The following is a 43,074-nucleotide window of genomic DNA, read 5'->3' on the forward strand; positions in this document are numbered from 1 at the left end:
TAAAGAGCGACGCAACAGTGTGTTGCTGCGGGAGTGGAATTCTACTCAACCGCCTTCTCGAGTCAAGCCTTATTTTCAAAGGCTTTTCGAGGTTACCGACTTGGCTTTCTGCGTTGCCGCTTGCCCTGTCGATGGAGGCGCATTATAGGGAACAGATTCTTTCTGGCAACCCCTTATCTGCAATAAAATTGCAAAAAACAGCACTTTTTTAGTTATTCATATCCAACCACAGCTTTTATACAAACTTATCCACAGAAACACCCTTCTGGTTGCTAGAATGGCCGAAAACAAGGAGGCCAAGATGGACTTGCGACTGAGACCCTACAAAGGAAAACGCCCGCAACTGGGCAAACGGGTGTATGTAGACCCCTGCGCAACACTGGTGGGCGATATCGAACTGGCCGATGATGCCAGCATCTGGCCCATGGTGGCGGCGCGGGGGGATGTTAACCATATCCGCATCGGCGCCCGCAGCAATATTCAGGACGGCACTGTGCTGCACCTGACTCGCAAGAGCGCCAGCAACCCGACCGGCTATCCGCTGCTGATCGGTGAAGATGTCACTGTGGGTCACAAGGCGATGCTTCACGGCTGCACCATCGGCAACCGGGTGCTGGTCGGCATGGGTGCCATTCTGCTTGATGGCGTCGTGGTTGAAGATGATGTGATGATCGGCGCAGGTTCGCTGGTGCCACCGGGCAAGCGACTCGAGTCGGGCTTTCTATATATAGGGAATCCCGTCAAACAGGCTCGCCCGCTCAAGCCCGCCGAGATCGCCTTCCTCAAGACCTCGGCCGACAACTATGTCCTGCTCAAGGATGAGTATCTGCAAGAGACCTGATAGGTCTGGCAGAAACAGGAAGCCCGGCATTATGCCGGGCTTCGCTTCTTATATAGCTATATAACCGTGCAAAACGGCTGACCGGAAATCAGTGAGCCTGATCCCAGTTGTCGCCGGTGCCCGCCTCCACCACCAGCGGCACATCCAGCTCGGCAGCGGCCGACATCTTCTCCTTGATGATGGCGGTGTACTCCTCCAGCTTCTCTTCGCGGATCTCGAACACCAGTTCATCGTGTACCTGCATCAGCATGCGGATCGACTCATCCTCGATACCGCGGATCCAGCTATCCACGTTGATCATGGCGCGCTTGATGATATCGGCGGCCGTGCCCTGCATAGGCGCGTTGATGGCGGCCCGCTCGGCTGCCTTGCGCAGACCGGCGTTGCGGGACTTGATATCCGGCAGATAAAGGCGACGACCAAACAGGGTCTCGACATATCCCTGGGCTTCCGCCTGCTGACGGGTACGCTCCATATACTCCAGCACGCCCGGGTAGCGCTCGAAGTAGAGATCCATGTACTTCTGCGCTTCGGCACGACCGATCCCCAACTGCTTGGCCAGACCGAAGGCGCTCATGCCGTAGATAAGGCCGAAGTTGATCGCCTTGGCGCTGCGGCGCATGTCGGTGGTGACCGCATCGAGCGCCACGCCGAACACCTCGGCGGCAGTCGCCTTGTGGATGTCCTTGCCCTCGGCAAAGGCGGTCAGCAGCCCCTTGTCACCGGAAAGGTGCGCCATGATGCGCAGCTCGATCTGGGAGTAGTCCGCCGCCACCAGCTTGTAACCGGCACTCGGGATGAAGGCCTGCCGAATGCGGCGCCCCTGCTCGTTGCGCACCGGGATGTTCTGCAGGTTGGGATCAGATGATGACAAACGGCCCGTAGCCGCCACCGCCTGATGATAGGAGGTGTGTACCCGCCCGGTCCGGGGCTTGATCATCAGCGGCAACTTGTCGGTGTAGGTGGACTTGAGCTTGGCCAGGCCGCGATGCTCCATCAGCAGTTGCGGCAGCTCGTAGGTCTCCGCCAGCTCGGCCAGCACCTCTTCCGCAGTGGACGGTGCCCCCTTCGGCGTCTTTTTGATGATCGGCAGGCCCAGCTTGGTGAAGAGGATCTCCCCCAGCTGCTTGGGCGAGGAGAGGTTGAACTCCTGTCCGGCCAGCTCATGGGCCTGCTTCTCCAGCTCCGCCAACCGCAGCTCGATCTCCTGGCTCTGCTGGTGCAGCAGCTTGGGATCGATGGTGGTGCCGAGCAACTCCATCCGCGCCAGTACCGGCAGCAGGGGCAGTTCGATCTCGCTGAATACCTTGGCGAGACCCGGCACGGCCTCCAGCTGACCCCACAGGGTCTGGTGCAGACGCAGGGTGATATCGGCATCTTCCGCCGCATAGGGGGCCGCCTGCTCCAGCTCGATCTGGTTGAAGGTGAGCTGTTTCACCCCTTTGCCCGCAATATCTTCAAAGGAGGTGGTCTCGACCCCGAGGTAACGCTTGGCCAGCGAATCCATATCGTGACGACTGGAGGTGGAGTTGAGCACGTAGGACTCGAGCATGGTGTCGTAGGCAATACCCTGCAGGTCGATGTCGTGGTTGAGCAGCACGTTGCGATCGTACTTGAGATTCTGCCCCACCTTGAGGCGGGTCGGATCTTCCAGCAGCGGTTTGAGCTTGCCGAGCACCACAGCCTCGCTCAGCTGTACCGGTGCCCCGAGATAGTCGTGGCCAAACGGCACATAAGCAGCCTTGCCCGGCTCAACCGCGAAGGAGACGCCGACGATCCGCGCCTCCATATAGTCGAGACTGGTGGTTTCGGTATCGAAGGCAAACAACGGTGCCGCTTTCAGCTGTTCCAGCCAACCGTCAAACTCGGCTTCGTCCAGAATGCAGCGGTAGTCGGTTTCGATGGCGGCAACCGGAGCGGCGCTCTCATCGCCAGCCTCGTCTTGTCCGGCGCTCTCGCTCCCCTCTTCACCACCGGATTCCAGCTCCTTGATCAGGTTGCGCAGCTCGTATTCGCGATAGACCGCCAGCAGGGACTCCTTGTCGACCGGCTTGAGCAACAGCTCTTCCAGACTCTGTTCCAGCTCGACATCGGTCTTGATGGTCGCCAGTCGATAGGAGAGGCGAACCTGCTCCTCCTGCTCGCGGAACTTGTCGGCGAACGCCTTGGAGCCACGGAAGCCGAGGGCGGCGACCTTGTCAAGGTTGGCGGCAATCTCGTCGATGCTGCCAATCCCCTGCAGCAGAGCCAGTGCGGTCTTCTCGCCGACACCGGTCATGCCGGGAATGTTGTCGACCTTGTCACCCATCAGGGCCAGGTAGTCGATGATGAGCTCGGGCGGCACGCCGAACTTCTCGATCACCCCTTCCCGATCGGTCTTCACATCTTTCATGGTGTCGATCAGGGTGACATGGTCGGAGACCAGCTGTGCCATATCCTTGTCACCGGTGCTGATCAGGACCGGCAGCTGCTTCTCGGTCGCCTGGCGGGCCAGGGTGCCGATCACGTCGTCGGCCTCCACCCCCTCCACCATCAGGAAGGGGAAACCCATCGCCTTGATCATCTGGTGGATCGGGGCAACCTGGCTGCGCAGATCGTCCGGCATGCTGGCGCGGGTCGCCTTGTACTCGGGATAGATGTCGTCGCGGAAGGTCTTGCCCTTGGCATCAAACACCACGGCCACATGACAGTCAGGATATTGCTTGCGCAGGCTGCGCATCATGTTGGCCATGACACGGACGGCGCCGCTCGGCAAACCGGTCGATGTGCGCAGATCAGCCTGCTGGGAGGCGAAGAAGGCGCGGTAAAGATACGAGGAGCCGTCGACCAGAATAAGGGGGTTGCTAGGGGCCATGAAATCGTCCTGCCAGAGATAAACAGCCGCTAGGATGCCACAGGGCCCCCCTCACACCAAGGGGCGCAGCAACGGCACACAGCGCCTGATTAAGGGACTCAATCTGTGGATAACTCTGTGTTCAAAAATAGGACGCATCAGAGTGCACAGTGATAAAACTGTGCATAAGAATATAAAAACTCATTAAAAACAATGTATTGAGATCGTAAAAACCGATCGCGAGACAGTTAGAATGATCTCGATCAATGTGGAAAAAGATTTAAGGGAGTAGGTACGGCAGGATCCAAAACGAAACAATCCTAGCACAGCAAGATGACTTGACCAGCGGAGGGCGAGCGATAACCATACAAAAGTACAACAATCCATCCTGGCTCACATTTTCAACAACGAGGAGTTTGCCATGAAAAAAGTGGCCGTGATTTTGAGTGGCTGCGGTGTCTTTGACGGAGCCGAAATCCATGAGGCCGTCATCAGCCTGCTGGCGTTGGCCCGTCAGGGAGCCGCCGTCCAGTGCTTCGCCCCGAACGTGGCGCAGCTCCATGTCATCAACCACCTGACCGGTGAAGTGAGCGAGGGGGAGAGCCGTAATGTGCTGGTCGAAGCGGCCCGCATCTGTCGTGGCCAGATAAAGGATGTGGCCGAGCTGGATGCGGCCGATTACGACGCGCTGCTGGTGCCCGGCGGCTTTGGCGCGGCCAAAAACCTGTGCGACTTCGCTATCAAAGGAGCCGAATGCCAGATCCAGCCCGATGTGCTGAAAGCGTGCCAGAGCTTTGCCAAAGCCAACAAACCGGCCGCCTATATCTGCATCGCGCCCGCCATGATCCCGCTGATCTATGGCGCCGGGACGCTGGCGACCATCGGCCATGACGAAGGCACCGCCAACGCCATCGAGGCGATGGGTGGCAGCCATCTCAACTGCCCGGTCAACGAATTCGTGGTGGATCAGGAGCGCAAGGTGATCTCCACCCCCGCCTACATGCTGGCCAACAACATAGTCGAAGCGGCAGACGGCATCGAGAAGACGGTCAAGCAACTGCTGGCGCTATAATCCTCACCCAGCCAAAAACAGACGGGCCGCTCATAGAGCGGCCCGTTTTCAATTCTGCCTGAAGGCGATGAATTAGATGGTTTCGCCCATCTGATCCATCTTGCCCAACAGGGCACGCAGACGTTCCTGCCATGCAGTGTGCTCGTTGCGCAGCTGATGGTTCTCGTCTTGCAGCTTGCTGTTCTGCTCTTTCAGCTCGTCCAGCTCCATCTTCAGCAGGGAGATGTTGTCGACGGCGGATTGTACTTTGGATTCGAGTTGCTCAAGGACTTCTAGTGACATATGCATACCTGTTTGTTCAATTGCGATGCCCCACAGAGGGCGATTCAAGCGCGTGAAGCCAGCATACCCCGAGCGCATCGGCACAAACAAGCCAGTGCGCTGTAAAATGCGCCTTCCATAGATGTATTGTCTAAATATGCGTCTATTTTTCTCGCATCCTGCGCCCGAGCCGCGACAACACACTGAACCGTGCGTAAAAGGCCTCGCCACCCGCGCATCATTTGCCCCCTCCTGACGGCGCCGCCGTTATCCATGCAAGGCGATATAAGCCCCCAGCAACAGACAGGCGACGACATACATCAGCAGGCCGTAGAGCAGGTTCCAGCGCAGGATCAGCCCGGCACTGAGGTTGTAGCGGGAGGCCAGCGCCAGATTGGAGCCGGAGAGCGGGCTGGTGCCGGTGGCAAGCCCCCACCCCAACAGGAAACACATGCCGAGCAGGCTGGGATCCGGCGCCAGCGGCCAGAGCAGCGGCGCCAGCCCGGAGATACTGATGAGCGGATGCACCCCGACGATGGCTACCAGCAGGATCAGCAGCAGAGTGAGGGATGCTTCGAGCCAGCAAAAGTGATTGAACAGCGGCAGGCCGTGACCGGCACCGAGATCGATGACCGACAACGCACTGTTGATGCCTGCCGCCAGCAAACCGGCCCCCAGAAACAACACCAGCTGACCGCCGATGGCGGGAAAGCGCTCCACCACCTGCCGCTTGAGGGCCGCCTTGCGCCCGGCCCTCGGCATAAAAAGCAGCGCCAGCAGCGGGGCCACCAGTGCGATCACCGCCAGAATGCCGAGCTGGGGCCAGATCTGCTTGATGAGCAGTACCAGCAGCGCCAGCGTGACCGGCAACCCCAGGGTCTGCAACCGCAGCGGATAACCGGCAAAGTCGGCTACCCCGATCCGCTCCACCTGCCAGGCGGTCAGCCCCATCGCCAACAAGGCGGCAAGGATCCCGAACGGCAAAATATGGGAGAGCTGCAAACCCGGCGCATAGGTGAGCGCCACCGCCATGGCGACAAAGAAGGGTGACCAGAAGGCGGCGGCACAGAAGATCCGGCTCAGTACCATCACCTGACGCCGCTCCAGGGTGCCATTGCGCTCCAGCCGATCGCCGATGATAAACAGCACCGAGAGGTTGATGACAGCCCCCAGCAGATTGAGGCTGGCCATGGTGCTCCACAGCCCCTTTCGCCCGGTCCATGAGCTTGTGCCGGTCAAGAGACCCGAGGTGGCGAGATTGAGGGTGCTCACCGCGGCAAACATGGTGAGCATATTGATGTTGGGCAGCAGCCAGTCACCGGCGGTGAGGGTCGCTCCCTGCCACCAGGAGAAGAAGAGCAGCAACAGCGCCGCGCCATACAGGGCCAGCGCCTGCCGCTTGGCGGCCCCCACCAGCCAGGGCCAGGTGAGCAGTGATGCCCCCCAGGCCGCAATGGCCGCTGGCCAGGGGGAGAGCCCCAGATAGAGATGCAGCAGGTTGAGCAACCACATCCCCAAAATCAGATAACCCGACCAGCGTTTGGCCATCGACTACTCCGGCCGGGAGATCAGAGACACTGATCCATATCCAGTGAAGGCTTGTCGCACTCCGGACGGCCGACGATCTTGGCAGGTACGCCAGCGACCGTGGTATGAGGCGGCACCGGGTTGATCACCACGCTGCCCGCGCCAATTTTGGCGCCCACGCCCACTTCGATATTGCCGAGCACCTTGGCGCCCGCCCCTATCATCACCCCTTCGCGGATCTTGGGATGGCGATCGCCACTCTCCTTGCCGGTACCGCCGAGGGTCACGCTCTGCAGGATGGAGACATCATCCTCAATCACCGCCGTCTCGCCCACCACTATGCCGGTGGCGTGGTCGAACATGATCCCTTTGCCGATGCGGGCGGCCGGGTGCACATCCACCCCGAACACCACCGAGATCTGGTTTTGCAGATAGAGGGCCAGCGAGCGGCGCCCCTGACGCCACAGCCAGTTGGCGACCCGATACCCCTGCAGGGCATGGAACCCCTTGAGATAGAGCAGCGGGGTGGAAAAGAGATCGACCGCCGGATCCCGCTCCTGCACGGCGCAGATGTCGGCCGCCACTACCGTCAGCAGCTCGGGCTCGCTGCGCAGGGCCAGCTCGATCACCTCGCGCAGGGCGATGGCGGGCATGGTGGCGCTGTCGAGTTTGTTGGCCAGCTGGAAGCTGAGGGCCGAACGCAGGTTCTTGTGATTGAGAATGGTGGAGTGGAAGAAGCTGGCCAGCATCGGCTCCTGGGCCGCCATGCACTCCGCTTCTTGCTGAATTTTGTGCCAGGTTTTGGCAACCAGTTCATCCATGTTGCAGCCTACTGTTGTTCTGGGTGAGGGCTCTGTTGTTCTTTTGTCAGCACCGAGATGGGGTCCATGTGGATGATGACATCCATCCGCTCGAATGCCTGGCGGACCGCCAGTTCGGCTTCATCGGCGATCTGATGGGCCTTGACCAGGGGGATCTGATCATCCAGTTCAAGATGCAACTGTACGAATCGGGTCGGCCCGGATTGACGGGTGCGCAGGTCATGTACGCCGTGTACACCTTCTACGGCACAGCAGAGCGCCATTATTCTCGCTTGTTCTTCCGCTGGCAACTGACGATCGAGCAGCGCCTGCACCGCCTCGTAGCCGATGTGTCCCGCCCCCCACAGCAGGAACAGCCCGATCAGGATGGCAAACAGGCCGTCGGCCCAGTACCACCCCTGCCCCGCCAGCACCAGCGCCAGCAAGACACCGGCATTGAGCAGCAGATCGGAACGGTAGTGCAGCATGTCGGCCTTGATGGCCACACTGTTGGTCTTGCGAATAACGAAACTCTGGAAGCTGACCAGCAGCAGGGTCAGCACGATGGATCCGCCGCTGACCCAGAGACCCGCTTCCAGCCGCAGGATAGGCGCCTGATTGAGCAGGGATGAAATTCCGTGCATCACCAGCAGCAGGGCGGAGCCGGAGATAAAGGCTGACTGGATGAGGCCCGCCAGCGACTCCGCCTTGCCGTGACCGAAGCGGTGTTCGTCATCGGCGGGGGCCAGCGCATAGCGAATGGCCAGCAGGTTGATGATGGAGGCACTCACATCCATGAAGGAGTCGGTGAGCGATGCCAGCAGGGTCGACGAGTCGGTCATCAGCCAGGCGATCAGTTTGCCGATGATCAGCAGGGTAGCGGTGGTGACCGCCGCTATGCTGGCAAAGGTCACCCAACGGGAATATTGTTGATGGCTCAAAACCGGCTTTCCTCTGGCGATGAAAAACTTATTATACCCTGACCCCGGCGTCAGTTTGGCGCGAAAATCTGCGGAATAACACCAGATGAACAGAATACTCCTGGTCGACGACGATCTTGAATTGACCCAACTGCTCACCGAAATTCTGACCCTGGAGGGATTTCAGGTCACGGTCGCCGAGGATGGTGAAGAGGGGCTGCAACGGCTGGCGGAGCAGAGCTTCGATCTGGTGTTGCTGGATGTGATGATGCCCAAGCTCAACGGCTTTGCCATGCTGACCAAGCTGCGCAAGACCCACGATACCCCGGTGCTGATGCTGACCGCCCGCGGTGACAGCCAGGATCGGGTCAACGGTCTGGAAGCGGGCGCCGACGACTATCTGGCCAAGCCGTTCGATGACAGGGAGCTGCTGGCCCGGGTACGCGCCATCCTGCGCCGTACCCAGAGCGCCCCGCCCCAGCGCGGCAGTTCCTCCGACGAAGTACACTTCATGGATATCGTGCTGCAACCCGGCCTGCAGCAGGCCCGCTGCGGCGAACAACTGCTGGAGCTGACCGCCACCGAGTTTGGCCTGCTGGAGTGCCTGCTGCGCAATCCCGGCCAGATCGTCAGCAAGAGCCACCTCTCCGAGCAGGTGCTGGGCAAGAAGCTGGAACCCTTCGATCGGGCCATCGACATGCACCTGAGCAACCTGCGCAAGAAGCTGCCGGACCGCACCGATGGCCAGCCCCGCTTCAAAACCGTACGGGGGCGCGGTTACCTGTGGCTAGAGCAAGAATAGAGCGCATCAACTCCCTCAACGGGATCTCGACCCACATCTTCCTCTGGTTCTGGTTCATGCTGCTGGTGATGCTGGCCGCCGTGATCAGCCTGCCGACCCTGGATCCCCGCAACCAGATCCCGCTGCCGACCCATGAAGTGGCGCGGATGCAGAACAACGTTCAGGCCCTGCTCAACGCCGCCGAGCCGGATCAGGATTTCGATCTGGCCAAGGCGATGGACAAGATCGCCATGCTGCCGGTGGACAACGTCTACCTGCGCGACGAGAAGGGGCAGATCCAGTCCACCACCCATCCGCGCAAGTTCGTGGTGCGCTTTATGGTGGATGCCGATGACCCGGCCAATCCCATGCTGGGCAACGAGGATCGCAAGGCGATCGCCGGCCCCTTCCTGATGGAGCACCACGGCCATCGCTATCACGTCTATTTCGGCCTCAATGCCGAGAATCCCTACCTGTTCCTGTTCATTCAGGTGCTGGATCACCCGATCCGCATTCTGGGCATCTCGATGCTGGTCAGCACCCCGCTCTGCCTGCTGCTCGCCTGGCGGCTGACCCGGCCCATCCTGCAGTTGCAGAAATCGGTCTCCCAACTGGCGGCCGGCAATCTGGAGGTACAGATACCCAACCTGGGACGGGGCGACGAGATCGGCCAGCTGGCGGACAACGTCAGCCGCATGGTAGAGACGCTCAAGAGCATGATCCAGAAGCAGAAACAGCTGCTTTCCGATATCTCCCACGAGCTGCGCAGCCCCCTCACCCGGATGCAACTGGCGCAGGCGCTGATCCGCCGCAAGCAGGGTGACAGCGCCGAACTGGCGCGGATCGAATCGGAGATCGGACGGCTGGACAAGCTGATCGGCGATCTGCTGGATCTGTCGCGGGTGCAGCAACATGTTGAGGCCCCCATCGTGCAGCCGCTGGCCGACCTGCTGGAGCCCATCCTAGAAGATGCCATGTTCGAGGCAAACCAGAGCGGCAAACAGCTCAGACTGCCGCCGCTTCCTGCCGAGTCGATCCAGATGTGGCCCGAGCTGCTGGCCCGGGCGGTGGAGAACCCCCTGCGCAACGCCCTCAAATATGCCCGCGAGTTCATCAAGGTGGACTGGTATCGGGAGGGACTGGAGTGGGTGATGACCATTCGGGATGACGGCCCCGGCGTCCCCGACGAGCAGCAGGCGCTGCTGTTCCAGCCCTTCTTCCGGGTCGATGATGCCCGCAACGCCAAGACTGGCGGCACCGGGCTGGGGCTGGCCATCGCCTCGGAAGCGATCCAGCGCCACGGCGGCACCATTGCGGCCAGCAACAATCATCCCACCGGGCTGACCATCACCATCCGCTTGCCCATCGCCTGATCCTTTTCATCCGGACGGGCGCTGGGTATGCTGGCGCCCCTTCTTGGCTTTACATCTCTTTGCAGGAGCTCGTCATGCTCGATATCGTCCTCTACCAGCCGGAAATTCCGCCCAACACCGGCAATATCATCCGGCTCTGCGCCAATACCGGTTACCGGCTCCACCTGATCGAGCCGCTGGGATTTGAGTGGGATGACAAGCGGGTAAAGCGGGCGGGACTCGACTATCACGAGTTTGCCGAGGTGAAGCGCTGGCCGAGCTATGAGGCCTTTCTGGCCGCCGTGGCGCCCAAGCGGGTGTTTGCCTGCACCACCAAGGGGCGCACCGCGCACTCGGCAGCACAATATGCCCTTGGCGACGCCCTGCTGTTTGGCCCGGAGAGTCGCGGCCTGCCCATCGAGATCATCGAGAGTCTGCCGTTCGAGCAGCGGCTGCGCATTCCGATGGTGCCCCAGAGCCGCAGCATGAACCTCTCCAACGCGGTGTCTGTCTTTGTCTACGAGAGCTGGCGCCAGCTCGGCTACGACGGCGCCATGTAAGCGCCACCGATGATCAGTGGCGGGCATCGAGCAGATGCCCGCTGCGCTCCAGCCGCCAGCAAGTGACCCCCAGCGACAGGCCGCGCCCCACCATCAGCGCCGCCATCGCCGCCCATAACGCGGCCACGCCCCACGACTGACAGAGCCACCAGATCGGGAAGAAGCCGCCAAACGCGGCCAACAACATGCAGTTGCGCATCTCCCGCGCCCGGGTCGCCCCGATAAATACGCCATCCAGCAGGAAACACCAGACCGCCAGCAAGGGCATGGCAATCAGCCAGGGAAGCTGACGATGTGCCTCCGCCACCACGGCCGGAATGTCGGTGATATAGCCGATAAGGTGGGCACCAAAGAGGGCAAACACCAGGGTAAAACCACTGGCGATGAGGGCGGCCCAGCCCAGATTGAGCACGATGGCCTCCCGCAGTTTATGCCGATCCCGCTGACCGATGGCTCGTCCTACCATGGCCTCCACCGCATAGGCAAAACCATCGAGTCCGTAGGAGATGAGCATCAGGAAGTTGAGCAGCACCGCATTGGCGGCCACCGCCACATCCCCCAGCCGTGCCCCTTGCAGAGTCATGAAGGCGAAGCAGAGCTGCAAACAGAGGGAGCGCAGGAAGATATCGCGGTTGAGGCCGAGCAACCGCACCATGGGCGCAAGTTGCCGCCAGCGCTGCCAGCCATCCTGCCACACCGTCGGTGCCAGTTGCCGCAGTTGACGGCGTACTAGCCAGATGCCGAGTGCCAGCGCGCAGTAGTCCGCCATGACCGAGGCCGCCGCCACACCCCGCACCTGCCAGCCTAGCCCCAGCACAAACAGGGCATCGAGCGCCATATTGACCAGATTGGTGAGGATCAGCATCACCATGGGGCTGCGGGCATCCTGCATCCCCAACAGCCAGCCCATGATCACCAGATTGCAGAGCGCCGCCGGGGCGCTCCAGATCCGCACCGCCACATATTGGCCCGCATAGAGCTGCACCTCGGGCGAGCCGCCACTCAGGGCGATCAGTCGTGGCAACAGGGGGAAGAGCAACAACAGCAGCGCCAGACCGAGAGCAATGGCCAGCCCCAGCGCCCGCAGCAGGGTATCGAGCTGGGTACGACCATCGGCGGCGCCGTGCGCCTGCGCCGTCAGCCCGGTGGTCGACATCCGCAAAAAGCCGAGCAGCCAGAAGATGAGGTTGATCAGGGTCGCACCGACCGAGACGCCCCCCAGAAACCAGGCCTGACCGAGATGACCGATCACCCAGGTGTCCACCAGCCCCAGCAAGGGGGTGGTGATATTGGAAAAAACCATGGGCAGAGCGAGCGCAAAGACGGCGCGGTGGCGAGAGGGATCTCGCCACCAGGGGGCAACAGCTGGGGTCACGCTCAGTGGCCTGTCAGCTTCAGGATGCGGGCGAAGTCAGAGAGCATGGTGGCCATCTGCACCCGTGGTACCTGACCCGGTGCCACCTGCGGGCGGAATACCGCCTGCAGCTTGCCCTTGGGATTGATGAGCACGATGGAGGCGGAGTGATCGATCAGGTAATCCTTCTCCCCCTGATTGGCGATGGAGTAGATCAGCCCCAGATTGCGCACGAACGGGAACAGCTTGTCGTGGGGGGCGGTGGCCGCCTTGAATTCGGGATTAAAGAAGGCGGTATAGGTCTTGAGACGGGGAATGTCGTCACGCTGGGGATCCGCCGAGATAAACACCACCTGACTGTCGGGCGCCATCTTCTTCAGCTGGTCATAGACGGAGCGCATATCTGCCAGGGTGGTGGGGCAGATATCGGGGCAGAAGGTGTAACCGACAAACAGGAAAGTCCAGTGCCCTTTCAGGCTGGCAGGGGTGAACGGCTGGTTGTCCGCATCGGTAAAGGCGAAATCATTGATGTCCCGCCCCGCCGGATAATAATCGGCCTGTTCCGGCTGCTCTGGCTGCGTGGCGTAGAACACCAGGATCAGGCAGGCTGTCAGCAGCAGAAAGAGCAGGGGATAGCGGAGCTTCATCATAACAAGAGACCCTTTCAGTTCGAGGCAGATGGCCAGCAGTGACCGGACAAGAGGGGGGCATTGTACCCCAGCGAGCCGCCAAGGTGGTTCAACCTTGTGCAACGCCCTGTCAGGAGTCGACCATTTGGCATAATTAATCGCCAATTGCGGCCATAAAAAAACCGGCCCCCTCGGGTGCCGGTTATGGATGGATTTGTTTGTCTCTTCTGCTCAGGGGCGAGCGTTACGCCCCTGCTGCAACATCTTGCCGATGGCCCGCACGCCGATGGGAATCACGGGGGCCAACCAGCCCTCTTCCCCCTGGCGATCGCCATGACCACGTTTGAACAGCAGCACCAGACGCACCACCTTCTCTTTCGGACATCCCAGCCAGAGCGTCCAGTGCGAACCACGATGGTGCAGCCAGAGACCGTAAAACCAGGTCATCCGGCTACCTTTGACGAAACGGGTGATTGACGATTCCGCTGGCGCAGCCCCAGCCTCTGAATCCCATGGCGATCTTGATGCCATACCAGTCCTCCTTGACCGACAGGTCATGTTGCTTCGTCGGCCTGAACTGGGAACAGGCCCGTCACGACTATCTGCAACCATTACGAGTGGTCCCCTTTGCCTGACAAGGCTCGGGATCTCCCCACTCCCCCTTCATATCCCGTGAAGGTGTACTGCCCTATTCTCGTTGTTACCGGCCCTCCCGTACCGACGCACTGTGATGGTCAGAGGGAGGTGCCAAGCCCTGTCTCGGCGACAGGGCACTGATCTGAGCATATATCTGAAATGGATGATTGGTAGCCGGTCGCGCAGGACAAAAATGCCGCCGCCGATGATCTGTTTGATATGACAGGGAAAGTGTGCCAGAAACAGCACGGCCTCCCGAAGGAGGCCGTGTGGCAAACGCAGTTGGCGGGGATGATTACATCCAGTCGGCGTTGCGGATCACCCCGACAGCCAGCCCTTCGATGGTGAGCTGCTGGCAGGAGAGATCCACCTCGATGGGGGAGAGCTCTTCATTCTCCGGCAGCAGCCATACCTGACTGCCCTTGCGCTGGAAGCGCTTGACGGTGACATCCTCATCGAGACGGGCAACCACCACCTGACCGTTGCGCACCTCCTGGGTTTTGTGCACCGCCAGCAGATCGCCATCCAGAATGCCGATGTTCTTCATGCTCATCCCCTGCACCCGCAGCAGAAAATCAGCGCGCGGGTGGAACAGGGCGGGATCAACCTGATAGTGGCTCTCGATATGCTCCTGAGCCAAGATGGGTTCACCGGCAGCGACCTTGCCGATGAGCGGCAGGCCGCTCTCTTCCAGCACCTCTTCCTCTTCGAGCAACAGGCGAATGCCGCGGGACGTGCCCGGCATGATCTCGATGACCCCTTTTTTGGCCAGGGCCTTCAGATGTTCTTCGGCCGCATTGGCCGACTTGAAACCAAGCTTCTGGGCAATCTCGGCACGAGTCGGCGGCATACCGGTCTCGCTCATGTTCACCTTGATCAGCTCCAGCACTTCGGCCTGGCGGGGGGTAAGGGGTTTCATAGAATTGGCACCTGTCTTTTTATACAGCACACTGGCAGTATATACAGTGCAGTGGCCAAGGCAAGGCGCAGCTGACATTTGTCGCAACCAACCCCTCATTTACTGCTGTTTTGATCCTGCGCAGCCGACTCATCGTACCTCTCGGCGACAAGGGGCTGTCGATTTGCTATGCTCACGCCGCATTTTTTTGGAGAGCAGACGCACATGTCCCTAGGACAGAAGATTTCCAGAGCCATCTTGCAATGGCCGGTCAGCGGCTTGGTCAATCACAAGAGCCTGCCGGAAAATCCCATCACAGAACTCAATCTGGATCCGGCCAGACCCATCGTCTATGCCCTGAAAACCAGTTCGATCACCGACCTGATGACCCTGCAGCAGTGCTGCGAGGATCTCGGTCTGCCCGGTCCCTTCACGCCGCTGGAGCTCAACGGCCAGCTGCTGCCGCGCTATGTCTGTCTGGATCGTCCGCCTCCCCTGTTTGGCAAACGCAGCAAACCGCTCCCCTTCCTGCAGGAGTTCCACCAGCTGCTGGATCTGCACAAGCAGGATCCCGCACTGGATATCCAGGTGGTGCCCGTCACCCTGTTCTGGGGCCGTGCCCCGGGTCGGGAAGGCGAGGAGGCCTCCGGCTGGAACATCATCAGCAGCCTGGCACCGAACCGCCTCAAGAAGGCGCTTATCGTGATCCTGAAAGGACGCGAGAACCTGGTGCGCTTCTCTCCGCCGCTCTCCCTGCGCTACATGGCGGACAAGCACGGCACCGACGAGGCCATCGCCCACAAGCTGGCGCGGGTGGCCCGCACCCACTTCAGCCGCCAGCAGCTGGCCGCCACCGGGCCCAAGCTGCCCAACCGCAACCTGCTGTTCAAGCAGCTGCTCGACTCTGGCGTGATCCAGCAGGCCATCGAGGAGGAGGCCCAGCGCGAGGGGATCAGCCTCGATAAAGCCCAGAAACGGGCTCATGGCTACATGGACGAGATCGCCTCCAACTTCTCCTACCGGTTGATCCGGCTCGGCGAAAGCTTCCTCGGCTGGCTGTGGAACAAGCTCTATCGCGGCCTGTCGGTCAACGGCGCCGAAAAGGTGCGCCAGCTGGCCCAGGAGGGTCACGAGATCGTCTATGTGCCTTGCCATCGCAGCCACATGGACTACCTGCTGCTCTCCTACGTCATCTATCACCAGGGCATGGTGCCGCCCCACATCGCGGCCGGCATCAACCTCAACTTCTGGCCGGCGGGCCCGATCTTCCGCCACGGCGGCGCCTTCTTCATCCGCCGCACCTTCAAGGGCAACCCGCTCTACAGCACGGTATTCCGGGAATACCTCAACCTGCTGTTTGCCAAAGGCTACTCGGTGGAGTTCTTCACCGAGGGCGGTCGTTCCCGTACCGGTCGCCTGCTGCCACCCAAGACCGGCATGCTGGCGATGACCCTGCAGGCCATGATGCGCGGACTGGATCGGCCGCTCACCTTCGTCCCCGTCTACCTGGGTTATGAGCACGTGATGGAGGTGAACACCTACCACAACGAGCTCAAGGGAAGCCGCAAGGAGAAGGAGAGCTTCCTGCAGGTGCTCGGCATCCTGCGCAAGCTGCGCAACTACGGCCGCGGCTTCGTCAACTTCGGCGAGCCGCTGACCCTCAACAGCTACCTCAACGAACACGTGCCGACCTGGAAGGAGCACATCGGCGAGGAGGAGCGCCCCGAGTGGATGGCGGGCACCGTCAACCAGCTGGCCGAGCTGCTGATGACCCGCATCAACGGCGCCGCCGCCGTCAACGGCCTGACCCTGAGCGCGCTGGCGCTGCTGGCCGCCGAACGCCACGCCCTGACCCGCGACGAATTGCAGGCCCAGCTCAACACCTATCTGGATCTGCTCAAAGCGGTGCCTTACAGCCCGCAGAGCACCATTCCGGATGAGGATGCCAAGACCCTGCTGGATCAGGCGATGGAGCTCAACAAGTTCGAGGTGAGCGAGGACAAGCTGGGGCAGATCATCAGTCTGGACCGCTATCAGGCGATCCTGCTGACCTACTACCGCAACAACATCCTCCACCTGTTCGCCATGCCCTCTCTGGTGGCGGCACTGATCGAACGGTGCGAGGGGATCTCCCGCAGCGAGATCATGGCCCGCTGCATCGACATCTATCCGCTGCTCAAGACCGAGCTGTTCCTGCGTTATGAAGAGGAGGAGCTGCCGACGCTGGTCGACAGCCTGCTCGACGCGCTGCAGACCCAGCAGCTGATCGAGACCCGCGATGACGGCTACTGGGTCAATCCGGCCAACCAGATGCGCCTGCTGCTGCTGGCTGAGAGCATTCAGGAGACCCTGCAACGCTACGCCATCGTGCTGACCCGGGTACTAGCCCAGCCTCATATCGAGGCAGAGCAGCTGGAGGCGGATGGCCTGATGATGGCAGAGCGCCTCGGCACCCTGCACGGCATCAACGCCCCCGAGTTCTTCGACCAGAAGCTGTTCAGCACCCTGATCCACACGCTGCGCAAGGAGGGCTACCTCTCCCCAGAGTGCAAGCCGGATCTCGGCCGCTTCCAGGCGCTGGCCGACAACATAGTGCCGCTGCTGAGCAACAAGATCCGCCGCACCATTCAGGCAGGCAATCAGCTCTAATCTGCAACGCAAACAAAGAAGGCCGCATGATGCGGCCTTCATTTTTATCGGAGTCTGCGCGGGAACATGTCACGCCAGCAGGTAGTCGAGCACCAGACCGGCAAACACCAGCGCCCCCACATAGTTGTTGTTGAGAAACGCCTGGAAGCAGGCTTCTCGCTGCCGCTCGCGAATGAGCCGCTGCTGATAGACAAACAGCACCGCCGCCCCCAGCAATCCCCAGTAATACCAGCCCCCCAGCGTCATCAGCTGCCCGACCGTCAGCAACAGCAGCAGTGTCGAGAGTTGCAGTGCGCCGATGATCCGCTTGTCGTAACGGCCAAACAGGATGGCGCTGGATTTGAGGCCGATCTTGAGGTCGTCATCCCGATCCACCATGGCGTACTGGGTGTCGTAAGCCACCGTCCAGAGCAGGTTGGCAAAGAAGAGCAGCCAGGCCACCAGCGGCAGGGCATCCGCCTGCGCCGCATAGGCCATCGGGATCGACCAGGAGAAGGCCATCCCGAGCACCAGCTGGGGATTGGAGATAAAGCGCTTCATGAAGGGGTAGCTCACCGCCAGCAGCAGGGCGACAAACGACAGACCGATGGTGAGCGGATTCATGGTCAGCACCAGACCAAACGAAATAAGCGCCAGCACGAAGAAGAGCGCCAGCACCTCCCACGGCTTGACTCTGCCCGTGGGCAAGGGGCGACCAGCGGTGCGTTTGACATGGCCGTCGAAGTTGCGATCCGCATAGTCGTTGATCACGCACCCTGCCGAGCGCATCAGAAAGACGCCGACCACAAACACGGTCAGCACCCAGAGATTGGGCAGGCCACCAGCGGCCAGCCAGAGCGCCCACAGGGTTGGCCACAGCAGCAGCAGAGTACCTATGGGTTTGTCGACGCGGGCCAACTGCATATAGGCAAGTCCCCGCTCCTTGGTTAACAGATTCACTCCAGCTCCTTGTCACAGACGAGAGAGGGCAGAAACAGCTCGTGCACCAGCAGTGGCCACTGCCCCAGAAACAGACGGGAACGACGCCCCCAGACAGTGGCGGCCGGGCAACGGGGATTGACGGCAATATCGAAACGGGCCAGCTGCAGATGATCTCGGCGGGCAGGCTCATGGCCAAATACCCGCTCACCCAGCGGCTGCTCGCCAAGCTCGGCAATGCCGCTCCCTTGCAGTGCACCATCGGCAAACAGGGTCCAGCCCAGCACGGCGGGCCCACGATCCCCGTGCAGGATCACCTCGCGGCAGGTACCGGCCGGCGAGGCCGAATCCACCAGCCACTGCTCATCGGCAGTAAGGGCGATCGGGTGATTGCCCAGCCACTCCACCGAAAAGTGGCGATTGTGCTGACGCAGACGCCGGGTCATGGAGCCGGGCTCCAGCAGCCAGGGGCGCAAGCTGGCGGGCAATTCGCAACATTCGGGGGCCAGCCACCCGCTTAACGGCGTGAGGGGAACAGTCAACTCGGACTTCACAGCTTCACCATCCAGAGATTTCCGTGTTCAGGTTAAAATCCGGTTTATTATCCGTAAATCAATAGCGAAATGTAAGAACATCCGTGCTTGACGGCCCCGATGGCAACATCAAAAATGGGTTATCTCTTGCTGATGAGCCATCTATATGAAGATATTCAAAATTCTGCTGGTGTTGTTACTGAGCTGTGGCGCCCTGCAGCAGCAAGCTCTGGCTGAAGATGAGCCGCCCGCCGAGGGCACAGAGGGGGCTGCCAAGCCTGGTTTCTCCTACCACGCGCTCGATCCCGACATCATCACCAACTACCTGAGTGATAGCAAAACCCTCGGTTATATCCGGGTCACGGTAGAGCTGATGGCGGAAAACGAGGCCGATCTCAAGCTGCTGGAGCAGCATGACCCGCTGATCCGCGATGCCATCATCCGTCTGATTGGCAGCAAAAATGCCGATCAAGTGAAGTCCCTGACCAACCGAGAAGAGCTGCGCAAGGAGTGCGAGACAACCGTCAACGAGCTGCTGGTGAAAGAGACCGGCAAGAAAGCGGTGCGCGAGCTTATCTTCACCAAGTTCCTCTACCAGTAATCCCTCCCGAAACAATCGCTTATTGGCATATCGACCAATAAGCGAGCTTTGCCGGTTTATTCGAAATGAAAATCGATTACAATACGGCCGTCAAGTCGTAGAGGTAGTCGTTATGGGCAGCAAAACCCTGTGTGAATGGCGCCGTCACGAGATCCCCACCGATCTCAAGGCGTTGCGCAAGATAGTCCGCAAACCCAAGTTTGTCTGCAGCAAGTGCGCCCGCAGTGCCAATGACAAGGGTTACCTCTGCCAGCCGCTGCGTTTGAAAGAGGAGTAATTTTCCACTCTAACCGCCGTTCAAAGAGGACCTTGCTAGATTTCATCCTTTACAAGTCTGGCGTAGTACTGCTCAAGCTCGGTGGTCACCTGACGTAATTTCTAGTCTAGGTCTACCTGTCTTGCCCAGACAGCTTCCATCCCACTGGGACTTTGGCGGATTACTTCGGCCATTTGTGCTTGATTCTGCATCAGTTCGAGATAGTGAGCTCGAAAAGACAACAAAGCATTCAGGCGTCCCATATTATTGGCTCGCTCTGCCTCTTTAGCTGATTTCCGCGCATACCATACCGCCACAACAGCGATGAATCCCGCAACCAATGAGATCACGTCACTGATAGAGATAGCGATATTCTCCCCAATCTCAAATATCATTGATCGGTCCACCCCTGACGCCCCTGTTCGAACAATCTGCGTGCCTGGGTATCATTCGGGCAAACGCCGCGATACTCCTCGCCTGAGCGGCCAGCCAGATAGAGATGCTCGGGGCGGCAATACCATGCCAATCCCTTCTGATGTCCCTGCTTCCACAGTTCGGCATCCACCTTATTGCCACACTGCCCCTGATGGAACTCGACCCGCTCGGTGGTGAAGCCCAGCTTGCCATCCGCCTCCCCCACCTCACTCCACACCTTCTCGCAGGGATCATCGTTGGAGACACAGCCACCCAGCAGGGCAGCCAACAATATGATGGAGAGTCGCATAGTCATCCTTGAGCGTCATTTGGGCAGTTCATTCTACCCAGCGCCCCGCCCCTGACCAAGGACGAACACTCAGCCATGTGAGCGCGGCAAAAAAATCAGGCGGGCCCAAAGCCCGCCTGTTCGTTCAATGCCGTGGTTCACTGGTCATCGAAAGTGTCATCATCCTGCCAGCTTTCATCTTCCCACTGATCCAGCTCTTCTTCCCAGGAATCCGGCTCCCAATCATCATCAGAGGAGTCGTAATCCGGCTTGTGTCCACCCATCTTCACTCTCCTTGGATAGTTCACCCGCACTCCAATTTTATCCGGAATTGTCGGGCTCGCCAGTCAGAGAGAGTTCAAAGTTTGACCAGAGTGCGACCGGCGATCTGGCCTTGCGTAATGGCCTCGGCGGCCTCCACTACCTGCTCCAGCCCAATCTCGGTAACCGCCTGCTCAAAGAAGCTGGCAGGAAGATCCCGTGCCAGTCGCTGCCACGCCAGTTGACGACGTTCAAACGGGCACATCACCGAATCGACCCCCTGCAGCCGCACATTGCGCAGGATGAAGGGCATCACACTGGTAGGCAGATCAAAGCCGCCCGCCAACCCACAGGCCGCCACGGCGCCGCCATAGTTCATCTGAGCCAGCAGCTTGGCCAGCACCTGACTGCCGACGGTATCGATGGCACCGGCCCACAGCTGCTTCTCCAGCGGTTTGGCAGGCACCAGCAGCTCGCTGCGCGGCACGATGCGGCTGGCACCCAACGCAGTGAGCATGGCGCCCTGCTCTTCCGGACGACCGGTCAGCGCAGCCACCTGATAGCCAAGGGCTGCCAGCAGGGCAACCGAGGTGGCCCCCACGCCGCCTGCCGCACCGGTGACCAGCACCTCGCCGCTATCTGGAGTAATACCCGCCTCTTCCAGTGCCAGCACGCAGAGCATGGCGGTGAGACCGGCGGTACCGATGCACATAGCCTGCCGTTCATCCAGCCCGGCGGGCAATGGCACCAGCCAGTCCCCCTTGACCCGCGCCTGTTCGGCCATACCACCCCAGTGGCCTTCGCCCACGCCCCAACCGGTCAGCACCACCTTGTCGCCGGGCTGATAGCGGCTGTCGGCAGACTCGAGCACGGTACCGGCAAAGTCGATACCGGGCACCAGCGGCCACTGGCGCACTATCTTGCCCTTGCCGGTGATGACCAGCCCGTCCTTGTAGTTGATGGAGCTGTAAGCGACCGCTACCCGCACTTCACCTTCCGGCAACTGGCTCTCGGCCAGCCGGGTCAGAGTCGGTACAGTCTTGCCGTCTTGGTTTTCCAGTAACAGAGCCTTGAACATGGTTGCCTCTTTGATGACGTGTGAAACGGGGATCAGCTGCTTTGACGCTTTTGCAGTTGAAAATCGAGAGCCAGCGCGGTGCTCATCATGGGTTCAGTCGTTCTCCAGCGCAGTGAGGCAGTGCGAGAGGGTACGCGCCAGCGCTCCCTGATTGCGCAGCACCACGGCGCGGGCCTGCTCCCCCATCTCGCGACGGGCGTTGCCGTCGGCAAACAGCTGGCTCACCCGCTCGCCCAGCTCGGCGGCATCGGCCACGATGGCGGCGCCCCCCTGAGCCACCAGCTGGCGGGTGATGTCGCTGAAGTTGAAATAGGCGGGGCCGGTAAGGCAGGGCTTGCCGAGGGCTGCCGGCTCCAGCAGGTTGTGACCGCCGATCTTCACCAGACTACCGCCGACAAAGGCCACATCGGCCGCCGCCAGCATCAGCGGCAGCTCGCCCATGGTATCGCCGAGATAGACCTTATCATGTGCTCCAACCGCAGCATGACTGGTGCGCCGCACACAGCCATAAGGGGCGCACAGCTCGGCCACCCGGTCGAACCGCTCGGGGTGGCGCGGCACCAGAATGAGCAGCGCGTCGGGATGGCGTTTGAGCAGCAGATCAAAGGCGGCCAGCACCTGCTCGTCCTCACCCTGATGGGTGCTGGCGGCGATCCAGACCGGCCGATCTGTCCCCAGCTGCTGGCGCAGGACTCGCCCTTTGGTCTGCACCTCGTCACCAAACTGGATGTCGAACTTGATGGAGCCGGTCACCGCCAGCCGCTCACGACCGATGCCGAGGCGGGCAAAGCGGTCGGCGTCATCCTGATGCTGACAGAGCAGATGGGTCAGCGGCCGGCTCAGGGCGTCGAAGGCGCCGTGGAAGCGGGCATAACGCTGGCAGGATCGCTCGGAGAGGCGGGCGTTGATGATGGTCACCGGCAAATGGCGCGTCTCGCAGGCGGCCAGCCAGTTCGGCCACAGCTCGGTCTCCATCACCCAGAGCGCGCGCGGCTTGAAGGTGTCGAGAAATGCCGCAATGGCCCAGGGGTAGTCGAGCGGCGCGTAGCGATGGATCACCAGATCCCCCAGCTTGGCAGCCTGATCGGCGCCGGTGCGGGTGGTGGTAGTGAGCAGAATCGGTAGATCGGGCCGCTCCGCCTTGAGGGCACGAATGAGCGGCGTGATGGCCAGCGTCTCCCCCACACTCACCGCATGGATCCAGAGCGGTGCATCCTGTCCGGTGGCGGGCAACCGCCCGAGATGCTCGGCCCAGCGCTCGCCAAAGCCTGGCTTGCCCTTCTTTGGCTTGTAGAGGGCCAGCAGCGCCAGCGGCAATCCCAGGTGGATCAGCAGGTTGTAGAGCAGACGATAGGGCATCTTACTGACTCTGCTCCAGCTTCTTGCAGGCATCGACCACCTGCTCCGGTGGTAAGTCGATCAGGCACTTGAGATGACCGAACTTGCAGGTGCGCTTGAAGCAGGGGCGGCACTCGATGTCGGTGTGAACGATCTCGACCCGATCCGCCAGCGGCGGGGTGTAGAGCGGCGAGGTGGAGCCATAGACGCCCACCAGCGGCCGGTTGAGGGCGGCGGCGATGTGCATCAGGCCGGAGTCGTTGGAGATGACCCGGCCGGCCAGCGCCATCAGATCGATCGCCTCGTGCAGGCTGGTCTTGCCCGCCAGCACATGGCAGTTGGGACGAGTCAGCAGATTGACCCGATCCCGGATGGTATTGGCCACCGGCACATCCTTGTTGGAGCCGAAGATCCACACCTGCCACCCCTCGTCCAGATGCTGCTGGGCCACCACGGCATAGTGCCCTTCAGGCCAGCGCTTGGCCGGGCCAAACTCGGCACCGGGGCAGAGCACCAGCACCGGGCGGGCGCGATCCAGCCCCAGCCGCTCCAGCGCCTTGCTCTGGTTGATCAGATCGACGTGGAGCGCCGGATGCGGAATGGTCGGAATATCGGTCCGGCTCTTCATCTGCTCCTTGGGATAGGCGAGCGCCAGATAGCCCTCCACCATCAGCGGGAAGGCGGACTTGTTGCTGCGCAGGTCATTGAGCAGGCCGTAGCGGCTCTCGCCCTTCCAGCCGGTACGGACCGGAATGCGGGCAAACCAGGGGATCAGCGCCGACTTCATGGAGTTAGGCTGGACGATGGCCTGATCGTATTTTTCGGCGGCCAGCTGCTTGCCGAGGCGGCGGCGTGCCACCAGCTTGAAGTCACCGTGGCCAAGGGGCATGGTGATCGCCTTGTCCACCTCCGGCATCCGCTCCAGCAGGGCGCAGCACCAGGCAGGGGCCATCACGTGCAGTTCGCTCTCGGGATGGTTGGCCTTGATCGCCTTGTAGAGGCTCTGGGACATCACCATATCGCCGACCCAGGAGGGGCCGATCACCAATATTTTCATCGCGCGTCTTCTCTCGGGACTGGCCCGGCTGTTAATCATCACTGGGCGAGATTATGCCCCAAGAATGACTGGATAAATAACAGAAGATCCTTGGCAGACGCTGCCGTCACCCCATTTTTCCAGCGGTGCCCCGCTTCCAACCGGACGAGACGAGACAGGCAAACAGCTGATAGAAACGGGCAATGGCGGCTCTCTCTTTGACCCGTTTTTCCGTTAGAATGGCCCATCAATACACATTCGACCCGCCAGCCGGGCAATAACCGTGAGCCCACATTCGTGAAAAAACCGACTCTGGCTGCCGTTCTGATCGTCAAGAATGAAGCCGACAACCTGCGCAAGTGCCTCGCCTCCCTCGATGGACTGGTGGACGAGATCGTCATTCTGGACTCCGGCAGCCAGGACGAGACCCCGGCCATTGCCGCCGAATTTGGGGCCCGCTTCTTCGTCAACGCCAAGTGGCCCGGCTTTGGCAAACAGCGCCGACTGGCCCAGTCCCACGTGCAATCCGACTGGGTGCTGTGGCTGGATGCCGACGAGCGGCTCACCCCCGAGCTGAAAACCGCCATAGCCAACGTGATGACCAATCCGGCCAGCGATACCATCTACTCGATCCCGCGCCTCTCCTGGGTGTTTGGCCGCTTTATCCGCCACAGTGGCTGGTATCCGGATCGGGTGCTGCGCCTCTATCCCAAGGCGCTCACCAGCTATAACGAGGCGCTGGTTCACGAAAAGGTAGAAGTACGGGCCAACATGAAGATCGTCAATATTCATGGCGACCTGCTCCACTTCACCTATCGGGATCTGGAGCACTATCTGGTGAAATCCGCCGGTTATGCCCGTGCCTGTGCCGATCAGCGCACCGCCCGCGGCAAGAAGGGCTCCCTCAGTCAGGGGCTGATCCATGCTGTTGGCTGCTTCCTCAAGATGTACCTGCTCAAAGCGGGCTTCCTCGATGGCAAGCAGGGGCTGCTGCTGGCGATCCTCTCCGCCCACTCTACCTTCGTTAAATACGCCGACCTCTGGGTCCGCCAGCAACCGCAGCAGCCGGAATAACCGTCATACGAAACAGGGCCCGCGGGGCCCTGTTTGCATTGCTGCATACGTTATTTGCGCCAGAAAGGCGCCGCCCAGCGGGCCATCACCGGCACCATGGCCTTGGGATCGAGCTGGCTCATATCCTCAGGATGGTCGCTATCCTCCGGCGGGCTGAAGGCAAGGTGACGCCCTTCGCTGTTAAGGGGCTTCCAGCGCAGCGGAGTAGCGGAGCGGCGCATCGGGAAGAAACCGATAGTCGGCACATCGAGCGCACCGGCGATATGGAGCGGGCCGGTACTGCCAGCGATAAACAGGGCTGCGTTGGCCAGCACCTGACAGAACATCGGCAGACCATCGCTGGAGCGGTAGATCCAGCCGTTGCCGCCGTGGGCCAGCAGCTCGGCCGCCAGCTGTTCGGCCATCTTCTCCTCGCCCGGGCCTGCGGTCAGCACGCACTGCAGCTCGGGGCAGGCCTGATTGAGCTTGATGATGATGCGAGCATACTGCTCGATGGAGAGGTTGTTGGCTGAACCGCCGCTACCGGCATGCACCATCAGCCAGGGGCGGCTGGCATCGAGCTTGAGCTTGAGTGCCAGCTGCTCGCGCACCTGTAGCAGGCTCGCCTCATCGAAACTAAGGAAGGGGGTCTTGGGCTCCACCACGGCCACCTGCTGATCGGTCAGGAAGCGGCGGATCAGCTCCAGGTTGTACTCGGACTCCGGCTTTTGGGAGCGGGAGCGGCGCTGTACCAGTCGCTGGTTGTAGAGCACCTGCGCCAGCTTGGTCGCCGGGGCCAGCCGATAAGGGATGTGCGCCTTCCACACCAGCATGGCGTTGCGGGAGTTGGAGAAGAGGCAGATGGACGCGTCGAACGCCGCCGCCTTGATCCGGGCCAGCAGCGCTCGCTGTTGCTCCTTGTCGGCACGCACGCCCGGATCGATGATCACCTCGTCAATCCAGGGGCAGAGCCGGGCCAGCGGCGCCGTGTAGGCCGGAACCAGGGCAGTCACATGACACTCCATGGAGCCTTTGAGCATGGCGAAGCTAGGCCACGCCAGCATGAAGTCACCAATCTTGTCATTGCGAACGACCAGAATACGTTTCATAAAAAATCCCTTTGCTCCCTGTCACCAATGCAAGGAGGCTTGATGCGCGATGGCGTATTCTTGCCTGATGCACTGCTATTCTCAAGCGACGACCTTATAATGCGACCAAATTTCCAGGTTGCAGGACCGCAAAGATGACTACCAGGGTAATTTATCCCGGGACTTTTGATCCCGTTACCAATGGCCACGCCGATCTCATCGGCCGCGCCGCCAAGCTGTTTGACGAGGTGGTGGTCGGGGTCGCCAACAGCCCGAGCAAGCGCCCGCTGTTCGATCTGGCAGAACGTGTCCAGCTTGTCCAGCAAGTGACCAGCCAGCTTCCCAACGTCAAGGTGGTGGGCTTCTCCGGTCTGCTGGTCGATTTTGCCAAAGAGCATCAGGCCAACGTGCTGATCCGCGGCCTGCGCGCCGTCTCCGACTTCGAGTACGAGTTCCAGCTGGCCAACATGAACCGCCGCCTGATGCCGGAGCTGGAAAGCGTCTTCCTCACCCCGGCGGAGGAGAACTCCTTTATCTCCTCCACTCTGGTGAAAGAGGTGGCGCTGCACGGTGGCGACATTCGTCAGTTTGTCGACCCCGTGGTAGCCCAGGCCATCGCAGCCAAACAGAAAGGGTGATCCCCTTCCATACTCGCCATTCCTGACGGCAACTACGAACAAGGGCTACCTACGGGTAGCCCTTGTTGTATCTGTCTCGTTATAGAGAGGTCAGCCTGCTTGCCGGTTACTGACGGGCAAACCGCTCATTCATCTCCTGCACCAGCAGATCGAGCCACTCGTAGCGGCGCCGATACATGGCCCGCTTCTTGGAGGCGATCTCCTCCAGCGGCTTGCGCGGCTGGGCTTGCAGAGCGACGAAGTTGGCATCCACATCCCGGGCGTCGAACTCCTGCCACAGCTCGTCATAATCGGCCTGCAAATTGGCTTTCTGCTTGCTGCTGTAGCGCTTGGCCTGAAACACGTGGGCCCGCTTGCGCACCGCCAGTACCTCTGCCGCCCCCATGGCCTGCGCCAGTTGCTGCACCAGCTGCACCAGCAGGGATTTGGGCCGCAGGCCGTGCCCCTCTTTGGTCAGCTCGCGCACCCGCTCCTGGGCATTGTCGACTGCAGGCTCCGGCCCCTGCATGGAGCCGATCATCAGAATCAAACGATCCGCACTGCCCGCCAGCGAAAAGGCGCAGCTGTAGAGGCGCTGCCCCTCGCCGTTGACGATGGAGAGCGCCAGCTCGGCCTCGCGGCGGAAGGTGCCATCGTGGCGCAGCAGAATGCGGCAGCCGCTCTGGGGATAGTGCCCCAGCGCGATCCCCTCGCCCAGATAGAGGGGGTCGATCAGCTGCGGGTAGCACTCCAGCAGCAACCGATAGTGATTTTCCAGCATCTCGGCCCGCTCACGGGCGCTGGCACAGGCGAAGCGATAGGGGCGCATCGGCTTGTCGAGCAGCTCGGGATAGACCGCCGGCAGCGCCTTGAGCGAGTCGCACTGAAACAGGCTGAAGACCCGGCTCAGCGACTTGCGATAGAGCAGGCTGCGCAGCACGAACTTGCCGCGATTGAAGGTTTTCCGGTCACATCCCTCGGGGTAGAGGAAGCGGGCCATGGATTTTGCGCAATAGCGCTCCTGCCGGGATAAATATTCCCAGTCTATTGATTTAACTGTCATTTTTATATTCTCAAACCGCCTGAACGGTCGGGATACTAGTGACAGCTGTGCAAATCTTCAACAGAGTGGAAATACGCTGTTACAACTTCCCCCGAATCGGAGCAAAAAGTGCGCTCAGCGCTGGCAATGACTGCAAAAAACCGTGGTGCGCTGGCCCATTCTTGTCTCGGTCAGCAGGGTGTGACAGTGGAAACAGGGCTGACCGCCACGGCCGTAGACCTGCAACTGCTGCACGAAATAGCCCGGCTTGCCATCGGCACTGGTGAAATCCTTGAGAGTGGTGCCGCCCTGGCGAATTGCCTCGGCCAACACCCGCTTGATCTCGGCCACCAGGGTTCCCAGCCGCTCGGCACTGATATTGCCCGCCGCCCGTTTGGGGTGAATGCCAGCAGCATAGAGCGCCTCGTTCGCGTAGATGTTGCCCACCCCGACCACCACCTGATTGTCCATCAGGAACTGTTTGATGGCGGTGCTGCGCCCCTTGGCGCGCTCACGCAGGTAATCAGCACTGAAGGCATCAGTGAGCGGCTCGGGCCCCAGCTTGGCGAGCAGCGCATGGGCTTCGGCCGGTTCGCGAGTCCAGAGCAGGGCGCCGAAGCGGCGCGGATCGTTGAGCCGCAGCAGCTTGCCATTCTCCAGCTCGATATCCACGTGGTCGTGCTTCTCGGCCGGGGTGCCGATATCCAGTACACGCAGGCTGCCGGACATCCCCAGATGAAGGATGGCGGTGCCGAAATCGGTCTCCAGCAGCAGGTATTTGGCACGGCGACGCACCCGATGGATGGTGAGGTCCACCAGCTCCTGAATTTCACCGGGGATCGGCCAGCGCAGGCGGCCATCCCGCACCACTACACGCGTCACCTTGATACCGGTGAGCCAGGGGGAGATCCCCTGACGACTGACTTCAACTTCTGGCAATTCAGGCATGGGCACCTCGCAAGGAAAAGGAACTCAGGGGGCAGGGCGCAGCAGATCGCGATACTGCTCGGCAGTGAGGGCGAGCCAGAGACCGGAGGGCAGCTGAGCGCCATATTGGCCGCTGTTCTGATAGAGGCCGATCTCGACCGGATCGCTCTGGCCGGCAATCCACACCTTGATGGTCACCGGGGTACCGCGCACCACCTCGCCGGGGGACAGCAACCAGCTCTGCCAGCGTGCCAGACGGGCATCCAGCTGCGCCGTGTCGAGCCCCAGATCCGGCACGCTGCGCCAGCCCTGCCCGATCCGCTCAATCTGCCAGCTCGGCCCCTGCCAGGTGAGCACCACAGACGCATCCGGCAGCAAGGGGCGAGCCCGCTTGGCGCTGTTCTCCTGCTGGGCAGTCTCCATACGATGCAACAGGGTGATCACGATCAGCACCACCACAATGATCACGTTATTCCAGCCTTTGCGGCTCAATTTGAACATGGCAAGCCTCCCTTTGAACCGGCAGTGTACTGAATTCGGCGCATAAAAAAACCCGGCACGAAGCCGGGTTTTTGGGAATGCAGCATCAAGTAATTACTTGATTTTGCCTTCCTTGTAGATCACATGCTGACGAACAACGGGATCAAACTTTTTGATCTCCATTTTTTCGGGCATGGTGCGCTTGTTTTTGGTAGTGGTATAGAAGTGACCAGTACCGGCGCTGGAGTTCAGGCGAATTTTCTCGCGAATACCTTTAGCCATGATCTAATTCCTTATACCTTAACACCGCTGGCGCGCAGTTCAGCCAGAACCACTTCAACGCCACGCTTGTCGATGATACGCATGCCTTTTGCGGATACGCGCAGGCTTACGAAGCGTTTTTCACTCTCAACCCAGAAACGGTGAGTGTGCAGGTTCGGCAGGAAACGACGCTTGGTGGCGTTGTTAGCGTGCGAACGGTTGTTACCAACTGCCGGGCGCTTGCCGGTTACTTGGCATACTCTAGACATGTCAGTCTCTCCAAATCTTACTTCATTGCTCGAGCAAATATCTGCCCCGCTGGCCTTCGATTGCGGGGCAAACAGAAGGCGGCATTTTATACAGCATCCGTGATCAAAGATCAACTAATACGGTGCCAGAGCACAGTTATAGCCAACCGCGCTCGGCAAAAGAAACCGTGATGCCATCACCGATCACCAAGTGATCCAGCACTCTGATATCGATCAGGGCCAAAGCGGCCGTGATCCGATCCGTGATCTGGCGGTCGGCCCTGCTGGGCTCGGCGACGCCGGACGGGTGATTATGCGCCAGAATCACCGCGGCTGCATTATGTTTGAGCGCGATCTGCACGATTTCTCTTGGCCAGACGCTCGCCGAATCGATTGTGCCGAAAAAAAGCTCAACAAATTGAATGACTCTGTGCTGATTGTCGAGCAACAGCAGGGCAAACACCTCGCGTGGCCGATCCCGCAACTGGGCCTGCAGATAGTCGCGGGTCAGCTGGGGCGAGGTGAGCGCATTGCCCCGCTGCAACTGCTCGGCCAGATGGCGTCTGGCCATCTCCAGCACCGCCTGCAACTGGGCATATTTGGCCGGGCCAAGGCCGTGCGCCTCGCAGAATGCCCGTTGATCCGCCCCCAGCAAACTGCGTAAAGAGCCGAATTGATTCAATAGATTACGTGAAAGATCCACTGCACTCAGGCCATTGACGCCGGTGCGCAGAAAGATGGCGAGCAGCTCGGCATCGGAGAGCGCCGCGGGCCCCTGACGCAGCAGCTTCTCTCTGGGGCGTTCATCTTCCGGCCACTCTTTGATGCTCATTTGTCTCTCCCTCATCCCTGTTGAGAAAAAACATAGCAAAAAATTGCGCGCGCCCGAGCACACCCCTTGATGCCAACCCCTGTCGTCATCCATTGCCTGTGGTATCTTAGCCGACCAGTCAGAATGAGCCGGATAGAGAAACAGCAGATGAGATTGGCCGATAAACGCATCCTGTTGGGTGTCAGTGGCGGGATCGCCGCCTACAAGAGTGCCGAGCTGGTACGCCGCCTGAAAGATCAGGGCGCCGAAGTGCGGGTGGTGATGACCCGCTCCGCCAAGGAGTTCATCACCCCGCTGACCCTGCAGGCGGTCTCCGGTCATCCGGTGGCCTACAGCCTGCTGGATCCCTCTGCCGAGGCGGGCATGGGCCATATCGAGCTGGCCAAGTGGGCCGATCTGGTACTGATCGCCCCCGCCAGCGCCAACCTGATGGCGCGGATGGCTGCAGGCATGGCCGACGAACTGCTGACCACCCTCTGTCTGGCCACTCCGGCGCCCATCGCGCTGGCACCAGCAATGAACCAGCAGATGTATCTCAACGCCGCCACCCAGGCCAACCTCAAGACCCTGGCCAGCCGCGGCATTCTGCTGTGGGGGCCGGATGCCGGCAGCCAGGCCTGTGGCGATGTGGGCCCGGGGCGGATGCTGGACCCCCTCGAACTGGTGGATCGCTGCTGTCAGCAGCTGGCCGCCGAGCCCTTGCTGGCAGGCGTCAAGCTGCTGCTCACCGCAGGGCCAACCCGCGAGGCGCTCGATCCGGTGCGCTACATCAGCAACCACAGCTCCGGCAAGATGGGCTACGCCATCGCTCGCGCCGCCCGCGAAGCGGGCGCCGAAGTGACGCTGGTGAGCGGCCCGGTGACGCTGGCTACGCCTGCTGGCGTGACCCGTGTCGATGTGGAGAGCGCCGAGCAGATGCATCAGGCGGTGATGAGCCGGGTCGGCGAGTGCGACCTCTTCATCGGCTGCGCCGCGGTAGCCGACTACCGTCCCGAACAGGTGGCCAGTCAGAAGATCAAGAAGACTGGTGACAACGACCAGATGGTGGTGAAGCTGGTGAAAAACCCCGACATCATCGCGGCCGTCGGCGCCCTTTCAGACAAACCCTTCACCGTCGGATTTGCCGCCGAAACCGTGGATGTGGAACAATACGCCCTCGACAAGTTGCAGCGTAAGCGGCTGGACATGATCGCCGCCAACGATGTGTCCCGCGAGGGGCAAGGCTTCAACGCCGATGACAACGCCCTGACCGTGTTCTGGCAAGGGGGCCAGGCCCCGCTGCCGCTGGCCGACAAGCTGACGCTGGCCCGTCACCTCATCGCCCTGATTGCGCGCCACTACCGGCACTGAGCGTCCCGACAGAACAAGACTCACGGCGCCCCGCCTTGCCAAGAGGGGCGCCAATACAAGATCCAACTGAAAAAGCGATTCATGACTACACAAATTGAACTGAAGATTCTGGATGCCCGTATCGGTACCGAGTACCCGCTGCCCGCCTACACCACACCGGGCTCTGCCGGCATGGATCTGCGCGCTCTGCTGGATGCGCCGCTGACTCTGGCTCCGGGTGATACCACCCTGGTGCCGACCGGTCTGGCCATTCACATCCAGGATCCGGGTCTGTGTGCCACCATTCTGCCCCGCTCTGGTCTCGGCCATAAGCACGGCATCGTGCTGGGCAACCTGGTCGGTCTCATCGATTCCGATTACCAGGGTCAGCTGATGGTCTCGGTCTGGAACCGCGGCAAGGATGAGTTCACCATGCAACCCGGCGAGCGCATCGCCCAGCTGGTGATCATGCCGGTAGTTCAGGCCAGCTTCCAACTGGTCGATGAGTTCAATCAGAGCGAACGGGGTGAAGGCGGTTTTGGTTCTTCTGGTCGCCAATAACAGACCACACCAGCCTGATGGGCGGTGCTTAATAATAGAATCAAGCCATTGTTTTTTAGGGGAATCCATGGCAAGCAGTAATCAGAAACAGAGTCGGCGCGATCAGATCCTGCAGGCGCTCGCCCATATGCTGGAAACCAGTCCGGGTCAGCGCATCACCACGGCCCGTCTGGCGGCCGAGGTCGGCGTCTCTGAAGCAGCCCTCTATCGACATTTTCCCAGCAAGGCGCGGATGTTCGAGGGGCTGATCGACTTTATCGAGGATTCCCTGCTGTCACGGGTCAATCTGATCATGGCGGAAGAGAAGGACACCATGGCGCGCTGTCACCATATCCTGCAGCTGCTGCTGGTGTTCGCCGAGCGCAACCCCGGCATCACCCGCATCCTCAATGGCGACGCCCTGCTGGGTGAGCACGATCGGCTGCGGGATCGCATCAGCATCCTGTTCGACAAGCTGGAGACCCAGATCAAACAGGTGCTGCGCGAGAAGCGGCTGCGCGAGGGGCAAGGCTTCCAGCTCGACGAAACCATGCTGGCCAATCTGCTGCTGGCCTACACCGAAGGTCGCATCAGCCAGTTCGTGCGCTCCGAGTTCAAGCTCAAGCCGACCGCCGGTTTTGAAGATCAGTGGCAATTTATCCGCAGCCAGCTGCTGCAGAGCTGATGGTTTTTTCGCATCATTCAGCAAAAAGAAGGGAGGCTTTGGCCTCCCTTCTTTTTTGTGTCAGGTTTTTATGGCAGAAAAGAAGTACCAGATGCGACCCGTACTGTCGCGCTGCGGTGTTAGATTTATCCACCATAAACCTTTTAGAACCTGACAGGACATCCTATGGAACCCGAAATCATTACCGAAGCGCAGACCTGGCTGGTCAATAATCAGGGACTGCTGATCGAATACGGCGTCAATATCGCCGCCGCCCTGCTGACCCTGCTGGTCGGCTATATCGCCGCCAACCTCATCAGCGGTGGCGTGGTCAAGGTGATGCAGGCCCGCAAGCTGGACACCACCGTCACCCACTTTGTCGGCAGCATCCTCAAATACGCCATTCTGGTGTTCGTGGTGATCGCCGCGCTGGGCCGTGTCGGCGTGCAGACCGCCTCCTTCGTCGCCATTATCGGTGCCGCCGGTCTGGCCATCGGTCTGGCGCTGCAAGGCTCGCTCTCCAACTTCGCTGCCGGCTTCCTGCTGATCATCTTCCGCCCCATCAAGGCGGGCGAGTTTATCGAGGTGGCAGGCACTGCGGGTGTAGTGCAGTCCGTTCAGCTCTTTACCACTACCCTCACCTCAGGTGACAACAAGATGGTGGTAGTACCGAACTCCGCCATCCTCAACGGCACCATCGTCAACTACTCGCGTATGGATACCCGCCGCGTCGATATGACCTTTGGCATCGGCTACGGCTCTGACCTGCGCAAGGCCAAACAGATCCTCGAGCGTCTGGTAAGCGAAGAGCCGCGCATCCTGAAAGATCCGGCCGCTACCATCGCCGTTGCCGCGCTGGCCGACTCCTCGGTCAATATCGTGGTGCGCCCCTGGGTGAAAACCGCTGACTACTGGGGTGTCTGGTTCGACTTCCACGAGAAGGTGAAACTGACCTTTGATGCCGAAGGCATCGAGATCCCCTTCCCGCAGATGGTGATGCACATGCAAAAAACGCAGGCGTGATCGCGGTAAAGCAGCAACCCACAATGCCAGCCTTCGGGCTGGCATTGTCGTTTCTGGCCCCAGCCCATGGCCATGTCGATGCATAACCACGCCAACCGGATGAAAACAATTTCAGGCTATCGGGGTGGCCCCAATCATGAGCAAGCGCAAGATCCGCCTTGCTTTCGTGACACATAATCCCAATGTTCTGGTTGTATGCTCCCGGCAGTGACCCATTGCGGTAAAAGACAATCGGTAAAAATCTGTTACACGGGCCGCCCGATCGGCTCGCTATAATGCTCGGATAATAAGGTTTGGCGGGACCTTGCCTGCAAGGTTCAAACACAACTTGGCATTTCAGGAATCCTATGAAAAATATCAATCCAACCCAAACCCAGGCCTGGCAGGCACTGGAAGCCCACTTTGCAGCAAACAAAGAGACCCGACTCAAGGATCTGTTCGCGCAGGACCCGAAGCGCTTTGACAAGTTTTCCCTTACCTTCGGCGGCGACATCCTGGTTGATTACTCGAAGAACCTGATCACCGAAGAAACCCTCAAGTTGCTGGTTGATCTGGCCAAAGAGACCGATCTTCGCAGCGCGATCGATGCCATGTTCAATGGCGACAAGATCAACATGACCGAAGGCCGCTCCGTACTGCACGTGGCCCTGCGCAACCGCTCCGACCGCCCCATCGAGTGCGATGGCAAGGACGTGATGCCGGAAGTGAACGCCGTACTGGCCAAGATGAAAGGCTTCTGCGAGAAGATCATCTCCGGCGAGTGGAAAGGCTACACCGGCAAAGCGATCCAGCATGTGGTCAACATCGGTATCGGTGGCTCTGATCTGGGTCCGGTGATGATCACCGAGGCACTGCGCCCCTACAAAAACCATCTGCAGATGCACTTCGTCTCCAACGTCGATGGCACTCACATCGCCGAGACCCTGAAGAAGATCGATCCGGAAACCACCCTGTTCCTGGTGGCCTCCAAGACCTTCACCACCCAGGAGACCATGACCAACGCCCTGACCGCCCGCGACTGGTTTATCAATATCGCCGGTGACAAGGCCCACGTTGCCAAGCACTTCGCCGCGCTCTCCACCAACGGCAAGGCCGTGGCCGAGTTCGGCATCGACACCAACAATATGTTCGAGTTCTGGGACTGGGTCGGCGGCCGCTACTCCTCCTGGTCTGCCATCGGCATGCCCATCGCCCTGTCTGTCGGTTTCGAGAACTTCGAAGCCCTGCTGCAAGGCGCCTTCGAGATGGACATGCACTTCGCCACTGCCTCTTATGAGCAGAACGTGCCGGTGCTGCTGGCGCTGATTGGCCTGTGGTACAACAACTTCTACGGTGCCGAGTCCGAAGCCATTCTGCCGTACGACCAGTACATGCACCGCTTCCCTGCCTACTTCCAGCAAGGCAACATGGAATCCAACGGCAAGTACGTGGATCGCAACGGCAAGCCGGTTGACTACCAGACCGGCCCCATCATCTGGGGTGAGCCGGGCACCAACGGCCAGCACGCCTTCTACCAGCTGATCCATCAGGGCACCAAGCTGATCCCCTGTGACTTCCTGGCGCCGGCCATCAGCCACAACCCGATCGGTGATCACCACCCGAAACTGCTGGCCAACTTCTTCGCCCAGACCGAGGCGCTGGCCTTCGGCAAGAGCAAGGAAGAGGTTGAAGCCGAGTTCCTGGCTGCTGGCAAAACCCTGGAGCAGGTCAAGGATCTGGTGCCGTTCAAGGTGTTCGAAGGCAACCGCCCGACCAATTCCATCCTGTTCAAGAGCCTGACCCCGAAAACCCTGGGTGCCCTGATCGCCATGTACGAGCACAAGATCTTCGTACAGGGCGCAATCTGGAACATCTTCTCCTTCGACCAGTGGGGTGTGGAGCTGGGCAAACAGCTGGCCAACAAGATCCTGCCGGAGCTGGGCAACAACGAGGCTGTCACCAGCCACGACTGCTCCACCAACGGTCTGATCAACACCTGGAAAGCGTGGAAAGCCTGATTTATCCAGCCTGTCTGAATGCAAAAGCCCCGCTCGATGAGCGGGGCTTTTTTATGACTGTCAGGCTGATTTTTCTGGCTGGCCGAGCGGGTGTCCAGTCCGACCGGCGACGGGGATCGTCATCCCCGCCCCTTCATCATCCAGCCCGATGCGGGCTTAACCGCCAACGGCGATGCGTTTCATGTCTTTCATATAACCACGCAGTACCTGGCCGATTTTCTCGATCGGGTGGTTGCGGGTCGCTTCGTTGGCCGCCAGCAGCGCCAGGTTGTCGACGCTCTGCCCTTCCGCCTTGCTGGCACCCAGATCGCCCGCTTTCAGAGTCGGCATGAAGTGCTCACGCAGCAGCGGCACGGCGGCGTTGGCGAACAGGTAATTGCCGTACTCGGCGGTGTCGGAAATAACCACGTTCATCTCGTACAGACGCTTGCGAGCAACGGTGTTGGCGATCAGCGGCAACTCGTGCAGGGATTCGTAGTAGGCAGACTCCTCGTAGATACCGGAAGCCACCATGGTCTCGAACGCCAGCTCGACACCCGCCTTGACCATGGCCACCATCACCACGCCATTGTCGAAGTACTCCTGCTCGGCAATCTTGCCTGCAAACGCCGGGGCGTTTTCGAAAGCGGATTTACCGGTCTCTTCACGCCAGCCGAACAGCTTGGCATCGTCTTCGGCCCAGTCGGCCATCATGCCGCGGGAGAACTCACCGGCGATGATGTCGTCCATGTGCTTCTCGAACAGCGGGCGCATCAGGGTCTTGAGCTGCTCGGAGAGCTCGAAGGCGCGCAGCTTGGCAGGGTTGGACAGGCGGTCCATCATCAGGCTGATACCACCCTGTTTCAGGGCTTCGGTGATGGTTTCCCAGCCGAACTGGATCAGCTTGCCGGCATAGGCCGGGTCTGTGCCTTCGGCAACCAGCTTGTCGTAGCAAAGCAGGGAACCGGCCTGCAGCATGCCGCAGAGGATGGTCTGCTCGCCCATCAGATCGGATTTCACTTCCGCCACGAAGGAGGATTCCAGCACCCCGGCACGGTCGCCGCCGGTGGCAGAGGCCCACGCCTTGGCGATGGCCATGCCTTCGCCCTTGGGATCGTTCTCTGGGTGAACGGCGATCAGGGTCGGTACGCCGAAACCGCGCTTGTACTCTTCACGCACTTCGGTACCCGGGCACTTGGGCGCCACCATCACGACGGTGATGTCGGAGCGGATCTGCTGACCCTCTTCCACCACGTTGAAGCCATGGGAGTAGCCCAGCGCGGCGCCCTGCTTCATCAGCGGCATCACGGTTTTCACCACGTCGGAGTGCTGCTTGTCCGGAGTCAGGTTCAGCACCAGATCGGCGGTCGGGATCAGCTCTTCATAGGTGCCGACCGCGAAGCCGTTGTCGGTAGCCTTCTGCCAAGAGGCGCGCTTCTCGGTGATGGCGGCCTTGCGCAGGGCGTAGGAGATATCCAGCCCGGAGTCGCGCATGTTCAGACCCTGGTTCAGACCCTGGGCACCACAGCCCACAATCACCACCTTCTTGCCCTTCAGCACGTTGCAGCCGTCCGCGAACTCTTCGCGCTGCATGAAACGACACTTGCCCAATTGGGCCAACTGCTGACGCAGGTTCAAGGTGTTGAAATAGTTAGCCATGGTGATTGCTCCGTTCGATTGATTCCATGCCGGATAGCGGCGTTGTCTGAACCACTATAGCGCGGGACACTTATTGCTTGAACTGATATATTCGAAATAGTACGTTGCAATAACTGAAACACTCACCCTTCATAATTGCCTGCTGAATGTACCGCGAGATGGCAGAAACAAGCCGCCAACCGCTGGATATCGGGCACACAAGCCGCGCCAGGAGCTGAAAGATGGACCTTCGCAATCTCGAGCTGTTTCTCCACCTCGCCGACTCCCTTCATTTCGGCAAGAGTGCCGATGCCATGGCGGTCAGCCCCTCCACCCTGAGCCGCGCCATCCAGCGGCTGGAGCAGGAGACCGGCTGCATCCTGTTCGAGCGGGACAACCGCTCGGTGCGGCTCACCCCTGCCGGCGAGAAACTGCGGGAGTTTGGCGGCGGCCTGTTGCAGGAGTGGCGCCAGCTCAAGCAGGAGCTCAAACGTAGCGACGAACCGCTGCAAGGTCGTCTGCGGGTCTTCTGCTCAGTCACTGCCAGCTACTTCCTGCTACCCGAGGTGCTGGAGCGTTTTCGCCGCCGCTACCCCCAGCTGGAGATCAAGCTGGAGACCGGCGACCCGGCGCTGGCGGTGGACAAGATCCTGGCCGACGAGGCCGATCTCGCCATCGCCGCTCGCCCCGATGCCCTGCCCGCCAAGCTGGAGTTCGCCAGCCTGCAACTGGTGCCGCTGGTCTTTATCGCGCCGCGCAATGCCCCGCAACTGAACCAGTGGTTCCGTCAGGGCGAGCCGGACTGGGAGCAGCTGCCTGTCATCCTCTCCGAACAGGGACTGGCCCGCAAACGCAGCGACCAATGGTTTCGCAACAAGGGGATCGCCCCCAACATCTATGCCGAAGTGGCAGGTAACGAGGGGATTGTCGCCATGGTGGCGCTCGGCTGTGGCGTAGGGCTGGTACCTGCGGCGGTAATCGACCATAGCCCGCTCGGTGACAAGGTGCGGATCATCGACCTCAAGCCAGCCTTCAAGCCATTTGATGTGGGGATCGGGGTGCTCAAGAAGCGGCTGGAGGAACCCCTGATCCGCGCCTTCTGGGATACCGCGCAGAACCAGAACTCACTGCGCTGAGACGGGCTGGTAGATGAGCGTCGGGTCGGCCATCATCTTGCGACTCGACAACGGCAGATCAGGGTTGTTCAGCTCGAGGCGCTGCCGCTGGTCGAGCTGCAAACGGCGGATGGTACTGCCAAACCCCTCCTCGAAGATCCGGTCAAAATCCCCGGTTTGCCGCGCCCGCAGCAGGCCAAGCTCGATGCGCTGCGCCAGCTCCGGATATTTGGGCGAAACAAAGAAGAGCAGCGCCAGCGGATAGCGAAACACCAGATGGGGCTCGATGGCCAGATCCGGGTGCTGTTTCAGCTCATCCTCGACCTCGATGACTGAGCGCAAAAAGCAGTCGAAACGCTGCTTGCGCAACATGTTGAACAGCGCTTCGTAGAGGTTGCCCGCCATCACATTGAGGCCGTTGGCCCTCAGCAACTGGGTGTCAGGCCAGGATCTGTGCTGGCCGATGATGAGCCCGGAGCGGCGCCAGTCGGCCAGCGAATGAATGGCGGCAAAGCGCCCCTCATCCCCCTGCCGGATCAGACAAACCCGCCAGCCGAGCAGCCCCTTGGCCAGTGGAATGTGTACCGCCAGCAGATCCCTTTCCCGCTCCTCATCGGGGGCAAACACTCCGACCTGAACCAGCTCGCCGCTGTGCAGCTCTTTCACCGTCCGCCCCTGTTCCATCGGCGGGCTGGAGATCAGCTGGTAGGGGCCATATTCAGGCACCGTCAGATCAAGGGAGAGCCGCAACAACTGCACCACTGCCGGGTTGGGATGCTCCAGCAGCAGATTCCAGGCGCGGATCGACTGCACGGCAGCCGACGCATCCGCCGCCCACAGCCACAACACCATGCACCACAATCCGACTCGCTTCATTCCCTGCACCATCCAAGCGCCATGCTTCTGGTCATACTATAACGCCAGCCAAGGGCCTGATGCGGCGTTCGCTGCCAGATGTGTGAACCTTCTCCTGTCCCGTCTCATGTCAGAAGTGACAATAGGCAAACCGGGCAAGGGATCGCAGACTGAATATTCGCCATCATCGAACTACATCAGGGAGGAGCGCCATGAAACAGCATCTGGTCGAGATCAAGGGATCAACCCTGTTTGAGGAATATTTGCAGAGCATGGGTCTGCCCAGCACCTTGCTGGACAGGGAGCAGGAGATCTATCTGCAGGAGCGTCACCTCGGTGCCATCCGCCGGGTACAGGGGGAGCTGCGCTTTTACCTGCGCGCCAACGCCCTCAACAAACGGTGATCGGGAGCCGGTCACAGAACCTGCAACAAAGAGGTATTAGACTGGTATCTTCCCCCTTTCGACGGGAGTGCCCATGAACGCAAGCGGTCTGGATCGGCTGTTCAAACCCCAATCAATCGCCATCATCGGCGCCTCGACCGATCCGCACAAAGCGGGCCATGTCATCGTCCGCCACCTGCTGGCGGGCCACTTCAAAGGGCCCATCCTGCCGGTCACCCCGCGCAGCAAAGCAGTGGCCGGCGTGCTGGCCTATCCCGACATTGCCAGCCTGCCACTGGCTCCAGATCTCGCCATCATCTGCACTCGCCGGGAGCGGGTCATCCCCCTGCTGGAGGCGCTCGGCCAGAAGGGAGCGGGCGCAGCCATCATCCTCGCCGCCGATTTTTCACAAGATGAGCGGCAAGAGCTGAAACGGCTCTGCAAGCAATATGGCATTCGCCTGCTCGGACCCAACAGCATGGGGATGCTGCTGCCCGGTCAGGGGCTCAATGCCAGCTTTTCACCGATTGCCGCCAAGCCCGGGCAAGTCGCCTTTCTCTCCCAGTCTGCCGCGGTCAGCACCACCATTCTCGACTGGGCCAAGCAGCATGAGCTGGGATTCTCTGCCTTCATCTCCCTTGGCGATCACTGCGACATCGACTTCGGCCAGCTGCTGGATCAACTCTCCCGCGACAGCGTCACCCGCGCCATTTTGATCTATATGGACAAGTTGCACGACGCCCGCCACTTTCTCTCGGCGGCGCGGGCAGCCTCGCGCAACAAGCCGATCCTGGTACTGAAAAGCGGGCGCCACGAACCGGCCCACGGCCTCGACAATGTCTATGATGCCGCCATCCGCCGTGCTGGCATGCTGCGGGTACGGGATACCCACGAACTGTTTGCTGCGGTCGAAACCTTGAGCCACTCCATGACCCTCAAGGGAGAGCGACTCGCCATCATCTCCAACGGCCGCGGGCTGGCCAATATGGCGGTGGATGTACTGCTGGAGCGGGGTGGCAAGCTGGCTCGCCCGCCGCTCGACATTGGCAGCGATGCCACCATCACCACCTATCAGGAGGCGCTGGACAGCGTGTTGCAGGAGGATGGCATCGACGCCATCCTGATCATCCACGCCCCCTCGCTCACGGCACCGAGCGCGCCGCTAGCAAGCCATCTTATCGCCCATCTGAAACAGCATCCCAGAGCGCGCCGTTTCAATATCCTCACCAACTGGGCGGGCGAGTACTCGGCGCAGGAGGGGCGCAGGCTCTTTACCGAGGCGGGCTTCCCGACCTATCGCACGCCGGAAAGCGCCATGGCCGCCTTCATGCACATGGTGGAATACCGCCGCAACCAGAAGCAGTTGATGGAGACACCGGCGTCACTACATGGCAACCAGCTCAATGTCGAGCTGTGCCAGCAGCTGATCCGCCAAGCGCTGGAGCGCAAACAGCTAAGATTGGATACCCATCTGGTGCACCCGATTTTACAAGCTGCCGGTCTCTCGACTCTACCAACCTGGATCGTTACCGATGCCATTGAGGCGACCCTCACCGCCGAGCAGATCGGCTATCCAGTGGCGGTAAAACTGCGCTCGCCCGATATCCTGCACAAGTCTGCCGTGCACGGCGTGGTGCTCAATCTGCGCACCTCGGCCGAAGTGGCGCAAGCTGCAGATGCCATTCTGGACAGGGTCAAACAGCATGATCCGGGCGCCCGCATCGAAGGCTTGCTGGTGCAACGCATGGCTCGCCGCAGCGGCGGCCTCGAGCTGCGGGTGCGGATCCAGCAAGACGCCATCTTTGGCCCCGTCATTCTGTTGGGGGAATCAGGCGCAGAACCGCAGGAGATGGTGGCAGCCTTGCCACCGCTCAATCAGGCACTGGCTCGTTACCAGATCATCGGCGCCCTCAAGAGCCGCAAGATCCGTGAGCAGGCGACGCCGGAACGACTGGATATCGACGCCTTAGGCCAAGTGCTTTGCCAGCTCTCCGAGCTATTGCTCGCCTTTCCTGAAATTCAGGAACTGGACCTGCACCCGCTGCAAGCGTGCGGCGCCGAAATGGTGGTGCTGGATGCCAGCCTCACGCTGGCTGACCTCGCCCTCCCGGCCAGCAACCGACTGGCTATCCGCCCCTATCCTACCGAACTGGAAGAGGGTGCCTGGCTTAAAGATCAGCGCCATATCCTGCTACGCCCGATCCGGCCGGAAGATGAACCGGCTCACAAGCAGTTCGTACTGCTGGTCTCCGATGAAGACAGGTACAAACGCTTCTTTGCCGATGTGGGCGAGCTGGGCCATGAAGAGCTGGCTCGCATGACCCAGATCGATTACGACCGGGAGATGGCCTTCGTAGCGGTGGGGCAAGATGGCGAGCTGCAGGATCAGATCCTCGGCGTGGTACGCGCTATCTCGACTCCGGACCAGAGCGATGCCGAGTTTGCTATTCTGGTGCGATCGGACTTGAAAGGGGTGGGGCTCGGCAAATTGATGATGGAGAAGATCATCCGTTACGCCAAAGAGCAGGGGATTGGCCAGTTATCCGGCATGACCATGCCCAGCAATCGTGGCATGATCAACCTCGCCAAACGGCTTGGCTTCAAGATCGATGTGCAAATGGAAGAGGGGGTGGTCAATATGGAACTGCCCTGCAACCAGCAGGTAGCAGAAGGCTGATTTGACCATCTGTAGAGTCGTTCAAATGGCAGTGAATGAAACTGATAGGGCTCGGATATAGCCAGAAAATGGTGGGAATAATCGGCTATCTGGCACTCTTACTTGGCAGAGAAAAGCCAGATATTGGTGGTTTAAGGCGCTAAAAATACAAAAGCCCGGTTATGAAACCGGGCTTTGTGTTGGTTCTTGCGTACAAATCTGTGGGACTTATGGACAAAAACGCCCATAGTAAAAGGCCTTCCCAATCGGGAAGGCCTTCGAATTAGTGGCGGAGCGGACGGGACTCGAACCCGCGACCCCCGGCGTGACAGGCCGGTATTCTAACCGACTGAACTACCGCTCCGCATTCGGTTAGCTTTCGCTAAATCTTCTGCTGCTTCTTTTGAGGTGGCAACCTCGCAGCCAGTGATGTGATTTTTCACATCGCTGTTTAATTGGGTGCCTGGCAGTGTCCTACTCTCGCATGGCGAATGCCACACTACCATCGGC

General features: G+C 60.5%; 45 protein-coding genes and 1 tRNA gene. 19 read left to right on the plus strand and 27 right to left on the minus strand.

Annotated features, from left to right (window positions below; all coding sequences use genetic code 11):
* A partial coding sequence (locus tag AB5Y84_RS04695) for a hypothetical protein (RefSeq protein WP_323925488.1) occupies positions 1 to 212 on the plus strand: 212 nt, incomplete at its 5' end.
* An 89-nt stretch (positions 213 to 301) separates the two neighbouring features.
* The gene (locus AB5Y84_RS04700; RefSeq protein ID WP_108541386.1) at positions 302 to 841 is read left to right on the plus strand and encodes a gamma carbonic anhydrase family protein; all 540 of its coding nucleotides are present in this window, start codon (positions 302 to 304) and stop codon (positions 839 to 841) included.
* A gap of 88 nt (positions 842 to 929) precedes the next feature.
* Here AB5Y84_RS04700 and polA read toward each other — a convergent pair whose 3' ends face one another.
* Complete coding sequence (gene polA, locus AB5Y84_RS04705; protein ID WP_368176472.1) at positions 930 to 3,695, minus strand: DNA polymerase I; 2,766 nt, start codon at positions 3,693 to 3,695, stop codon at positions 930 to 932.
* Positions 3,696 to 4,095: 400 nt separating this feature from the next.
* On the opposite strand from polA, the gene elbB reads away from it, so the two are divergent.
* Positions 4,096 to 4,746, plus strand: a complete 651-nt coding sequence (gene elbB, locus AB5Y84_RS04710) for an isoprenoid biosynthesis glyoxalase ElbB (protein ID WP_005339556.1) — start codon at positions 4,096 to 4,098, stop codon at positions 4,744 to 4,746.
* Between the two features lie 72 nt (positions 4,747 to 4,818).
* On the opposite strand, the gene AB5Y84_RS04715 is transcribed toward elbB, so the two are convergent.
* The 4 genes from AB5Y84_RS04715 to AB5Y84_RS04730 form a co-directional block, all read right to left on the minus strand.
* Positions 4,819 to 5,028, minus strand: a complete 210-nt coding sequence (locus AB5Y84_RS04715) for a cell division protein ZapB (protein ID WP_005339554.1) — start codon at positions 5,026 to 5,028, stop codon at positions 4,819 to 4,821.
* 246 nt (positions 5,029 to 5,274) lie between these two features.
* Positions 5,275 to 6,555: a hypothetical protein gene (locus AB5Y84_RS04720; RefSeq protein WP_368176473.1), complete on the minus strand. Its 1,281-nt coding sequence runs from the start codon at positions 6,553 to 6,555 to the stop codon at positions 5,275 to 5,277.
* 20 nt (positions 6,556 to 6,575) lie between these two features.
* Positions 6,576 to 7,355: a serine O-acetyltransferase gene (cysE, locus tag AB5Y84_RS04725; RefSeq protein ID WP_005339552.1), complete on the minus strand. Its 780-nt coding sequence runs from the start codon at positions 7,353 to 7,355 to the stop codon at positions 6,576 to 6,578.
* Positions 7,356 to 7,363: 8 nt separating this feature from the next.
* On the minus strand, positions 7,364 to 8,275 hold the full coding sequence (locus tag AB5Y84_RS04730) for a cation diffusion facilitator family transporter (protein WP_058057054.1): 912 nt from the start codon (positions 8,273 to 8,275) through the stop codon (positions 7,364 to 7,366).
* A gap of 85 nt (positions 8,276 to 8,360) precedes the next feature.
* On the opposite strand from AB5Y84_RS04730, the gene AB5Y84_RS04735 reads away from it, so the two are divergent.
* The 3 genes from AB5Y84_RS04735 (at position 8,361) to trmL (ending at position 10,947) form a co-directional block, all read left to right on the plus strand.
* Positions 8,361 to 9,056, plus strand: a complete 696-nt coding sequence (locus AB5Y84_RS04735) for a response regulator (RefSeq protein WP_040069396.1) — start codon at positions 8,361 to 8,363, stop codon at positions 9,054 to 9,056.
* Positions 9,038 to 10,408 (plus strand): ATP-binding protein, encoded by a 1,371-nt coding sequence (locus AB5Y84_RS04740; RefSeq protein WP_005357421.1) that lies wholly within the window; start codon positions 9,038 to 9,040, stop codon positions 10,406 to 10,408. The genes AB5Y84_RS04735 and AB5Y84_RS04740 overlap by 19 nt, the downstream gene beginning before the upstream one ends.
* Positions 10,409 to 10,482: 74 nt before the next feature.
* Entirely contained in the window at positions 10,483 to 10,947 is a 465-nt protein-coding gene (gene trmL, locus AB5Y84_RS04745; protein ID WP_005339545.1) for a tRNA (uridine(34)/cytosine(34)/5-carboxymethylaminomethyluridine(34)-2'-O)-methyltransferase TrmL, read from the plus strand.
* Positions 10,948 to 10,960: 13 nt separating this feature from the next.
* Here the strand turns inward: trmL and dinF are convergent, their stop codons facing one another.
* The 4 genes from dinF to lexA all read right to left on the minus strand — a co-directional run bounded on the left by dinF (position 10,961) and on the right by lexA (position 14,485).
* A complete protein-coding gene (gene dinF, locus AB5Y84_RS04750) occupies positions 10,961 to 12,322 on the minus strand; it encodes an MATE family efflux transporter DinF (protein ID WP_368176474.1) in 1,362 nt (453 codons plus the stop codon).
* A 2-nt stretch (positions 12,323 to 12,324) separates the two neighbouring features.
* Positions 12,325 to 12,951: an SCO family protein gene (locus tag AB5Y84_RS04755; protein ID WP_255912702.1), complete on the minus strand. Its 627-nt coding sequence runs from the start codon at positions 12,949 to 12,951 to the stop codon at positions 12,325 to 12,327.
* Between the two features lie 210 nt (positions 12,952 to 13,161).
* Entirely contained in the window at positions 13,162 to 13,377 is a 216-nt protein-coding gene (locus AB5Y84_RS04760) for a hypothetical protein (protein ID WP_019446524.1), read from the minus strand.
* A gap of 484 nt (positions 13,378 to 13,861) precedes the next feature.
* On the minus strand, positions 13,862 to 14,485 hold the full coding sequence (lexA, locus tag AB5Y84_RS04765; RefSeq protein WP_005339540.1) for a transcriptional repressor LexA: 624 nt from the start codon (positions 14,483 to 14,485) through the stop codon (positions 13,862 to 13,864).
* A gap of 204 nt (positions 14,486 to 14,689) precedes the next feature.
* Here lexA and plsB point away from each other — a divergent pair, with 204 nt between their 5' ends.
* Entirely contained in the window at positions 14,690 to 17,113 is a 2,424-nt protein-coding gene (gene plsB, locus AB5Y84_RS04770; RefSeq protein ID WP_368176475.1) for a glycerol-3-phosphate 1-O-acyltransferase PlsB, read from the plus strand.
* A 69-nt stretch (positions 17,114 to 17,182) separates the two neighbouring features.
* Here plsB and ubiA read toward each other — a convergent pair whose 3' ends face one another.
* Positions 17,183 to 18,052, minus strand: a complete 870-nt coding sequence (gene ubiA, locus AB5Y84_RS04775) for a 4-hydroxybenzoate octaprenyltransferase (RefSeq protein ID WP_368176476.1) — start codon at positions 18,050 to 18,052, stop codon at positions 17,183 to 17,185.
* On the minus strand, positions 18,049 to 18,585 hold the full coding sequence (locus tag AB5Y84_RS04780; RefSeq protein WP_368176477.1) for a chorismate lyase: 537 nt from the start codon (positions 18,583 to 18,585) through the stop codon (positions 18,049 to 18,051). Before AB5Y84_RS04780 ends, ubiA begins: the two co-directional genes overlap by 4 nt.
* A gap of 145 nt (positions 18,586 to 18,730) precedes the next feature.
* Between AB5Y84_RS04780 and AB5Y84_RS04785 the strand changes: the two genes are divergently transcribed.
* The gene (locus AB5Y84_RS04785) at positions 18,731 to 19,165 is read left to right on the plus strand and encodes a flagellar basal body-associated protein FliL (RefSeq protein ID WP_040069400.1); all 435 of its coding nucleotides are present in this window, start codon (positions 18,731 to 18,733) and stop codon (positions 19,163 to 19,165) included.
* Between the two features lie 112 nt (positions 19,166 to 19,277).
* A complete protein-coding gene (locus tag AB5Y84_RS04790; RefSeq protein ID WP_005339525.1) occupies positions 19,278 to 19,442 on the plus strand; it encodes a hypothetical protein in 165 nt (54 codons plus the stop codon).
* A gap of 101 nt (positions 19,443 to 19,543) precedes the next feature.
* Here the strand turns inward: AB5Y84_RS04790 and AB5Y84_RS04795 are convergent, their stop codons facing one another.
* The 6 genes from AB5Y84_RS04795 to waaF all read right to left on the minus strand — a co-directional run bounded on the left by AB5Y84_RS04795 (position 19,544) and on the right by waaF (position 23,858).
* Positions 19,544 to 19,816, minus strand: a complete 273-nt coding sequence (locus AB5Y84_RS04795; protein WP_368176478.1) for a hypothetical protein — start codon at positions 19,814 to 19,816, stop codon at positions 19,544 to 19,546.
* The gene (locus AB5Y84_RS04800; RefSeq protein ID WP_368176479.1) at positions 19,813 to 20,145 is read right to left on the minus strand and encodes a DUF2799 domain-containing protein; all 333 of its coding nucleotides are present in this window, start codon (positions 20,143 to 20,145) and stop codon (positions 19,813 to 19,815) included. Before AB5Y84_RS04800 ends, AB5Y84_RS04795 begins: the two co-directional genes overlap by 4 nt.
* Before the next feature lie 137 nt (positions 20,146 to 20,282).
* Entirely contained in the window at positions 20,283 to 20,408 is a 126-nt protein-coding gene (locus tag AB5Y84_RS04805) for a hypothetical protein (protein ID WP_005339521.1), read from the minus strand.
* Between the two features lie 74 nt (positions 20,409 to 20,482).
* Complete coding sequence (locus AB5Y84_RS04810; protein WP_368176480.1) at positions 20,483 to 21,463, minus strand: MDR family oxidoreductase; 981 nt, start codon at positions 21,461 to 21,463, stop codon at positions 20,483 to 20,485.
* A 93-nt stretch (positions 21,464 to 21,556) separates the two neighbouring features.
* Positions 21,557 to 22,822 carry a lipid IV(A) 3-deoxy-D-manno-octulosonic acid transferase gene (gene waaA / locus AB5Y84_RS04815; RefSeq protein ID WP_139460275.1) on the minus strand — a complete coding sequence of 422 codons (1,266 nt, stop codon included), beginning with the start codon at positions 22,820 to 22,822 and terminating at the stop codon, positions 21,557 to 21,559.
* Between the two features lies 1 nt (position 22,823).
* The gene (waaF, locus tag AB5Y84_RS04820) at positions 22,824 to 23,858 is read right to left on the minus strand and encodes a lipopolysaccharide heptosyltransferase II (protein ID WP_139460276.1); all 1,035 of its coding nucleotides are present in this window, start codon (positions 23,856 to 23,858) and stop codon (positions 22,824 to 22,826) included.
* 276 nt (positions 23,859 to 24,134) lie between these two features.
* Between waaF and AB5Y84_RS04825 the strand changes: the two genes are divergently transcribed.
* Complete coding sequence (locus AB5Y84_RS04825; protein WP_368176481.1) at positions 24,135 to 24,911, plus strand: glycosyltransferase family 2 protein; 777 nt, start codon at positions 24,135 to 24,137, stop codon at positions 24,909 to 24,911.
* Positions 24,912 to 24,961: 50 nt separating this feature from the next.
* Here the strand turns inward: AB5Y84_RS04825 and AB5Y84_RS04830 are convergent, their stop codons facing one another.
* Positions 24,962 to 25,999 (minus strand): glycosyltransferase family 9 protein, encoded by a 1,038-nt coding sequence (locus tag AB5Y84_RS04830; protein WP_103251800.1) that lies wholly within the window; start codon positions 25,997 to 25,999, stop codon positions 24,962 to 24,964.
* A 134-nt stretch (positions 26,000 to 26,133) separates the two neighbouring features.
* Here AB5Y84_RS04830 and coaD point away from each other — a divergent pair, with 134 nt between their 5' ends.
* On the plus strand, positions 26,134 to 26,616 hold the full coding sequence (gene coaD / locus AB5Y84_RS04835) for a pantetheine-phosphate adenylyltransferase (RefSeq protein ID WP_005356008.1): 483 nt from the start codon (positions 26,134 to 26,136) through the stop codon (positions 26,614 to 26,616).
* A gap of 106 nt (positions 26,617 to 26,722) precedes the next feature.
* Here the strand turns inward: coaD and AB5Y84_RS04840 are convergent, their stop codons facing one another.
* The 6 genes from AB5Y84_RS04840 to radC form a co-directional block, all read right to left on the minus strand.
* A complete protein-coding gene (locus tag AB5Y84_RS04840; RefSeq protein WP_368176482.1) occupies positions 26,723 to 27,658 on the minus strand; it encodes a VirK/YbjX family protein in 936 nt (311 codons plus the stop codon).
* Positions 27,659 to 27,772: 114 nt separating this feature from the next.
* The gene (gene mutM, locus AB5Y84_RS04845; RefSeq protein WP_021231536.1) at positions 27,773 to 28,585 is read right to left on the minus strand and encodes a bifunctional DNA-formamidopyrimidine glycosylase/DNA-(apurinic or apyrimidinic site) lyase; all 813 of its coding nucleotides are present in this window, start codon (positions 28,583 to 28,585) and stop codon (positions 27,773 to 27,775) included.
* Between the two features lie 24 nt (positions 28,586 to 28,609).
* On the minus strand, positions 28,610 to 29,065 hold the full coding sequence (locus AB5Y84_RS04850) for a hypothetical protein (protein WP_167557327.1): 456 nt from the start codon (positions 29,063 to 29,065) through the stop codon (positions 28,610 to 28,612).
* A gap of 93 nt (positions 29,066 to 29,158) precedes the next feature.
* On the minus strand, positions 29,159 to 29,326 hold the full coding sequence (gene rpmG, locus AB5Y84_RS04855; RefSeq protein ID WP_005307500.1) for a 50S ribosomal protein L33: 168 nt from the start codon (positions 29,324 to 29,326) through the stop codon (positions 29,159 to 29,161).
* Positions 29,327 to 29,337: 11 nt separating this feature from the next.
* A complete protein-coding gene (rpmB, locus tag AB5Y84_RS04860; protein WP_005307492.1) occupies positions 29,338 to 29,574 on the minus strand; it encodes a 50S ribosomal protein L28 in 237 nt (78 codons plus the stop codon).
* A gap of 136 nt (positions 29,575 to 29,710) precedes the next feature.
* Positions 29,711 to 30,385 carry a DNA repair protein RadC gene (radC, locus tag AB5Y84_RS04865; RefSeq protein ID WP_167569208.1) on the minus strand — a complete coding sequence of 225 codons (675 nt, stop codon included), beginning with the start codon at positions 30,383 to 30,385 and terminating at the stop codon, positions 29,711 to 29,713.
* Positions 30,386 to 30,532: 147 nt separating this feature from the next.
* Here radC and coaBC point away from each other — a divergent pair, with 147 nt between their 5' ends.
* The 5 genes from coaBC to pgi all read left to right on the plus strand — a co-directional run bounded on the left by coaBC (position 30,533) and on the right by pgi (position 35,938).
* Positions 30,533 to 31,735: a bifunctional phosphopantothenoylcysteine decarboxylase/phosphopantothenate--cysteine ligase CoaBC gene (gene coaBC / locus AB5Y84_RS04870; RefSeq protein WP_005357385.1), complete on the plus strand. Its 1,203-nt coding sequence runs from the start codon at positions 30,533 to 30,535 to the stop codon at positions 31,733 to 31,735.
* An 81-nt stretch (positions 31,736 to 31,816) separates the two neighbouring features.
* Positions 31,817 to 32,275, plus strand: coding sequence for a dUTP diphosphatase (dut, locus tag AB5Y84_RS04875; protein ID WP_368176483.1), 459 nt, complete (start codon positions 31,817 to 31,819; stop codon positions 32,273 to 32,275).
* A gap of 67 nt (positions 32,276 to 32,342) precedes the next feature.
* Entirely contained in the window at positions 32,343 to 32,939 is a 597-nt protein-coding gene (gene slmA, locus AB5Y84_RS04880) for a nucleoid occlusion factor SlmA (RefSeq protein WP_005339495.1), read from the plus strand.
* A 165-nt stretch (positions 32,940 to 33,104) separates the two neighbouring features.
* A complete protein-coding gene (locus AB5Y84_RS04885) occupies positions 33,105 to 33,941 on the plus strand; it encodes a mechanosensitive ion channel domain-containing protein (RefSeq protein WP_088868140.1) in 837 nt (278 codons plus the stop codon).
* Between the two features lie 347 nt (positions 33,942 to 34,288).
* Positions 34,289 to 35,938 carry a glucose-6-phosphate isomerase gene (pgi, locus tag AB5Y84_RS04890; RefSeq protein ID WP_005339491.1) on the plus strand — a complete coding sequence of 550 codons (1,650 nt, stop codon included), beginning with the start codon at positions 34,289 to 34,291 and terminating at the stop codon, positions 35,936 to 35,938.
* 156 nt (positions 35,939 to 36,094) lie between these two features.
* On the opposite strand, the gene ilvC is transcribed toward pgi, so the two are convergent.
* Positions 36,095 to 37,576, minus strand: a complete 1,482-nt coding sequence (ilvC, locus tag AB5Y84_RS04895) for a ketol-acid reductoisomerase (RefSeq protein WP_041210772.1) — start codon at positions 37,574 to 37,576, stop codon at positions 36,095 to 36,097.
* Positions 37,577 to 37,797: 221 nt separating this feature from the next.
* On the opposite strand from ilvC, the gene ilvY reads away from it, so the two are divergent.
* The gene (gene ilvY, locus AB5Y84_RS04900; RefSeq protein WP_005339488.1) at positions 37,798 to 38,691 is read left to right on the plus strand and encodes an HTH-type transcriptional activator IlvY; all 894 of its coding nucleotides are present in this window, start codon (positions 37,798 to 37,800) and stop codon (positions 38,689 to 38,691) included.
* On the opposite strand, the gene AB5Y84_RS04905 is transcribed toward ilvY, so the two are convergent.
* On the minus strand, positions 38,680 to 39,546 hold the full coding sequence (locus tag AB5Y84_RS04905) for a hypothetical protein (RefSeq protein WP_335813293.1): 867 nt from the start codon (positions 39,544 to 39,546) through the stop codon (positions 38,680 to 38,682). The genes ilvY and AB5Y84_RS04905 overlap by 12 nt on opposite strands.
* 191 nt (positions 39,547 to 39,737) lie before the next feature.
* Here AB5Y84_RS04905 and AB5Y84_RS04910 point away from each other — a divergent pair, with 191 nt between their 5' ends.
* Positions 39,738 to 39,929 carry a hypothetical protein gene (locus AB5Y84_RS04910; protein WP_019446537.1) on the plus strand — a complete coding sequence of 64 codons (192 nt, stop codon included), beginning with the start codon at positions 39,738 to 39,740 and terminating at the stop codon, positions 39,927 to 39,929.
* A 73-nt stretch (positions 39,930 to 40,002) separates the two neighbouring features.
* Positions 40,003 to 42,585, plus strand: coding sequence for a GNAT family N-acetyltransferase (locus AB5Y84_RS04915; protein WP_368176484.1), 2,583 nt, complete (start codon positions 40,003 to 40,005; stop codon positions 42,583 to 42,585).
* Between the two features lie 266 nt (positions 42,586 to 42,851).
* Here the strand turns inward: AB5Y84_RS04915 and AB5Y84_RS04920 are convergent.
* Positions 42,852 to 42,928, minus strand: a tRNA-Asp gene (locus AB5Y84_RS04920).
* Positions 42,929 to 43,074: the final 146 nt, after the last annotated feature.

It is taken from the genome of Aeromonas sp. s11 (assembly GCF_040907945.1).
Taxonomy (GTDB): Bacteria; Pseudomonadota; Gammaproteobacteria; order Enterobacterales; family Aeromonadaceae; genus Aeromonas; species Aeromonas veronii.

Excerpts from the sequence above, each read along its gene's own strand:
- mutM (WP_021231536.1), bottom strand. The coding sequence starts at position 28,585 with ATGCCTGAATTGCCAGAAGTTGAAGTCAGTCGTCAGGGGATCTCCCCC.
- AB5Y84_RS04810 (WP_368176480.1), bottom strand. The coding sequence starts at position 21,463 with ATGTTCAAGGCTCTGTTACTGGAAAACCAAGACGGCAAGACTGTACCG.
- AB5Y84_RS04910 (WP_019446537.1), top strand. The coding sequence starts at position 39,738 with ATGAAACAGCATCTGGTCGAGATCAAGGGATCAACCCTGTTTGAGGAA.
- ilvY (WP_005339488.1), top strand. The coding sequence starts at position 37,798 with ATGGACCTTCGCAATCTCGAGCTGTTTCTCCACCTCGCCGACTCCCTT.
- dut (WP_368176483.1), top strand. The coding sequence starts at position 31,817 with ATGACTACACAAATTGAACTGAAGATTCTGGATGCCCGTATCGGTACC.
- AB5Y84_RS04805 (WP_005339521.1), bottom strand. The coding sequence starts at position 20,408 with ATGGGTGGACACAAGCCGGATTACGACTCCTCTGATGATGATTGGGAG.
- AB5Y84_RS04700 (WP_108541386.1), top strand. The coding sequence starts at position 302 with ATGGACTTGCGACTGAGACCCTACAAAGGAAAACGCCCGCAACTGGGC.
- AB5Y84_RS04755 (WP_255912702.1), bottom strand. The coding sequence starts at position 12,951 with ATGATGAAGCTCCGCTATCCCCTGCTCTTTCTGCTGCTGACAGCCTGC.
- AB5Y84_RS04785 (WP_040069400.1), top strand. The coding sequence starts at position 18,731 with ATGAAGATATTCAAAATTCTGCTGGTGTTGTTACTGAGCTGTGGCGCC.
- rpmG (WP_005307500.1), bottom strand. The coding sequence starts at position 29,326 with ATGGCTAAAGGTATTCGCGAGAAAATTCGCCTGAACTCCAGCGCCGGT.
- rpmB (WP_005307492.1), bottom strand. The coding sequence starts at position 29,574 with ATGTCTAGAGTATGCCAAGTAACCGGCAAGCGCCCGGCAGTTGGTAAC.
- AB5Y84_RS04735 (WP_040069396.1), top strand. The coding sequence starts at position 8,361 with ATGAACAGAATACTCCTGGTCGACGACGATCTTGAATTGACCCAACTG.
- AB5Y84_RS04850 (WP_167557327.1), bottom strand. The coding sequence starts at position 29,065 with ATGTTCAAATTGAGCCGCAAAGGCTGGAATAACGTGATCATTGTGGTG.
- waaF (WP_139460276.1), bottom strand. The coding sequence starts at position 23,858 with ATGAAAATATTGGTGATCGGCCCCTCCTGGGTCGGCGATATGGTGATG.
- AB5Y84_RS04830 (WP_103251800.1), bottom strand. The coding sequence starts at position 25,999 with ATGAAACGTATTCTGGTCGTTCGCAATGACAAGATTGGTGACTTCATG.
- AB5Y84_RS04715 (WP_005339554.1), bottom strand. The coding sequence starts at position 5,028 with ATGTCACTAGAAGTCCTTGAGCAACTCGAATCCAAAGTACAATCCGCC.
- elbB (WP_005339556.1), top strand. The coding sequence starts at position 4,096 with ATGAAAAAAGTGGCCGTGATTTTGAGTGGCTGCGGTGTCTTTGACGGA.
- AB5Y84_RS04905 (WP_335813293.1), bottom strand. The coding sequence starts at position 39,546 with ATGAAGCGAGTCGGATTGTGGTGCATGGTGTTGTGGCTGTGGGCGGCG.
- pgi (WP_005339491.1), top strand. The coding sequence starts at position 34,289 with ATGAAAAATATCAATCCAACCCAAACCCAGGCCTGGCAGGCACTGGAA.
- AB5Y84_RS04800 (WP_368176479.1), bottom strand. The coding sequence starts at position 20,145 with ATGCGACTCTCCATCATATTGTTGGCTGCCCTGCTGGGTGGCTGTGTC.
- coaBC (WP_005357385.1), top strand. The coding sequence starts at position 30,533 with ATGAGATTGGCCGATAAACGCATCCTGTTGGGTGTCAGTGGCGGGATC.
- trmL (WP_005339545.1), top strand. The coding sequence starts at position 10,483 with ATGCTCGATATCGTCCTCTACCAGCCGGAAATTCCGCCCAACACCGGC.
- AB5Y84_RS04915 (WP_368176484.1), top strand. The coding sequence starts at position 40,003 with ATGAACGCAAGCGGTCTGGATCGGCTGTTCAAACCCCAATCAATCGCC.
- lexA (WP_005339540.1), bottom strand. The coding sequence starts at position 14,485 with ATGAAACCCCTTACCCCCCGCCAGGCCGAAGTGCTGGAGCTGATCAAG.
- AB5Y84_RS04720 (WP_368176473.1), bottom strand. The coding sequence starts at position 6,555 with ATGGCCAAACGCTGGTCGGGTTATCTGATTTTGGGGATGTGGTTGCTC.
- AB5Y84_RS04760 (WP_019446524.1), bottom strand. The coding sequence starts at position 13,377 with ATGACCTGGTTTTACGGTCTCTGGCTGCACCATCGTGGTTCGCACTGG.
- AB5Y84_RS04790 (WP_005339525.1), top strand. The coding sequence starts at position 19,278 with ATGGGCAGCAAAACCCTGTGTGAATGGCGCCGTCACGAGATCCCCACC.
- slmA (WP_005339495.1), top strand. The coding sequence starts at position 32,343 with ATGGCAAGCAGTAATCAGAAACAGAGTCGGCGCGATCAGATCCTGCAG.
- AB5Y84_RS04795 (WP_368176478.1), bottom strand. The coding sequence starts at position 19,816 with ATGATATTTGAGATTGGGGAGAATATCGCTATCTCTATCAGTGACGTG.
- ilvC (WP_041210772.1), bottom strand. The coding sequence starts at position 37,576 with ATGGCTAACTATTTCAACACCTTGAACCTGCGTCAGCAGTTGGCCCAA.
- radC (WP_167569208.1), bottom strand. The coding sequence starts at position 30,385 with ATGAGCATCAAAGAGTGGCCGGAAGATGAACGCCCCAGAGAGAAGCTG.
- AB5Y84_RS04885 (WP_088868140.1), top strand. The coding sequence starts at position 33,105 with ATGGAACCCGAAATCATTACCGAAGCGCAGACCTGGCTGGTCAATAAT.
- polA (WP_368176472.1), bottom strand. The coding sequence starts at position 3,695 with ATGGCCCCTAGCAACCCCCTTATTCTGGTCGACGGCTCCTCGTATCTT.
- waaA (WP_139460275.1), bottom strand. The coding sequence starts at position 22,822 with ATGCCCTATCGTCTGCTCTACAACCTGCTGATCCACCTGGGATTGCCG.
- cysE (WP_005339552.1), bottom strand. The coding sequence starts at position 7,355 with ATGGATGAACTGGTTGCCAAAACCTGGCACAAAATTCAGCAAGAAGCG.
- AB5Y84_RS04840 (WP_368176482.1), bottom strand. The coding sequence starts at position 27,658 with ATGACAGTTAAATCAATAGACTGGGAATATTTATCCCGGCAGGAGCGC.
- coaD (WP_005356008.1), top strand. The coding sequence starts at position 26,134 with ATGACTACCAGGGTAATTTATCCCGGGACTTTTGATCCCGTTACCAAT.
- plsB (WP_368176475.1), top strand. The coding sequence starts at position 14,690 with ATGTCCCTAGGACAGAAGATTTCCAGAGCCATCTTGCAATGGCCGGTC.